General features: G+C 71.9%; 53 protein-coding genes (2 of these 53 only partly in view). 30 read left to right on the top strand and 23 right to left on the bottom strand.

The features are described 5' to 3' along the window. The 5 genes from AWQ68_RS11930 to AWQ68_RS11910 all read right to left on the bottom strand — a co-directional run. Positions 1–1,191 carry the 5' portion of an MFS transporter gene (locus AWQ68_RS11930; protein WP_084463891.1) on the bottom strand. Its footprint begins 150 nt before the window's first position, so only the first 1,191 of its 1,341 coding nucleotides appear in the window; its start codon is at positions 1,189–1,191; its stop codon lies off the left edge, out of view. A gap of 37 nt (positions 1,192–1,228) precedes the next feature. Continuing rightward, positions 1,229–3,748, bottom strand: coding sequence for a serine/threonine-protein kinase (locus AWQ68_RS42290; RefSeq protein WP_245655875.1), 2,520 nt, complete (start codon positions 3,746–3,748; stop codon positions 1,229–1,231). Between the two features lie 120 nt (positions 3,749–3,868). After that, positions 3,869–5,263, bottom strand: a complete 1,395-nt coding sequence (locus AWQ68_RS11920) for a YlbE family protein (protein WP_066939504.1) — start codon at positions 5,261–5,263, stop codon at positions 3,869–3,871. An 82-nt stretch (positions 5,264–5,345) separates the two neighbouring features. Next, positions 5,346–6,761, bottom strand: coding sequence for an AllF/FdrA family protein (locus AWQ68_RS11915; RefSeq protein ID WP_084463912.1), 1,416 nt, complete (start codon positions 6,759–6,761; stop codon positions 5,346–5,348). Between the two features lie 44 nt (positions 6,762–6,805). Further along, positions 6,806–7,663: an oxamate carbamoyltransferase subunit AllH family protein gene (locus AWQ68_RS11910; protein WP_245655874.1), complete on the bottom strand. Its 858-nt coding sequence runs from the start codon at positions 7,661–7,663 to the stop codon at positions 6,806–6,808. Between the two features lie 239 nt (positions 7,664–7,902). Here AWQ68_RS11910 and AWQ68_RS11905 point away from each other — a divergent pair, with 239 nt between their 5' ends. Further along, positions 7,903–9,552, top strand: coding sequence for a PucR family transcriptional regulator (locus AWQ68_RS11905; protein ID WP_084463890.1), 1,650 nt, complete (start codon positions 7,903–7,905; stop codon positions 9,550–9,552). Positions 9,553–9,590: 38 nt separating this feature from the next. Beyond that, positions 9,591–9,812, top strand: a complete 222-nt coding sequence (locus AWQ68_RS11900; protein WP_066939132.1) for an RNA-binding S4 domain-containing protein — start codon at positions 9,591–9,593, stop codon at positions 9,810–9,812. Positions 9,813–9,825: 13 nt separating this feature from the next. Here the strand turns inward: AWQ68_RS11900 and AWQ68_RS11895 are convergent, their stop codons facing one another. Then, positions 9,826–10,446, bottom strand: a complete 621-nt coding sequence (locus AWQ68_RS11895; RefSeq protein WP_066939129.1) for a GyrI-like domain-containing protein — start codon at positions 10,444–10,446, stop codon at positions 9,826–9,828. Positions 10,447–10,736: 290 nt separating this feature from the next. Here AWQ68_RS11895 and AWQ68_RS11890 point away from each other — a divergent pair, with 290 nt between their 5' ends. Genes AWQ68_RS11890 through cutA form a run of 4 tightly spaced genes read left to right on the top strand, consistent with a single transcriptional unit; the run spans position 10,737 to position 15,929 of the window. Further along, the gene (locus AWQ68_RS11890; RefSeq protein ID WP_066939126.1) at positions 10,737–12,101 is read left to right on the top strand and encodes a uracil-xanthine permease family protein; all 1,365 of its coding nucleotides are present in this window, start codon (positions 10,737–10,739) and stop codon (positions 12,099–12,101) included. Positions 12,102–12,146: 45 nt separating this feature from the next. Beyond that, complete coding sequence (locus AWQ68_RS11885) at positions 12,147–13,028, top strand: FAD binding domain-containing protein (protein ID WP_066939123.1); 882 nt, start codon at positions 12,147–12,149, stop codon at positions 13,026–13,028. Next, positions 13,021–13,542 (top strand): (2Fe-2S)-binding protein, encoded by a 522-nt coding sequence (locus tag AWQ68_RS11880; RefSeq protein ID WP_066939120.1) that lies wholly within the window; start codon positions 13,021–13,023, stop codon positions 13,540–13,542. Before AWQ68_RS11885 ends, AWQ68_RS11880 begins: the two co-directional genes overlap by 8 nt. Next, positions 13,539–15,929: an aerobic carbon-monoxide dehydrogenase large subunit gene (gene cutA, locus AWQ68_RS11875; protein ID WP_066939117.1), complete on the top strand. Its 2,391-nt coding sequence runs from the start codon at positions 13,539–13,541 to the stop codon at positions 15,927–15,929. Before AWQ68_RS11880 ends, cutA begins: the two co-directional genes overlap by 4 nt. Positions 15,930–15,947: 18 nt before the next feature. Here the strand turns inward: cutA and AWQ68_RS11870 are convergent, their stop codons facing one another. The 6 genes from AWQ68_RS11870 to AWQ68_RS11845 form a co-directional block, all read right to left on the bottom strand. After that, positions 15,948–16,169 (bottom strand): hypothetical protein, encoded by a 222-nt coding sequence (locus AWQ68_RS11870; protein ID WP_084463889.1) that lies wholly within the window; start codon positions 16,167–16,169, stop codon positions 15,948–15,950. A gap of 17 nt (positions 16,170–16,186) precedes the next feature. Beyond that, complete coding sequence (locus AWQ68_RS11865) at positions 16,187–16,465, bottom strand: hypothetical protein (protein WP_066939110.1); 279 nt, start codon at positions 16,463–16,465, stop codon at positions 16,187–16,189. Then, on the bottom strand, positions 16,462–16,704 hold the full coding sequence (locus tag AWQ68_RS11860; RefSeq protein ID WP_066939107.1) for a DUF6364 family protein: 243 nt from the start codon (positions 16,702–16,704) through the stop codon (positions 16,462–16,464). The genes AWQ68_RS11865 and AWQ68_RS11860 overlap by 4 nt, the downstream gene beginning before the upstream one ends. 94 nt (positions 16,705–16,798) lie before the next feature. Beyond that, positions 16,799–17,740, bottom strand: coding sequence for a cytochrome d ubiquinol oxidase subunit II (cydB, locus tag AWQ68_RS11855; protein WP_066939104.1), 942 nt, complete (start codon positions 17,738–17,740; stop codon positions 16,799–16,801). Between the two features lie 11 nt (positions 17,741–17,751). After that, a complete protein-coding gene (locus AWQ68_RS11850; RefSeq protein ID WP_066939100.1) occupies positions 17,752–19,236 on the bottom strand; it encodes a cytochrome ubiquinol oxidase subunit I in 1,485 nt (494 codons plus the stop codon). A 402-nt stretch (positions 19,237–19,638) separates the two neighbouring features. Continuing rightward, a complete protein-coding gene (locus AWQ68_RS11845; protein WP_245655873.1) occupies positions 19,639–20,502 on the bottom strand; it encodes a polysaccharide deacetylase family protein in 864 nt (287 codons plus the stop codon). 267 nt (positions 20,503–20,769) lie between these two features. Here AWQ68_RS11845 and AWQ68_RS11840 point away from each other — a divergent pair, with 267 nt between their 5' ends. Further along, a complete protein-coding gene (locus AWQ68_RS11840; protein WP_066939097.1) occupies positions 20,770–21,504 on the top strand; it encodes an SRPBCC family protein in 735 nt (244 codons plus the stop codon). 20 nt (positions 21,505–21,524) lie between these two features. Next, a complete protein-coding gene (locus tag AWQ68_RS11835; protein WP_084463888.1) occupies positions 21,525–22,214 on the top strand; it encodes a DsbA family oxidoreductase in 690 nt (229 codons plus the stop codon). A 181-nt stretch (positions 22,215–22,395) separates the two neighbouring features. Here the strand turns inward: AWQ68_RS11835 and AWQ68_RS11830 are convergent, their stop codons facing one another. After that, positions 22,396–23,100 (bottom strand): thymidine kinase, encoded by a 705-nt coding sequence (locus AWQ68_RS11830; protein WP_245655872.1) that lies wholly within the window; start codon positions 23,098–23,100, stop codon positions 22,396–22,398. A 110-nt stretch (positions 23,101–23,210) separates the two neighbouring features. Further along, on the bottom strand, positions 23,211–24,041 hold the full coding sequence (locus AWQ68_RS11825; protein WP_066939089.1) for a hypothetical protein: 831 nt from the start codon (positions 24,039–24,041) through the stop codon (positions 23,211–23,213). A 206-nt stretch (positions 24,042–24,247) separates the two neighbouring features. On the opposite strand from AWQ68_RS11825, the gene AWQ68_RS11820 reads away from it, so the two are divergent. The 3 genes from AWQ68_RS11820 to AWQ68_RS11810 all read left to right on the top strand — a co-directional run bounded on the left by AWQ68_RS11820 (position 24,248) and on the right by AWQ68_RS11810 (position 28,762). After that, entirely contained in the window at positions 24,248–24,667 is a 420-nt protein-coding gene (locus AWQ68_RS11820) for a hypothetical protein (protein WP_066939084.1), read from the top strand. A gap of 130 nt (positions 24,668–24,797) precedes the next feature. Further along, positions 24,798–26,846 carry a hydantoinase/oxoprolinase family protein gene (locus tag AWQ68_RS11815; RefSeq protein ID WP_066939082.1) on the top strand — a complete coding sequence of 683 codons (2,049 nt, stop codon included), beginning with the start codon at positions 24,798–24,800 and terminating at the stop codon, positions 26,844–26,846. Between the two features lie 20 nt (positions 26,847–26,866). Further along, positions 26,867–28,762 (top strand): hydantoinase B/oxoprolinase family protein, encoded by a 1,896-nt coding sequence (locus AWQ68_RS11810; RefSeq protein ID WP_066939079.1) that lies wholly within the window; start codon positions 26,867–26,869, stop codon positions 28,760–28,762. 52 nt (positions 28,763–28,814) lie between these two features. Here the strand turns inward: AWQ68_RS11810 and AWQ68_RS42285 are convergent, their stop codons facing one another. Further along, entirely contained in the window at positions 28,815–29,288 is a 474-nt protein-coding gene (locus AWQ68_RS42285) for a hypothetical protein (protein WP_157545171.1), read from the bottom strand. Positions 29,289–29,571: 283 nt separating this feature from the next. Here AWQ68_RS42285 and AWQ68_RS11800 point away from each other — a divergent pair, with 283 nt between their 5' ends. After that, on the top strand, positions 29,572–30,828 hold the full coding sequence (locus tag AWQ68_RS11800; RefSeq protein ID WP_066939072.1) for a CaiB/BaiF CoA transferase family protein: 1,257 nt from the start codon (positions 29,572–29,574) through the stop codon (positions 30,826–30,828). Next, the gene (locus tag AWQ68_RS11795) at positions 30,825–32,312 is read left to right on the top strand and encodes a carboxyl transferase domain-containing protein (RefSeq protein WP_066939070.1); all 1,488 of its coding nucleotides are present in this window, start codon (positions 30,825–30,827) and stop codon (positions 32,310–32,312) included. The genes AWQ68_RS11800 and AWQ68_RS11795 overlap by 4 nt, the downstream gene beginning before the upstream one ends. 10 nt (positions 32,313–32,322) lie before the next feature. Here AWQ68_RS11795 and AWQ68_RS11790 read toward each other — a convergent pair whose 3' ends face one another. From AWQ68_RS11790 to AWQ68_RS11780, 3 genes are all read right to left on the bottom strand, one after another. Continuing rightward, entirely contained in the window at positions 32,323–32,742 is a 420-nt protein-coding gene (locus AWQ68_RS11790; protein WP_066939067.1) for a hypothetical protein, read from the bottom strand. Positions 32,743–32,865: 123 nt separating this feature from the next. Beyond that, positions 32,866–33,324 (bottom strand): hypothetical protein, encoded by a 459-nt coding sequence (locus tag AWQ68_RS11785; RefSeq protein ID WP_245655871.1) that lies wholly within the window; start codon positions 33,322–33,324, stop codon positions 32,866–32,868. Between the two features lie 10 nt (positions 33,325–33,334). Continuing rightward, a complete protein-coding gene (locus AWQ68_RS11780; RefSeq protein WP_066939062.1) occupies positions 33,335–34,150 on the bottom strand; it encodes a carbon-nitrogen hydrolase family protein in 816 nt (271 codons plus the stop codon). Positions 34,151–34,249: 99 nt separating this feature from the next. On the opposite strand from AWQ68_RS11780, the gene AWQ68_RS11775 reads away from it, so the two are divergent. Then, a complete protein-coding gene (locus AWQ68_RS11775; protein ID WP_218006842.1) occupies positions 34,250–35,410 on the top strand; it encodes a pyridoxal phosphate-dependent aminotransferase in 1,161 nt (386 codons plus the stop codon). A 170-nt stretch (positions 35,411–35,580) separates the two neighbouring features. Here AWQ68_RS11775 and AWQ68_RS11770 read toward each other — a convergent pair whose 3' ends face one another. Both AWQ68_RS11770 and AWQ68_RS44855 read right to left on the bottom strand, forming a co-directional pair. Continuing rightward, positions 35,581–36,798 (bottom strand): FAD-dependent oxidoreductase, encoded by a 1,218-nt coding sequence (locus tag AWQ68_RS11770; RefSeq protein WP_169808900.1) that lies wholly within the window; start codon positions 36,796–36,798, stop codon positions 35,581–35,583. 41 nt (positions 36,799–36,839) lie between these two features. Continuing rightward, on the bottom strand, positions 36,840–37,379 hold the full coding sequence (locus AWQ68_RS44855) for an SHOCT domain-containing protein (RefSeq protein ID WP_066939053.1): 540 nt from the start codon (positions 37,377–37,379) through the stop codon (positions 36,840–36,842). 182 nt (positions 37,380–37,561) lie between these two features. Between AWQ68_RS44855 and AWQ68_RS45690 the strand changes: the two genes are divergently transcribed. Both AWQ68_RS45690 and AWQ68_RS11760 read left to right on the top strand, forming a co-directional pair. Then, positions 37,562–37,690: a hypothetical protein gene (locus AWQ68_RS45690; RefSeq protein ID WP_281217618.1), complete on the top strand. Its 129-nt coding sequence runs from the start codon at positions 37,562–37,564 to the stop codon at positions 37,688–37,690. Between the two features lie 1,026 nt (positions 37,691–38,716). Continuing rightward, entirely contained in the window at positions 38,717–39,358 is a 642-nt protein-coding gene (locus AWQ68_RS11760; RefSeq protein ID WP_245655870.1) for a hypothetical protein, read from the top strand. Positions 39,359–39,405: 47 nt separating this feature from the next. Here the strand turns inward: AWQ68_RS11760 and AWQ68_RS11755 are convergent, their stop codons facing one another. Continuing rightward, positions 39,406–40,323, bottom strand: a complete 918-nt coding sequence (locus AWQ68_RS11755; RefSeq protein ID WP_245655869.1) for a LysR substrate-binding domain-containing protein — start codon at positions 40,321–40,323, stop codon at positions 39,406–39,408. Between the two features lie 113 nt (positions 40,324–40,436). Between AWQ68_RS11755 and AWQ68_RS11750 the strand changes: the two genes are divergently transcribed. The 3 genes from AWQ68_RS11750 (at position 40,437) to AWQ68_RS11740 (ending at position 42,169) form a co-directional block, all read left to right on the top strand. Further along, complete coding sequence (locus AWQ68_RS11750; protein ID WP_066939047.1) at positions 40,437–40,988, top strand: peroxiredoxin; 552 nt, start codon at positions 40,437–40,439, stop codon at positions 40,986–40,988. Continuing rightward, a complete protein-coding gene (ahpD, locus tag AWQ68_RS11745) occupies positions 40,988–41,524 on the top strand; it encodes an alkylhydroperoxidase, AhpD family (protein WP_066939045.1) in 537 nt (178 codons plus the stop codon). Before AWQ68_RS11750 ends, ahpD begins: the two co-directional genes overlap by 1 nt. A 186-nt stretch (positions 41,525–41,710) precedes the next feature. After that, the gene (locus tag AWQ68_RS11740; protein WP_066939493.1) at positions 41,711–42,169 is read left to right on the top strand and encodes a hypothetical protein; all 459 of its coding nucleotides are present in this window, start codon (positions 41,711–41,713) and stop codon (positions 42,167–42,169) included. Positions 42,170–42,341: 172 nt separating this feature from the next. Here the strand turns inward: AWQ68_RS11740 and AWQ68_RS11735 are convergent, their stop codons facing one another. Continuing rightward, positions 42,342–43,766, bottom strand: coding sequence for a S28 family serine protease (locus tag AWQ68_RS11735; protein WP_084463884.1), 1,425 nt, complete (start codon positions 43,764–43,766; stop codon positions 42,342–42,344). 332 nt (positions 43,767–44,098) lie between these two features. On the opposite strand from AWQ68_RS11735, the gene AWQ68_RS11730 reads away from it, so the two are divergent. The 10 genes from AWQ68_RS11730 to AWQ68_RS11685 all read left to right on the top strand — a co-directional run bounded on the left by AWQ68_RS11730 (position 44,099) and on the right by AWQ68_RS11685 (position 53,170). Then, entirely contained in the window at positions 44,099–45,034 is a 936-nt protein-coding gene (locus AWQ68_RS11730; protein ID WP_245655868.1) for a carbamate kinase, read from the top strand. A 200-nt stretch (positions 45,035–45,234) separates the two neighbouring features. Next, positions 45,235–46,341 (top strand): barbiturase, encoded by a 1,107-nt coding sequence (gene bar / locus AWQ68_RS11725; protein ID WP_066939488.1) that lies wholly within the window; start codon positions 45,235–45,237, stop codon positions 46,339–46,341. 65 nt (positions 46,342–46,406) lie between these two features. Further along, on the top strand, positions 46,407–46,973 hold the full coding sequence (locus AWQ68_RS11720; protein WP_066939039.1) for an SseB family protein: 567 nt from the start codon (positions 46,407–46,409) through the stop codon (positions 46,971–46,973). A gap of 49 nt (positions 46,974–47,022) precedes the next feature. Then, positions 47,023–47,721 (top strand): prepilin peptidase, encoded by a 699-nt coding sequence (locus AWQ68_RS11715; RefSeq protein WP_066939036.1) that lies wholly within the window; start codon positions 47,023–47,025, stop codon positions 47,719–47,721. Positions 47,722–47,829: 108 nt separating this feature from the next. Further along, positions 47,830–49,008, top strand: coding sequence for a chorismate synthase (gene aroC / locus AWQ68_RS11710; RefSeq protein ID WP_066939033.1), 1,179 nt, complete (start codon positions 47,830–47,832; stop codon positions 49,006–49,008). An 89-nt stretch (positions 49,009–49,097) separates the two neighbouring features. Further along, on the top strand, positions 49,098–49,616 hold the full coding sequence (locus AWQ68_RS11705; RefSeq protein ID WP_066939030.1) for a shikimate kinase: 519 nt from the start codon (positions 49,098–49,100) through the stop codon (positions 49,614–49,616). Positions 49,617–49,662: 46 nt separating this feature from the next. Then, positions 49,663–50,739 carry a 3-dehydroquinate synthase gene (gene aroB / locus AWQ68_RS11700; protein ID WP_066939028.1) on the top strand — a complete coding sequence of 359 codons (1,077 nt, stop codon included), beginning with the start codon at positions 49,663–49,665 and terminating at the stop codon, positions 50,737–50,739. Positions 50,740–50,812: 73 nt separating this feature from the next. After that, a complete protein-coding gene (gene aroQ, locus AWQ68_RS11695; RefSeq protein WP_066939025.1) occupies positions 50,813–51,247 on the top strand; it encodes a type II 3-dehydroquinate dehydratase in 435 nt (144 codons plus the stop codon). A 129-nt stretch (positions 51,248–51,376) separates the two neighbouring features. Next, complete coding sequence (locus AWQ68_RS11690) at positions 51,377–52,174, top strand: SGNH/GDSL hydrolase family protein (RefSeq protein ID WP_066939022.1); 798 nt, start codon at positions 51,377–51,379, stop codon at positions 52,172–52,174. Between the two features lie 159 nt (positions 52,175–52,333). Next, on the top strand, positions 52,334–53,170 hold the full coding sequence (locus tag AWQ68_RS11685; RefSeq protein ID WP_066939485.1) for an MOSC domain-containing protein: 837 nt from the start codon (positions 52,334–52,336) through the stop codon (positions 53,168–53,170). A 211-nt stretch (positions 53,171–53,381) separates the two neighbouring features. Here the strand turns inward: AWQ68_RS11685 and AWQ68_RS11680 are convergent, their stop codons facing one another. Next, positions 53,382–55,355, bottom strand: coding sequence for an ATP-dependent DNA helicase (locus AWQ68_RS11680; RefSeq protein ID WP_066939019.1), 1,974 nt, complete (start codon positions 55,353–55,355; stop codon positions 53,382–53,384). Between the two features lie 367 nt (positions 55,356–55,722). On the opposite strand from AWQ68_RS11680, the gene AWQ68_RS11675 reads away from it, so the two are divergent. Then, on the top strand, positions 55,723–56,760 hold the 5' portion of the coding sequence (locus tag AWQ68_RS11675; RefSeq protein WP_157545168.1) for a chromosomal replication initiator protein DnaA. Its footprint extends 393 nt past the window's final position; only the first 1,038 of its 1,431 coding nucleotides appear in the window; it begins with the start codon at positions 55,723–55,725; its stop codon lies beyond the right edge, outside the window.

Genomic DNA, 56,760 nt, shown 5'->3' with positions numbered 1-56,760 from the left:
GGTGGCGCCGCAGACGTTCATCAGGAGGTCGGACATGCCCTGGACCGCCGGGCGGTGCTCGATCTCCACCGCGTCGGTCAGCATCGCCGAGCCGGAGACGAGCCCGCACGACCAGCCGATGCCGAGCAGGAGGAGCCCCGCGCCGACCTGCGTCACGTGATGGTGGCCCGCCGATCCGGCGAGGACCGCGGCGCAGATCAGCACGCCCATGCCGATGAGCATGACGTTCTGCCTGCCGATCCGGTCCGCGAGCCAGCCGACGAGCGGGGACAGCACGTACATGCCGGCGATGTGGACGCTGATCACGATGCCGATGACCGAGATGGAGGCGCCTTCGTGGTCGAGGTGGACCGGCGTCATGGACATGACGGACACCATGGCGGTGTGGCTGACCGCGATGCCGGCCAGCGCGCGGCGGCCCTGCGGCGACCGGCGGAGCGCCTCCCAGGCGGTGCGGAGCGTCCGACCGCCCGCGTCCCGCGCGGCGGCGGGCTTCGCCGATTCAGCGGATTCAGCGGGCTCGGCGAGGTCGGTGGGTTCGGCGGGCAGCGCGGCGATCCGCCGGGCGAGGATGAACGGGTCGGGCCGCAGCCCGATGACGACGATCAGCGCGGTCACCGCGAAGCTGAGCGCGGCGAGGGCGAACGGCCCGGCGGCCCCGGTCAGCCCTAGGGGCTCGGCCACCGCCTGCGCGGGCTTGACCAGGTTGGGTCCGGCCACGGTGCCGAGGGTGGAGGCCCAGACCACCAGGGAGAGGTGGCGGGCGGCGTGCCCGGGAGGGGCCAGGTCGGTCGCGGAGTAGCGGGCGGCCAGGTTGCCCGCGCTGCCGCCGCCGACCAGGACGAGGCCGGCGAGCAGGAGCTGCCACGACTCCAGCCCGATGGCCACGACCGCGACGATCGAGCCCAGCAGGGCGCAGACGTAGGCGAGGGTCAGCCCGGCCCGCCGTCCGCCCCGTCCGGCGGCCCGCGCCGTGGGCAGCGCGAGCAGCGCCGCGCCGAGCACGGTGGCGGTCCCGGCGAACCCCGCGATCACCGTGGAGCCGGACAGCCGGCTCACGACCAGGGAGCTGAGGGCCAGTCCGACGGCGACGCCCGCTCCGCTGACGATCTGCGCCGCGGACAGCACGCCGAGCACGCGCCGCTGCACGCGGGACACATCTATGGGGGTTTTGAGGGGGGTCGTCGTCATGCGTGAAGTTTGCCATGAGTCATGACGGGCAATCCCATCACGCTGGCGCGAAACTGCCCCAAACCGCCTTCCGTACGCTGGCGGCGGAATCGTTCCAGTCGTAGTCGGGGGACGTGACGGCGACCGAGTACGCCTGGCCTCCCGCCTCGATGTACCGGATGATCCGGTGCATCGTGACCTGGCCGGAGGCGGTGTAGGTGTACTCCCACTCGGCGGCGGGCCACCGGTAATCGGCCTCGCCCAGGCGCACCTGCGTGTAGTCGTCGTACTTCGCGCGCTGCTCGGCGGCCTTGAGCGCGCCGAGGCCGCCGTCGGCGATCTTGCGGACGACGACGCTCTGCGCGCTGTCCTTGGGACCGGCGAAGGTCGTCGCGCCGGACTCCGTCGACACCCTCCAGCCCTTGGGCACGGCGACGGACACGCCGCCGCCGGTCAGGACGGCGTAGCCCTTCGGGGTCTCGAAGCCGGCCGCCGCGCCGTTGCCGCCGCCGCTCTTCGTGTCGCCGTCCGCGCCGTCCGCGCTGTCCGCCTTCATGGGAGCGGCGCTCGGCTGCCCGGCGGAGCGGACGCCCTTGTCGGCCGACCCTCCGGGGAGGATCAGCAGGACCACCGTGACGATCACGGCGACGACCGCGAGCGCCGCCACAACGATCAGGATCGTGGACCTGCCCGTCCGTTCGCCGGCCTGCCGCCGGCTTCCGGCCCGGCGCCGTCCGCCCTGCCTGCCGCCGCTCCTGGCCGGTCCGGCGACCCCGGGGGGCGCGGCGGCCGTGTCTCCGGCGGTGAGGGCGGCGGTGGCAGCCGCCTCGGCCGCCTCCGGTCCCGCGTACGCCCCGGTTGCCGTCTTACCGGTCGTCTCCGGTCCCGCGTGCATCCCGGTTGCCGTCTTACCGGTCGTCTCCGGTCCCGCGTGCATCCCGGTTGCCGCCTTTTCGGCCGCCTCCGGGGCCGCGTGCGCCCCGGTCACCGCCTTTTCGGCCGCCGCGTTCTCGGTCGTCGCGGAACCGTCCGCGCTCCTCGACCCGCGCGACCTCCTGGCCATCCGGGACAGCCGCGAGCCCTTCGTGTCCGTGCCGGGATCCGGCTCGGGCCGGCTGTGCGCCCCCTCGGTGCGTCTCCTGACCCGTCCGGGACCGGTCGTGAACGGATCGTCCGGGTCGACGCCCAACTGCCCCGGCAGGTCGGAGGGCCCGGGCACCGGCCACGCCTCGGCCCGGCGCTCCGGCGCGTGCATCGATCCGGACGGCATGGTCAACGGGTCGAACGGCGCGGACTCCATAGGCGGCGAGGAGCCGAACGGGACGGAGGCGCCGTCCGTGCCGCGCCGTACGGGAAGGGGGGCGACGGGTGCGGCGAGGGGGTCGCGCGGCGGCGCGGTGTGGCCACCCGTGGCGTCGCCCGCCGGTCCCGCCGCTCCGCCCGGAGCGGACGCGGCGGCGTCCCACCGGTGCGCCCCGGAGGTGTGCCCGGCGGAATAGGGGCCCGACGGGCTCGCCAGCGGGTCGGCGGGCACCCGGATCGGGCCGGACGGGGTCTCGATGATGCGCGACGGCAGCGGCCCCGAGGGTACGTCGAACGGCGGCAGCAGTTGCGCCGGAGTTGAGTCCTGCGGGGTCGGCATCGCGTTCCGGTGCCCCGGCGTGGACCCGCCCGCTCCGTGGGTCCGCAGGACCCGCTCCAGCATGTCGGCGACCTGCGCGGCCCCGATGCGGTCGGCGGGGTTCTTGCGGAGCAGGCCCTGGATGACGGGCAGCAGGGCGCCGGCCCGCCGCGGCCGGGCGGGCTCCCTCGTGAGCACCGCGCCGAGCACGGCGACCGCGTCCGCCCCCTCGTACGGCGGGTGGCCCTCGACGGCGGCGTAGAGCGTCGCGCCGAACGACCACAGGTCGGCGGCGTGCGTGATCGGGCGGCCCTGGAGCCGCTCCGGCGGGATGTACGCGGGCGACCCCATCAGCAGCCCGGTCTGGGTGATCGTGACGTCGCCCTCGATGGCGGCGATGCCGAAGTCGGTCAGCACGACCCGGTCGGCGGTGAGCAGCACGTTCCCCGGCTTGACGTCGCGGTGCAGGATCCCGGCCGCGTGCGCGTGCCGCAGCGCGTCGAGCACGCGCACGCCGATCTCGGCGGCCTGCACGACGGGCAGCGGCCCGCTCTGCCGTACGGCCTGCTCCAGGGACCAGGCGCGGACCAGCTCCATGACGATCCAGGGCCGCCCGTCCTCCTCGACCACGTCGTGGACGGTGACGATGCCGGGATGGCTCAGCCTGGCCGCGGAGCGCGCCTCGCGCAGCATGCGCTGGTGGGCACCGTGCAGGCCCGCCTGGTCGAGGCCGAACGGCAGGAGGAGTTCCTTGACCGCGACGTCGCGGTCAAGCAGCACGTCATGGGCGTGCCAGACCATGCCCATGCCGCCGCGGCCGACCGGTGAGAGGAGGCGGTAGCGCCTGCCGACGAGCCGTCCCTGCCCTTCGGGCACCGGTCCGGCCGTACCTCCTCCGATGGGACCTTGACCCTCCGGCATGGAGGGGACCATACCGAGCAGATGATCGGTTGTCATGCCCTGGTCCCCAATTCTGGCTCAGTCCGCACAAATCCCCCCAAGACCCGATCCGCGCGAATTCACAAGATATGTGAGGTTGGCAACCGATATTAGGGTCAAAGTTGGGTCAAAGGGAATTCATGCGTCGGTCAGGGCCGCCAGCGCCGCCGTGAACGCCTCCATCGGAGGGCTGACCAGACCCGCTCCGACCTGGCCTGTTCCCGCCACCCGGCCCGCGATCCCCGTGTTGACGACCGGTAGCGTGCCGGTGCGGGCGACGAGGGTGACGTCGATGCCCACCGGCGTGCCGCGGAACCCGAGCCCCGGGATCTGGTACGCCGGATGCTCCGCCAACGTGATCTCGTACATCGAGGTCGTCGCCGCGACGGCGTCCGCCACGTCCCCGCCGACGAAGCGCACGATCGCCGGGGCGGCGGCCATGGCGAAGCCGCCGAGCCCCGTCGTCTCCGTGATCGTCGAGTCCCCGATGTCCGGATTGGCGTCGCCGGGGCCGTACGCGCCGAGGTAGAGGCCGTCGGGAACCTCGGCGGGACCGGTGAACCAGCGGTCCCCGAGCCCGGAAACCTGGATTCCGAAATCGGTCCCATTGCGGGCCATCGCCACCACGAGGCTGGAGCCGGGCACATCTCTGGCGGCGTCCGCGCTCACTTTCGCCGCCGCCATTCCGGCGTTCAGGAAGAAATGATCGTTCCCATTGATAAATCGCAACACCTCGGCGGCGTGCCCGGGAGCGGCCTCCACCACGGCGGGCGCGAGCTCCCGCACCATCAGCGACGTGGCCGCGCGGTTGCGGTTGTGGAGCTCGTCGCCCATCTGCAGGGCCTGCGCGATCAGGGCGCGCAGGTCGAGCGGCCCGCTCAGCGCGAGCGCCGCCTGGAGCGCCGGTCCGAGCACGTCGCCCATCCAGCGCAGCCGCTCGACGACCTCCGGTCCGTACGCGCCGTAGCGCAGGACCTTGCCCAGCCCCTCGTTGAGCGAGCAGTAGGCGGCGCCGCCGTGCTCGGCGTCGGCGACCTCCAGCATCCACATCGACGGGCTCACCACGCCGGCCATCGGGCCGACCGTCCGATGGTGGTGGCAGGAGTCCAGCGTGATGCCGGACCCGGCGGCGAGCCGCTCCTCGGCGTCCTCGGGGGAGGAGGCGAGCCCCTCGAAGAGCATCGCGCCGATCAGCGCCCCCCGCATCGGCCCCGAGGCGCGTTCCCACGAGATCGGCGGCCCCGCGTGCAGGAATGTGCCCGGCTCCAGGCCCAGCACCTCCCGGGCCGGCCGTACGCCGACGAGCCGGGGCCGGGCGGACACCATCCGGCCGACGGCGGTGGCGTTGGCCCGCTCCCTGCGCGGGTCGGCGAGCGCCGCGGCCAGCGCGGCGGCGGTGCCGGGGACGGGCGGCCGCCAGTCCACGTCGGTCCTGGCCACGGCCTGCTGGTCCAGCGCCTCGCCGAGCAGCGCGGTCCCGGCTGTGATCACATGAGGCTCGCGACTCAGCATGGACAGCGTCGTCGGGTTCATCGCTCTCCCTTCGGGGTCGGTCCGGATCGCGGACATCGGCCGTGGCCGCTCTGTCGTGGATCGTTCTGGGACGCCTGCGGCGTCAGGAGTGGACGCGCGCCGCGACCAGGTCACGGGCGTGCCGCGCCGCCGCCGCGTTGGACGTGAACACCGCGGCGCCCGCCTCGTTCAGCCGGGCCGCCTGGGCGTGCAGCCCCTGCGGGTCGCCCTCCGTGCCGACGAGTGCGACGACCACGGCGACGCCGCGCCCGCACGCCCGCGCCACCGCCGGCGCCAGCCGCGCGGACGGGTCGGGGTCGGCCCCGTGGCCCAGCACCACGTCGAGGAGGACCACGCCGGACTCGACGGCGTCCAGCGCCTCCAGGCGGAGCGCCGGGTCGATCATCGGGTGGGCCCGCCCGCGCGTGTACGCGTCGTCGCCGAAGTCGGTGAACTCGCCGCTCCTCGCGATGACGGCGGCCTCCGTGCACAGCGTGCCGCCCGAGTAGAGCCCGCGCAGCGGGCCGCGGCACTCCGATCCCGGCGTGCCCGGGGCGCCGGGCGGCGCGGGCCAGGAGGGCCAGGCCGGCACCTCGCGGCCGAGCGCGCCGAGGACCTTCTCCACGGCGGCCGTGAGGTCGTCCTGCCCCGGCCCGAGCAGCGCCGTGACCAGCTTCGTGCCGAGCCCCAGATCCCGTACGGCGTCGGCCGCCTCGGGGGCGGGCGGCTTGGAGACGAGGAGGATCAGCTCGGTCGCCGGATCGGCGTCGAGCGCCCGCAGCGCCTGGATCGCCGAGCGCCCGCCCACCTCCGCCGACAGGTCGCGCCCGCCCACGCCGAGCAGGTGGCTGACGCCCACGCCGGCCAGGTCGAGCAGGCTCGTCACCTGCTGCGCCCCCGTGCCGCTGGCGGCCACCACGCCGACCGGGCCGGGGCGGAGCACGTTGGCGAAGCCGAGCCCCGCGCCGCCGATCACAGCGGTGCCGCAGTCGGGTCCCATCACCAGCACGCCCTTCTCCCGGGCGCGGTCCTTGAGCAGGATCTCCTGCTCGACGGGCACGTTGTCGCTGAAGATCATGACGGAGAGCCCGGCCTCGACGGCGTCGGCCGCCTCCAGGAAGGCGCACTCCCCAGGGACGCTGACCAGGGCGATCGTCGCCCCGCCGGACCCCGCCGCGCCCCGGGCCGCGGCGCGCGCCGCCGACCGGGTGGTGCGCGGCGGCCGGTCCTCGCCTCGCGCCGTCCCGGCCGCCTCGCGGGCCGCGAGCCGTCGGTCCAGCTCGGCCGCGGCCTCCCGTACGGCGTCGTCCGAGGAGGCCCTGATCGCGACGAGCAGGTCGCCCGGTGTGGTCGCGGGCACGGCGAATCCGGCGTCCCGGGCCAGGCCGACGTTGAGTTCGGTGGCCATCGCGACGATCGCGACGCTCACCCCGGGCAGCGCGGCGAGCGCCTGGCTGACCCGCATCAGGCTCACGGAGTCGTGGTAGACCCCCGCGCGCACTTCAACCAGATCATTCACGGACACTTCCTCCTGCTTATTTGCGCTCGCTGCGTTCGGGGGCCTCATCGGCTTCCGTGCCATGACCGCAGCGCGAGGACGGCGGCCAGCCCGGCCCGTAGGCCCCAGGCGAGGTCGGCGCCCGAGGTGTGGCCGAGGCCCAGCAGGCGGCGCGCCGCGGGGTCGAGCGGCTGGTGCCCGGCGACCGCGCGCAGCACGCCGAGCACCTCCGACCCGGCCTGGCCGCGCGCCGCGCAGTGCAGCAGCGTGGCCGATATGGGCGTCGTCCGGGCGCGGGCGTCGTACGTCACGGCGGCGGCCAGCCAGTCGGCCAGCCAGACCGCGCGCGGCGCGCCCGCGGCGAGGCCCAGGTGGCGCAGCGCGACCAGCAGGCCGCACAGCATGTCGTCGCCGCTCGGCGTCAGTCCCGGCCCGAGACCCAGCAGCCGCTCCGCCGCGACGATGCCGTCCACCAGGGAGCCCGCCAGACAGCCGGAGGCCAGCAGGCCGGGCGCGCCGGCGATGTCCAGGCCGGGCCGGCGCTGGGAGCGGTCGCAGATGTCGTCGAGGTGCGTCAGCGCACGGGCCAGCCGGGACGGCTCCGCGCTCCCGAGTGGCGGCGCGGGGTCCCACCAGCGGCGCACCCGGATGCCGACGCGGCCCACGCCGATGGAGCCCTCGCCGACCCAGCACTCGTCCCCCAGCGGAAGCCGGTCGAGCGGCGCCGCGAGCACCACCGCGTTCGGCAGGCGCGCGGCCTCCCCGCTGACGAGGGCGATGACGTGCGGCTCGTACTCGCTCCTGACCTCCAGGTAGACGGCGAGCGGGAACGCCGCCAGCACACGGGCCGGACGGCGGGGCGATTCGAGCGCCGGGCGGAGCGCGACGCTGGCGGCTCCGCCGATCTGGGTGCGTCCTCCCACGCCTGCCGAGGGGCGGGGTAAGGAGCGCCGTGCTCTCGGACGTGTGTCGACGGTCAACGGACCTCCCCGATAGCGCGTCAGAGCCGACGCTAGAACGCCGCCCCCGGGCTCCGTACGGAGAAAGCTGCCAACAGTAGGCCAAATGCTTGGCTCTTCCTGACAGTCGGATTGTTGGGCACAATCGGCGTCAGCCGCACAGACCTCCCAATCCCCCTGGAAGCTCTACCTCGGAGCGCACGATGACGAGCGATCCCGCCGCGCCGGCGATGAGGCTGGCCAGCACAGGAACCATCCTTCACGGCGTCTCCGTCGGGGAGGTGCTCGGCGTGTCGACCCTCGCGGACGCGCGCCTCATCGCCGGGAGATCCGGCCTCGACCGCATCGTGCAGCGCCTCAACGTCATGGAGGTGCCCGACATCCTGGCCTGGGTGAAGCCGCACGAGCTGCTGCTCACCACGGGCTACCCGCTGCGCAACACCCCGCAGTCGCTGGACCGGCTGGTGGCCGATCTCGACGAACGCGGGCTCGCCGCGCTGGCGATCAAGCTGGGCCGGTACCTCGACGAGCTGCCGGGGGAGATGGTCGAGCAGGCCGACCGGCTGGGCTTCCCGCTGATCCTGCTCCCCAACGACGTGGGGTTCGACGACATCCTCAACCAGGTGCTCACCGACATCCTGAACCGCCAGGCGGGCCTGCTCGCCCGGGCCGAGGACGCGCACCGGGCGCTGGTCCAGATCGTGCTCGCCGGAGGCGGGATGCGCGAGGTCGCGGCGGAGGTTGCCGGGCTCCTCGACGTGGCCGTCGCGGCACTGGACGCCGGGGACCGCATCCTGGCCACGGCCGGCGACGCCGAGCGGGTGGCGACGCTGCGCGCGACCTGCCAGGCGGTGGAGAGCACGGCGACGGCCGCGGGGACCGTGCCCGCGGCGGTCCGGGATCGGCCGCGCGCCGCCGCCACCATGGCGCCGGACCGCCACTACGCCGTGGTGCCCGTCGTGGCGGGCGGCCACCACCACGGCAGGATCGTGGCGTTCAGCGACTCCGGCGCGCTGACCCCCAGCGACGTCGGCATCCTGGAGCGCGCCGCGACCGTGGCCGCCCTCGTCGTGACCAAGCAGGAGGCGGTGACCGCCGTCGAGAGCAAGTACCGCGCGGACTTCCTGCGGGACGTGCTCACCGGCAGGGGCGGCACCCGCGTCGCCGAGCGCGCCCGCGCGTTCGGCTGGGACCTGGAGCGCCGGGTCAGCGTGCTGGTCGCGGAGATCGACCCGGACGCGGAGGAGCGCTCCACCCAGGATCGGATGCTCGCCGCCTGGCAGTCCGCCGTGCGCAAGTTCGACCCGCGCGGCGCGGTCGCCGGGTTCTCGCACGAGGTCGTCGCCGTCGTCGGCGCGGATGTGGACACCGTCCGACTGGCCAGGGACGCGCTCGCCGCCGTCTCCGACTGCACGTTCTCCACCGGCCTGAGCCGGGTCGCCGGGGGACCGGACCTGCTCCCCGGCGCGTACGGACAGGCGCTCAAGGCCGCGCGGGTGGGCCGCCAGCTCCACGGGGCGGGCGCGGTCGCGCACTTCGACGAGCTCGGCGTGTACCGCCTGCTGTCCCTGGTGAACGACACCGAGGAGCTGCACGCCTTCGTCCGCGAGACGCTCGGGTCGCTGGCCGGGGACGGCGACGCGGAGAACGCGGACCTGCGCCGGACCCTCCAGGTGCTGCTGGAGACCAACCTCAACGTCGCGGAGACGGCCCGGCGGCTGCACTTCCACTACAACACGCTGCGCTACCGGATCGGGAAGCTGGAGCGGATGCTCGGCAACTTCACCGAGGACGCGCACCTGCGGCTCAACCTGACGCTGGCGCTGCACGTCCTGCGCATGCGCGGGATCTGAACGCGCCCCTCCCTCCCGGGGCTCCTAAGCTTGCGCCCGTGAAAGAGACATTCGAGCTGCGCGGCGAGTACATCCCACTCTGCGACCTGCTGAAGTACTGCTATGTCACGGAGACGGGCGGCGCGGCCAAGCACCTGATCGCCGAGGGGAACGTCCGGGTGGACGGCGCGGTCGAGCTGCGCAAGGCGTGCAAGATCCGGGCCGGCCAGGTCGTCACCGGGGAGGGCTTCGAGATCCGCGTCGTCGCCCCGGGCGAGTGAACCGGCGCTCCGCTCAGCCGGCCGGCGTGACGGGATAGCGGATGATCGTCTTCATCTTCTCCGGCGCGGTGCGGCCCGGCACCGACAGGTAGATCTCGTGGTGGCGGCCGCGGATCGCGTGGCCGCCCTCCTCCAGGAAGGCATGCAGCCGTTCGAGGGTGGCGTCCTCGGTGCTGTACGGGCCGACGTGCAGGATCTGGCCGCACCACCCCTCACGCAGGGGCTCCAGCCGCACCCGGTCGATCGGCGACGACGGCTTCTTCTTGCGCGCGGTCGCGACCGCCTCGTCGAACAGCGCCGCGTCGGCCTGCGGCGGCTGAAGGATCATCATCGTCCACTGCCACAGGTCCCGGTGCGCGACGAAGCCGGACGGGGGCTTCTCGTCCGCCCACCACAGGCCCTGCAACGGCATCACCGGATATTCCACGACACCGGCGCCCTTCAGGGCGAAGCGGATCGCGTACGCCACGCCGTACAGCGCCTTGACGGCGGAGGCGTAGCCGGACGAGGACGGGTCCCCGACGCCGTCGATCATGAGATAGGGCAGCTCGGGCGCCTGCACGAGCCTCGGCTCCGGCCCGGCCGTGTACAGCTCGCGATACTCCTTCTTGAAGTCGGTCTTCGGCGTGCTCATGGGATTCGTCCTCTCTTCCGGGCAGTGCGCCTCATGGACGCGGTCGTCGGCGCACATGCTGGAGTCTCCCCCGGGGGGAGGGTCCAGCGGGCGGGCGTCGGGGGGATGTGACGCTCACCGTGCCGCCCGGACCGGTGCGCAATACGATTGCTGTCAATCCACACTGGTTTGGCACAAGCTGCCCGTGTGTAATCGCAATCTCGGGCCTAATGTGCCCGCAACAGCAATGCCGCGCTGGGATGCCCGCGGGGTGGCCACCGGACGTCGGCCCAGGTAACAAAGGGGCATGCATGGCTTTCGGCTGGAAGTTGCATGGCGATGGGAAGACCCTGCCGCCGGGTGAGGTCGTAAAACCCAACGAGAGGCTGAGCTGGCCGCGCATGGTCGGCTTCGGTGCCCAGCACGTGATCGCGATGTTCGGTGCGACCTTCGTCTTCCCCACGCTCATGGGGTTGGACGCGAACCTCGCGATCATGATGTCCGGTGTCTCCACGATCCTGTTCCTGCTCATCGTGCAGGGGAAGATCCCCAGCTACCTGGGCACCAGCGCGTCCTTCGTCGGCGCCGTGGCCGCCATCCGCGCGGCGCAGGGCGACAGCGCGACCGTCACCGGCGCGATCCTGGTCGCCGGCCTGGTCCTCGCGGCGGTCGGCGTCGCGATCCACTACCTGGGCGTGCAGATCATCCACAAGATCTTCCCGCCGGTCGTGACCGGCGCGGTGGTCATGCTGATCGGCTTCGGCCTGGCCTACGTCGTCGCCGACATCTACTGGCCGAAGGACCACTGGGTCGCCCTCGTGACAATGGCCGCGACCGCGCTGTTCCTGGTGGTCTTCAAGGGGTTCCTCGGGCGCATCGCCATCCTGCTCGGGCTCGTCTTCGGATTCGTCCTCTCTTGGGTGCTCGACCAGACCGCCGGGAAGATCACCGCGCCCACGGCCACTGGCGAGATCACGTCGCACTTCCGGGTTGATTTCAGCCGGGTGGGGAAGGCCGATCTGTTCGGCTGGCCCGACTTCCACGGTCCGACATTCCAGGTGTCGGCCATCGTCCTCGTGCTGCCCGCCGTCATCGCGCTCATCGCGGAGAACGTCGGCCACGTCAAGGCCGTGGGCGAGATGACCGGTGTGGACGCCGACCCGTACATGGGCCGGGCGGTCGCGGCCGACGGTGTCGCCACGGCCGTCGCGACCTCCGTGGGCGGCTCGCCCACCACCACGTACGCGGAGAACATCGGCGTCATGGCGGCCACGAGGGTCTACTCGACCGCCGCCTACTACATCGCGGCGATCATCGCGATCCTGTTCGGCCTGATCCCGAAGTTCGGCGCGCTGGTCGCCGCCACGCCCGACGGCGTGCTCGGCGGCATCACCGTCATCCTGTACGGCATGATCGGCCTGCTGGGCGCGAAGATCTGGATCGAGAACCGGGTGGACTTCTCCGACCCGGTCAACATGGTGCCGATCGGCGCCGGGATCATCCTCGCCATCGGCCCGGTCACCCACCAGATCGTCGGCGACTTCAGCCTGATCGGCATCGCCCTGGGCACCATCGTGGTGCTCGGCGGCTACCACCTGCTCCGTGTGATCGCGCACGGCCCGAGGAAGGAGGTCTCCGGTGGGGAGATCGGATTCGAGCGGGATGCGGCGAGCTGACCGGCGGGCCGCTCAGGCCACGCCGTACGGGAGCGCGACCGCCTCGTGAAGCCGCCTCCGTTCGAGTACCACGCCCCGGTCTCGGTGGACGAGGCGCTCGCCGCCCTGGCCGAGACCGGGCCGCACGGCAAGGTGCTGGCGGGCGGCCAGAGCCTGATCCCGCTGCTCAACATGCGGCTGGCCGCGCCGTCCCACCTCGTGGACATCAACCGGGTCGGCGAGCTGAACACGATCGCCGCCCGTCCCGGCGGCGTGCGCGTGGGGGCGCTGGCCCGGCACGCGGCGGTCGAGCGCTCGGCCGAGGCGGCGGCGGTCCTGCCGCTCCTGCGCCAGGCGCTCGCCCTGGTCGCGCACCCGGTGATCAGGAACCGGGGGACCGTGGTCGGCAGCCTCGTCCACGCCGACCCGTCCGCCGAGATGCCCGCCGTCCTCGCCCTCCTCGGCGGCTCCGTACGGCTCGCGCGGCTCGGCGGCGAGCGGGAGGTCGCGGCGGCCGACTTCTTCACCGGCCCGATGGAGTCGGCGGTCGAGCCCGGGGAGCTCGCGGTGTCCGCGTTCTTCCCGGCGCCGCCGCCGCGCTCGGGCACCGCGTTCCAGGAGGTCGCACGGCGGCACGGCGACTACGCGGTGGCGGGGATGGCCGCGTTGGTCACCCTCGACGAGGACCTGCGGATCGCCGCCGCCCGGGTCGCCTGCGTGAGCGTCGGTCCGGCGCCGGTCGTGATCGACCTGTCCGACGCGTGCGACCGGCGGCCGGCCGCGTCCGTCCCCTGGGACGCCGTCGCGGCGGCCGTACGGGACCGGATCGACCCCGACGGGGACATCCACGCGACGGCCGAGTACCGGAGGCACCTGACGGGCGTGCTGGCCGTGCGCGCGCTCAAGGACGCGGCGCGGAACGCGGGAACGGAGGCCGCCGATGAGTGAGGAAACCACCCGGCATCTCGTCACCCTCGTGGTCAACGGCGTGGTCCGGGAGGCGGCGGTGCCCGCGCGGCGGCTGCTCTCCGACTTCCTCCGCCACGACCTGGGGCTGACCGGTACGCACGTGGGCTGCGAGCACGGCGTCTGCGGCGCGTGCACGGTCCTGCTCGACGGCGAGCCGGTACGGTCCTGTCTCACCTTCGCGGTGACGGTGGACGGCCACGAGATCACCACCGTGGAGGGCCTGGCGCGGGACGGCGAGCCCTCTCCCGTGCAGCGCGCGTTCACCGAGTGCCACGGCCTGCAGTGCGGCTTCTGCACCCCCGGTTTCCTCTGCACGGTGACGGCCTTCCTGCGGGACAACCCGGCGCCGACCGAGGAGGAGGCGCTGGAGGCCGTCTCCGGCAACCTGTGCCGGTGCACCGGCTACCAGAACATCATCAAGGCCGTACACCGGGCCGCGGAGATCCAGGCGGAGACCCAGGTCCGGCCGGGGGATCGAGAGGGCAGGGCGTGACGACGAAGCTCTTCGGCGAGCCGGTCCAGCGGCGCGAGGACGCCCGGCTGGTCACCGGCCAGGGCCGCTACCTGGACGACCTCGGGCCGGGCGCGCTGGCCGCCGCCTTCGTCCGGTCGCCGCACGCGCACGCGCGCATCAAGGACATCGACGTGTCGGCCGCGCTCGACGTGGAGGGCCTGGTCGCCGTCTACACCTGGGAGGACCTGCCCGGCGCGCTGGCCGAGCCGCTGCCGCTGCTGATCCCGCACCCCGCGCTCACCCACGGCCGTACGGCGTACCCGCTGGCCAAGGACATCGTGCGGCACGTCGGCGAGCCCGTGGTGATGGTGGTCGCCGCGGACCGCTACCTCGCCGAGGACGCGTGCGCGCTCATCGAGGTCGAGTACGAGTTCCTCAAGCCGGTCGTCGGCGTGGAGGAGGCGGCGCAGGGCGTCCACCTCGTCCACGAGGACGTGCCCGGCAACGTCGGCGCGCACCTGGTCCAGGAGGTGCCGTCACGGGAGGGCCGGTCGGCGGCCGAGGCGATCGACGCCGCGCCGAACCGGCTGGAGTTCCGGCTCGACATCGAGCGCAGCGCGAGCATGCCCCTCGAAGGCCGCGGCGTGTACGCACGCTGGGACGCCGACGACGGGTCGCTGCGGGTCTACTCCTCCACCCAGACGTCCACCAGCGTGCGGATGGCGGTCGCGGCCAAGCTCGGGCTGCCGCTGCCCAAGGTCGAGGTGATCGCCCCCGACGTCGGCGGCGGCTTCGGCGTGAAGATCGTGCACCCGTGGCCGGAGGAGATCCTCGTGCCCTGGGCGGCCCGGACGCTCGGCCGCGAGGTCAAGTGGACCGAGGACCGGCGCGAGCACTTCGTCTCCTCGGCCCACGAGCGGGCCCAGGTGCAGCACGTCAGGGTCGGCTTCGACGACGAGGGCCATGTCCTCGGCCTGGACGTGACCATCCTGCACGACCACGGCGCGTACACGCCGTACGGGATCATCGTGCCGATCATCACCTCCACCCAGCTGCTCGGGCCGTACAAGATCGGGGCCTACCGGGTGGAGTTCTCCTCGATCTACACCAACACCGTGCAGGTCACGCCGTACCGGGGCGCGGGCCGCCCACAGGGCGTCTTCTGCATGGAGCGGACGCTGGACCGTGTCGCCGCGTATCTCGGGAAGGACCGGACCGAGGTCCGGGCGGCCAACTTCATCGGGCCGGACGAGTTCCCCTACGACCAGGGCCTGATCTTCCAGGACGGGCGGCCGCTCGTCTACGACAGCGGGAACTACCCCGAGTCGCTGCGGATGCTCAAGGAGCTGATCGGCTGGGACTCCTTCCCCGAGATGAAGGCGCGCGCCGCGGCCGAGGGCCGCCGGATCGGCATCGGCATCGGCTGCTACGTCGAGGGCACCGGCGTCGGGCCGTACGAGGGCGGCCACGTGCAGGTCACCTCCGACGGCCGGGTCCACGTATCGACCGGCCTGACCTCGCAGGGGCAGGGCCACGAGACCGTGTTCGCGCAGATCGCGGCCACCGAGCTGGGCGTGCCGATCGAGCGGGTGTCCGTCGTCACCGGCGACACCCGCCGCTTCGGGTACGCCGTCGGGACCTTCGCCTCCCGCGCCGCGGTGATGAGCGGCAACGCGATCGCGCTCGCCTGCCGGAAGGTACGTGAGAAGGCGCTGCGCATCGCGGCGGACGCCCTGGAGGCCGACCCGCGCGACCTGGAGATCACCGACGGGATCGTCCACGTCGCCGGGACGCCGTCCGCGTCGATCCCCCTCGCCACCGTGGCCGTGCTGTCCAACCCGCTCCGGTACGCGTTCGACGAGGAGACCAAGCGCGCCACCCAGTTCTCCGGGACGTCCGCGCCGGACCGGCCGCCGGTGGACGAGGGCGAGGAGCCGGGCCTGGAGGGGCGGGACTACTACTCGCCGATCAGGTCCACGTTCGCCTCCGGGATGCACGCCGCGATCGTGGAGACGGACCCGGAGACCGCCGAGATCACGATTTTGAGGTACGCCGTCGTCCACGACTGCGGCAAGCTGATCAACCCGATGATCGTGGAGGGGCAGATCCACGGCGGCGTCGCCCAGGGAGTGGGCGGGGCGCTCTACGAGAAGATGGTCTACGACGAGCACGGCCAGTTGCTGAACGCCTCGTTCATGGACTTCCTGATGCCCTACGCGACCGAGGTGCCGCGGATCGAGACCGCCCACCTGGAGACGCCCTCGCCGCTGAACCCGCTGGGCGTCAAGGGCGCGGGCGAGGCCGGCGTGATCCCCGTGTCCGCCGTGATCGCCTCGGCGATCGAGGACGCCGAGGGCATCCCGATCGATCGGATGCCCATCTCGCCGTCCGACCTGCACACCCTGCGCCTACGGCTCGCGGGGTGAGAAGGGGACGCCTGGACATCACCACGCACGAAGCGACTCCATGTCACGCATGATCGCTCGGGCTTCCTCGCGATCGTCCGGGTCGTCGGCGACGGCGAGGGCCTCGCGACGCGCGGTCTCCGCGCGTCGCAGGCGCCAGGCCATCACGATCGCGTCGCGGATGACCTCGTCGGGAGCTTGACCGTCGGCTGTGAGTTCGGCCAGCGCGGCTTCGGCGTGCGGCTCGGCCTGGAAGGTCACCACCCTCATATCGGCCGTCAGAGGCCCAGAACGAGCCGCAGACCTGCTGTGACGTCGCGCAGCTCGGCGTCCCGTGCCTCTCCGGTCTTGCGGGTGAACTCCTTCTTGCCGACCACCGAGAGCAGCGCGCAGTGTGCCAGGCGGTCGCCCACTTTCGGCAAGGTCGCGGCGGTCAACCCGACATCGGGGACGAGGGGCACCACGGCGATGTCCTCGCGCAGGTCGTACACCTCGGGGGCGCCCACCGCCAGGACGTGGTACTCCCCGAGCGCCTGCCAGATCTCGCCACGCCTCACGTCGTGCCGTCCAACGCTCGGGACAGGGCCCGCCGATTCGCCGCACGATGCTCGTCGATGAGCTCCCGCATGCGGGGCTCGGCGGCGACCACGGCGGCGGACTCCGCGATGAGCGCCTCACGTCGCATCGTCCGGGTCACCCAAGCCGAGAGGGAGACCCCCTCCCGCTCGGCGGCGGCGCGCGCCTGCTCCACCACGGTCTCCTCGACCGACAACGTGATCTTCCTCGTCCGCTCCATATCGTCAGTATGGGTTCCGGGTATGGCGTCTCTCAATAAGGATCTCATGCGCCAGAACGTATCCAGCGTTATGGCTGCCGGTCATCCGATTGCTCTAATGAGGGGAAATGTCCACTGTGAGGCGCTTGCGGAAGACCCAGTAGGTCCAGCCCTGGTACGCGAGCACGCCGGGCAGCGCGAGCAGACCGATCCAGGTCAGCATCGTCAGCGTGTACGGCGCCGACGCCGCCTCGGCCAGCGTGAGCCCCGGCAGGGGAGCGGGCCACAGGGCGCCGAACAGCGCGGCCGCGGTCAGCACGATCGACAGCGCCGTGGCGGCGAAGGCCCAGCCCTCGCGCCGCCGCCACACCAGTGCCACGCCCGCCGACAGCGTCGCCATCGCGAGCAGGGCGCAGGCCCACAGCCAGGGTGAGGCGGACCAGCTTGGGACGTCCATGGCCGACCCGGGCACGGACGGCAGCGCGACGATGCCGGCCGGGACGGCCGCGGCCGAGGTGAACAGGGCCGCCCGGCGGGCCCGGCCGCGCACCGCCCCCGACGTCTTCAACGTCACGAACACCGCGCCGTGCAGGATCGCGACCGACAGGGACAGCACGCCGCCGAGGACGGTCGCGAACGCCGTGGCGTACAGGAGGTTGCCGAAGACGGCGCCCCACAGGAAGGCGGCGAGGACGCTGCCGGTCACGATCCCCGCGTCGCACAGCGCGCGCTCGCGTCCGGAGCGGACCTTGCCGCGCCACTCCAGGCCGACGCCGCGCACGATCAGCGCGGCCACGATGAGGACCATCGGCAGGTAGTAGGTGCTGAGCAGGCCCGAGTACCACGCGGGGAACGCGGCGAACATCGCCCCGATGGCCGTGATCAGCCAGACCTCGTTGCCGTCCCAGACGGGTCCGATCGTGCCGAGGACCTGGCGGCGCTCGGCGTCGCTCCGGGAGATCAGCGGCAGCAGCGCGCCGACACCGAAGTCGAACCCCTCCAGCACGAAGTAACCGGTCCAGAGGAACGCGATGAGAATGAACCAGAACGTCGTCATCGTGGATCTCCTCAGTACATGAGGGTCGGCGCGAGCGGCGCGGCGCCGGAGTCGGTGTCGGAGCCCTCGGCGACGGCGGGGTCGCGCGGCGCGGGCGGCGTCTCCGGCCCGGCCTTCACGTGCCGGACCAGCAGGACCGCCTCCGCGAGGGCGAGCACGCCGTACAGGACGGTGAAGAGGGTCAGCGAGATCGCGACCTCGGTGAGGCCGACCCCGGGCGAGACGCTCGCGGCGGTCAGCAGCTCGCCCTGGACGGTCCAGGGCTGGCGGCCGATCTCACTGAGCAGCCAGCCCGCGATGATCGCCGCCATGGGCAGCGGGAGCGCCAGCACGCAGGCGCGTGCGAACCAGGACGGCACGGGCACCGGCGCCGCCGTCCGCCCCCGCCTGGGGCCGCGGCGCTTCCTGGTGAGCCAGAGGCCGAGGACCGAGAGCCCGACGGTCGCCATGCCGAAGCCGATCATCACGCGGAACGACCAGAAGATCACGGGCAGGTTCGGGGTGTAGTCGGCCGGGCCGAACTGCTGCTCGTACCGTTGCTGGATGTCCTCGATGCCCTGGATGGTGGCGCCGGGGTCGTGCGCGGCGAGCAGGCTGAGCAGGCCCGGCACCTCGACGCCGGGCACGATGCTGAAGCCCGCGCCGGCGGTGTCGCGCGCCAGCCCCTCGGCCGCGGCGAGCTTCATCGGCTGCTGCTCGCGCAGGAGCTGGCCGGACAGGTCGCCGGTCCCGGCGACCACGACCCCGGCGAGCGCCGTCATGACGAGCGCGCCGCGCAGGCTGGTCCGCCACATGTCGGTACGGCGGCGCAGCGGGACCGTGGCGTCGCCCACGCCGCCGGCAGCGGTTCGCCTGCCGGTGATGGTGACGCCGCGCTCGCGCAGGATGCGGTAGCCGCTGACCGCCAGGATGAAGCCGCCCGCCACGACGAAGGCGGCGGCGGCGACGTGGGGGATCTGGGCGAGTGCGGTGGGGTTGGTGAGCACGGCCCACAGGTCGGTCATCCTGGCCCGGCCGTTCACCACCTCGTAGCCGACCGGGTGCTTCATCCAGGCGTTGGCGGCCAGGATGAAGTAGGCCGAGATGTTGGACCCGATGGCCGCGGCCCAGATGGCGGCCAGGTGCAGCCGCTTCGGGAGCCGGTCCCAGCCGAAGATCCACAGGCCGAGGAAGGTCGACTCCATGAAGAAGGCGAGCAGCGCCTCCAGCGCGAGGGGCGCTCCGAACACGTCCCCGACGAAGGTCGAGTACTCGCTCCAGTTCATGCCGAACTGGAACTCCTGCACGATGCCGGTGACCACGCCCATGGCGAAGTTGATCAGGAACAGCTTGCCGAAGAACTTTGTCAGCGTGAGGTAGTGGTCCTTGCCGGTGCGGTGCCAGGCCGTCTGCAGACCGGCGACGAAGACCCCGAGGCCGATCGTCAGGGGTACGAACAGAAAGTGGTACACGGTGGTCACCCCGAACTGCCACCGTGCCAGGTCAAGCGCGTCCATGTCCCCCTCGCGGGTGCCGAGCTCTACACGTCGTAGTTCTACTTCAAGTAGTACTACAACTTGTAGAGCAATTGGTGGGATGACTGCACCGCGAGATCTTTGTCACATTCGAGGATCGATGCCCCCATGATCCTCGTTCGCGGTACGCGTCCCGTCTCCAGGAGAATGCAGGCCGGGCGGTCCCCGGATGAAGGGACCGCCGACCTGAGTCTCCGGGAACGTCTCCTGTGACGCCCGGTTCCGATAATGGACACTTCGCCGGAAAACGGCGTCCGCCGCTGGGCTGATTACCCGGTACGCCGCGCGAGGGACATCGGCTCCCGGGAGGTCGGGACTGTCCTGGATCGTCCCGAGCGGGTAGGGAACCCGCGCGCGCCGGATCGGTTTGCGCGGCAGGGTGGGTCAGGAGACGGGCACGCCTCCGGCCTTCAGGTACGCGTGCAGATCGCCCAGCTCGAACCCGCGGCGCTTGATCTTGTTGACCAGGATCCGGAAGTCCCGGGACAGGTTCGGCCGGAAGTGCAGCAGCAGGATGTCGCCCGGCCGGAGCTGCTTGTCCGGCACCTGGTACGCGATCTTGCCCTCGGGCTGCACGGTCGCGCTCCACATCATGATCGCCTTGATGCCGCACTCCGTGGCCGCCCGGGAGGTCGCCGCGTTGTGGTTGCCGAACGGCGGCCGGAACAGGGTCGGCCGGCGGCCGGTCTCCTTGCGGATGAGGGTGGACATCCCGCAGATCTCCGCCTTCTGCCGGTCGTAGCCGAGGGTCCAGAGGTTGGGGTGGGTGAACGTGTGGTTCTCGATCGGCGCGCCGGCGTCGCGCAGGTTCCGGAAGTAGTCCCACTGGCCCGCGCCCACGTACCGGCCGCCGCCGGACGCGGCGTCCGGCGATCCCTTCGCCTCGACCGCGTCGCGCATGGCGAACACGGTGATCGGGATCCCCTCGTCGCGCACCTGCTTGAGGAAGCCGGGGTCCTGCTCCCAGCCGTCGTCGATCGTCAGGAAGACGACCTTCCGCTTGGTCGGGATCATGCTGATCACCGGCACGCCGTTCGCCGGCATGGGGATCCGCCCGACCTCGCCGGGCCGGGGCAGCGCGGCGCGAGGGGTCGGCGACGCGGCGGGCGCGGAACGCGCGCCGCCGGGGGAGGAGGAGCGCGACGTCGCCGTGGCCGCCGGCTCCGCCTGGGTGGCGCCGCCCTCCGCGCATCCCGCGGCCAGAATCAGTCCCATCAGCACGCCTGTCAGACGTCGGTTGCCCTTCATGACCAACAATCTTGGTCCAACCGGACATCCGGCGCGTCTTGTCGATACCTCCCATACAGGGGTGATCGGTGCGCCCGTCCCGCCCTGACCTGCGGGAAAGCGGCGCGACGTCCGCTGTGTGAAACGGGGCACCCTGGAGGCGCGGCGCGTGCGGCGCGGAGAGACCTGCCGAGGGCCGATCATGGGTGTGGGCAGATGTTGCCCTTATCCGCGCTGTCGGAGAGTCCCTAGTCTCCGAGCCAGAAGGGTGCCGGAAGAGGTGATGGTGTGAAGATCACGGGTAGCGCCATGCTCGGTGTGGAGCGGGGCCGCGTCTGGACCGCGCTGCGGGATCCGGGCGTCCTGGTGTGCACGATCCCCGGATGTGAGCGGCTGGAGGCCGTCGGCGACGACGTCTACAAGATGACCGTGAACGCCGGGGTGGCCTCCATCAAGGGGATCTACCAGGGCGAGGTCGCGCTCTCCGACCCGCAGGAGCCGGAGCGGTTCGTCCTGCGGGCCCGGGGGCAGGGAGCGCCCGGCACCGTCGACGCCACCGTGCGCATCAGCCTCAGCGAGGTCGAGGGAGGCACCCGGATCGACTACGACGCCGAGGCCGTCGTCGGCGGCATGATCGGCGGAGTCGGCCAGCGGATGCTCGGCTCGGTCGCGAAGAAGACCGCGGGCGAGTTCTTCACCGCCGTCGAGGAGCACCTCCTGTCCGGACGGGCCGCCGCCGCCCTCGCGGTGCCGGTGGCGCCGGTCGCGGTGGGTGCGGCGACCGGCGCGGCCGTGGCCGGAGACCGGGCAGGGACGGAGGCCGGAGCGGACGTCGGCGCCACACCGGCTGTGCCGTACCAGCCGGAGGTGGGGCGGGTGTTCACCCGGGAGGCGGCGGTCGCCGGCCGGCCGCAGCGCGCGGGCGTGCCGCCGTGGACGATGCTCGCCGCGTTCGGCATGGGCGCCGGGGTCGCGCTCGGCAGCGCGGTCATCGGGTGGGTCCTCGGACGCCAGCGGCGCTGACCTCCGGCCTGAGATGGGGAATGGTCCCGTTTCGCGGCCGGTTAGAGCAGATCGTGAAGATTGAGATTTTCTCCGACGTCGCCTGCCCGTGGTGCTACATCGGCCATGTCCGGCTCGCCAAGGCCGTGGAGCTCTTCGACGGGGACGTCGAGGTGGTCCACCGGCCGTTCCAGCTCGCCCCGGACGCGGTCTCGCGGAAGGAGCCGCTGCTGGGCGAACTGGCACGCAAGTTCGGCGGACCCGCCCAGGTCGCGCAGATCACGCAGAGGGTGGCGCAGGCGGCGGCGGAGGACGGGCTGGAGTTCGACTTCGAGCGGGCGGTCCAGGCCAACACCTTCGAGGCCCACCGGCTGATCTGGCTGGCGCGGCGCGCGGGACGCGGTGCGGAGGCGGTCGAGCGTCTCTTCCGCGCGTACTTCCAGGAGGGTCTCGACGTCGGCGATCCCGAGACGCTGGCGAAGCTCGCGGCCGAGCTCGGCGTCACCGACACCGGTGAGGGAGCCGAGGAGGTCCGCGCCGAGCTGGCCAGAGCCCGCGACCTGGGCATCAGCGGCGTTCCGCTGTTCCTGTTCGAGGGGCAGTTCGCCGTGTCGGGCGCGCAGCCGGTCGAGACGCTGGTCGCCGCCCTCCAGGAGGTCCGCGCCCGTACGGCGGTCGCCTCCGCCCAGAGCGACGGCGACGGCTGCGACGACGGCTACTGCGCGGTCTGACCTGGCTCCTGTCGTCCGGAGCGGCTCCGGTTTCCGGAGGGGCGGATCCCCTCCGGGGGCCGGCGCCATCGCCCTCGGCAGGCAGGGGCGGTTGAGCGAGCAGGCCATCACCGAGACGCGGCGCGTCTACGATCGGCCGCCGTGCGCAACGAGCGCACCTCCGAGCGGCGGCGCCGCCCGGTCAGGCGTGGGCGGGTTCCAGGGGACTGGACGACGCGGCCTCGTCGCCGAGGTCGCCGTTGCGGTGGTGACGGCGGCACAGCACCCGGTAGTGCACGCCCACCTCGCCGTCGGGCTCGGCGGAGCCCGCCGGGGCCGCCGAGCCGGTGTCGGCGATGACGACCTGCTCGCCCGTCCTGGCCATCACGCCGCCCACGATCCGGGCGTTCAACCGGCCGGGACGGCCGCACCAGCACAGGACCTCCACCTGCAGCCGGGCGACCTCGTCGGCCAGCTCGAACAGCCGCTGCGCGGCCGGGAACATCTGCGACCTGAAGTCGGACGCCAGTCCGAAGGCGTAGACGTCTATGCCGTGGTCGTCCACGAGGTCGGCGAGCTGCTCGATCTGCTCCACGTTGTAGAAGCACGCCTCGTCGCAGATCAGGTAGTCGATGCGGTCGTACGCGCAGACCAGCTCGACCAGGTTGAGGCCGTCCACGACCTCGACGGCCTCGTTGTCGATGCCGATCCGGCTGGTGATCCGGGGCCCGCCCGAGCGGTCGTGCTTGGTCAGCACGATGCCGCGCCTGCCCTGCCTGCGGTGGTTGTAGTTCATCTGCAGGGCCAGGGTGGACTTCCCGCAGTCCATGGGACCGTAGAAGAACTTGAGCACGGCGTCCCGGCCCCCCTGCGTGGGCGAAGAAGACAAGGCAGACAGATCAGTCACGGGGCGTCAGCTTACTGGTAACGCTCCCGACAGACGCCGGTCCCGCCCAGGCCACCGGCCTCGCCGTACGGGAACCGCGACCGGACGAGTGGGCAGGCCCGACGGCGCGATCAGTCGGAGAATCCGAACCGCCGGAGCCGGTCGATCATCTGGTCCATCGTCTCGGGTTCGAGCCAGGCCGCCCGGCTCCCGCCGGTGAGCGGCTCTCGCCCCCCGACGAGGGTGCGTTCGGCTCCCTGGCGCATGAGCCCCGGATCTTCCAGCACGAGGCCCTGCGGGTGGACGCCCATGACCTTGGCGCCGTCGGGCAGGGGGTGGCCGGGCGAGCGGACCCCCATCTCGTACGGCGGCCTCTCCTCGCCGAACACGAGCACCCGGACGCCCGCCGGGATCCTCTTCGCGAAGTCCGCGACCGATTCCTCGTGTGCCCGGTCGAACTCGATGAACATCATTCCGCCGCTGAGTGACGGAGTGGTCCGCACGCCTTTCAGCGGGTGCGTGATGCGCACCCTCATCAGGACGTAGGGGACGGGCGGGTCGCCCGGGAGGACGCCGAGGGTGGGTCCCCGCTGCCATCCGTCCACGACGCCTCCGGCGACGATCGCCGTCCTGCCCGCCAGGGCCTCGGGCGACGGGGCCGGGTCGTAGTCGCTGTACGTCCTGATGAGGGACGGGTCGAGCGAGCCGCCGGTCGGCTCGGTGGAGGGGACCGGCCGTCCCGGGGTGGTGGCGAGGTCCGGGATCGCCTGCCTACCTCCGGTCGACGGGCTCGTCGCGGGGGCCGCGACTCCCGGTTTCGCCGTGCCCGCCGCGCTCGTGCAGCCGGTGAGAGCGAGCGCCACCGCGAGCAGTGCCGTGACGCGCGGCCGGATTGTTCGCGGCCTCGTCCCGCACCTCGGCACCCGGGGCCGTCCGGCCGCCCCGGTCGCGTCGCCGTCCATGTCGCCCGTCCCCTCTGGCCCTCGTCCCGCCCGGCGAGTGCGGCAGGGGGAGCGGGCCTGCGTCGCCGTACAGGGCGTTCCTGCGCGGTGATCTTAGAGGGTGGGATCAACGCGGACGAGATATCCCGTGTGCGATGGGGCAGTGCGGTTGGCGTGATCGTCTACAACATGGGACATTCCTCTTCATCGGAATCATGGGAGGTGCGATGACCACGCCAGAGGAGCAGCCGGAGACGTCGACGCCGCTGGAGGCGATGATGCTCGCCGATGACACGGCCGCGGCCGAGGCGGACGCCGACCGCTGGCGGTACGGGTTCTACGTCGTCCTCACCGGTCTCGTGGTCACCCTGGTCGGCTTCAGCGTCGCCGTGGTGAGCACGGGTCAGGCCAGCACCCTCTTCGCCGGGCTCGCCGGAGTCGTGGGCACGCTCACCGGCGCGTACTTCGGCGTGCAGAGCGGCCAGTCGGGAAAGGCCAAGGTCGAGGCCGAGCTGCGCCGGGTCAACGAGCGCGCCATGCGGATGGCGTCGTACGTCGGTCCGCAGCACATCGAGGAGATCATGGGGCGCGCTCCCGGCGGCACGGCCGTGACGCGCTGGCCGCGCCCGCCCAAGGCGCGTTCCTGATCCTGTTCTGACGGCCGCCCGGTCGGCCCCGGGCGGCCGGCGGGTGACGAGGATTCGCCGATTATTCGGCGGATTATTCGGCAGAGTGCGCCGGTTCCCGCCGTCGGCGGTGGTCTGTAGACACTGGAACATGCCTAGCGTCCGCATCGGGGTCGACACCGGGGGCACGTTCACCGACGTGGTTCTGGTCGACGAGCACACCGGCACGATCGTCACGACCAAGACTCCCTCGACTCCCGCCAACCCCGCCGACGGTTTCATGGCAGGGGTTCACAAAGTGCTGGAGCTGCACGCCGATTCCCCGGAGGGTGGGCTGGACGGTGTCTCCGGCATCGTCCACGGCACCACCGTCGCGACCAACCAACTCCTCGAGGACCGCGCCGACGGCACCGCTCACCTCGGGTTCGTCACCACCGAGGGCTTCGAGTTCCTGCTGGAGATCGCGCGGCAGAGCGTGCCCGACGGGTACGGCAACTCCTACTTCTGGGTGAAACCGCCCAGGATCGTCCCGGTGCACCGGGTCAAGACGGTGGGCGGCCGGCTCGACCACCTCGGCCGGGAGGTCCGTCCGTTCGACGAGGACGAGGCGGTGGCGGCGGCGCGCTGGTTCCGCGACCACGGCGTCACCGCGATCGGCGTCTGCTTCCTCCACTCGTACGCCGACCCGGTCCACGAGCTGCGGATGAGGGACGTGCTGGCCCGCGAGCACCCCGAGGCGGTCGTGTCCCTGTCGAGCGAGGTCCTGCGCGAGTACCGGGAGTACGAGCGGTCGGTGACCACGCTGGTCGACGCCGCGGTCAAGCCGGTCATGCGCCGGTACATCCAGAACCTGTCCGACCGGCTCGGCCGGCCGTTCTCGGTCATGAAGAGCAACGGCGGCGTGCTGTCGGCCGCCGAGGTGGTCCACCAGCCCATCACCACCGTCCTATCCGGCCCCGCGGCGGGCGCGCTCGGCGCCGCACTGATCGCCGGTACGGCGAGCCGTCCCAGCGTGATCACCCTGGACGGCGGCGGCACCTCCACCGACGTCGCCGTGGTCGTCGAGGGCGAGCCGTCCCTGACCACGGAGGGGAGCATCGGCCGCTACCCCTGCAAGATCCCGATGATCGACATCGTCACCGTGGGCGCGGGCGGCGGGTCGATCGCGTGGATCTCCCCGGAGGGGACGCTGAAGGTCGGGCCGAAGTCGGCGGGGGCCGACCCGGGGCCGCTCTGCTACGGCCGGGGCGGCACCGAGGTGACCGTCACCGACGCCCATGTCTTCCTCGGCCGCGTGCCCCCGCACCTGCTCGGCGGCGAGATCCCCCTCGACGTGGCGGCGGCCAGGGCGGGCATCGAGGCCCTGGCCGGCAAGCTCGGGCTGACGCCGGAGCGCTGCGCCACCGGCATCCTGGAGATCAGCGCCTTCAACCAGTCCAACGCCATCAGGCAGATCACGGTCAAGCGCGGGCTGGACGTGCGCGACTTCCCGATGGTCGCCTTCGGCGGGTCCGGCCCGCTGCTGGCCTGCCGCCTGATCGACATCCTCGGGCTGCCCGCCGCGATCGTGCCGCCCAACCCGGGCAACGTCTCCGCGTTCGGGCTGCTCACCGTGGACGTCAAGAACGACTACGTCCGCACGCACGTCTCCCGCGCGCCCGCCCCGGAGGCGCTCGCCGGGATCTACGCCGAGCTGGAGGCCCAGGCGGCGGACGCGCTCGACCGTGAGGGGTTCGCCGAGCACGTGTACGCCCGCAGCGCCGACCTCCGCTACTACGGCCAGGCGTACGAGGTCCGGGTGCCCGCGCCCGGCGGCGCGTTCGACGACGCCTGGTGCGCGGCCGTGGTCGAGCGCTTCCACGCCGAGCACGAGAAGCTCTACGGGTACGGCTACCGCGACGATCCGCGGCACGCCGTCGAATGGGTCAACCTGCGCGTCTCCGGCATCGGCCCGATCACGCGGCCCGCGCTCGCCCGCGTGCCGGCCCAGGTGGGCGAGGCGAGCCCGGTGGGGACCCGCGAGGTGTTCTACGAGACGTGGGGGCGCACCGTGATCTACCGCCGCGCCGACCTCGGCGCGGGGGCCGTCGTCAGGGGCCCGGCCGTCGTCGAGGAGTACGGCTCGACCCTGCCCGTCCACCCCGGCTTCACCGCCACCGTGGACGACCACGGAAACCTGATCGTGGTGAGCGACCGATGAGCGAGCGGAGGAACGAGCCGATGACTTCCCCGAAGGCGCCCCTGAGGACGGCCCCGGCGGACCCGGTGCTCGTGGAGATCGTGGAGGGGACGCTCGCCTCGGTCGAGAAGGAGGTCGAGACCGCCATCGCGCGGACCGCCCGCTCGCCGATGATCCGCGACGCGCACGACTTCCGCGCCGGCATCCACGACGTACGGCTGCGCAAGCTGACCGGCCGGTCGTACTCGGCGCTGGTCCAGCCAGTCGTGCGGGACTTCCCGCTGGAGACGATGAAGCCCGGCGACGTCTTCTTCCACAACGACGTCTACCTGTCCGAGGGCGGGATCGGGCACCTCCCCGACCTGTGCGTGACCGTCCCGGTGTTCCACGAGGGCGAGGTGGTGGCCTTCGTGCAGGCGTTCGGCCACCACGACGACATCGGCGGGGCCGTCCCCGGCTCGATGCCGTCGCACGCGCGCAGCGCCTTCGAGGAGGGCCTGATGGTCCCGCCGATCAAGCTCTGGGACCAGGGCGTGCCCAACCGCGCCGCGCTGACGATCATGACGCGCAACTCGCGGATGCCGGACTCGCTCGCGGGCGACCTCGACGCCGAGTGCTCCGCCTGCCTCATGGGCGCCCGCAGACTCGGCGAGCTGTTCGACCGGTACGGCCGGGCCGCCGTCGAGGCGTGCTTCGACGCGATCATCACGAAGACGACCGAGACGTTCCGCCGCGAGCTGCTGACGAAGATCCCGGAGGGCGTCCACGTCTGGGAGGACTACGCCGAGCACGACGGCGTGGACGAGCCCCGGCTGCACACCCAGCGCATCACGCTCACCGTCGACCACTCCGCCGAGGTCCCGCTGACGATCGACTTCACCGGGACGTCGCCCCAGGCCAAGGGGCCGATCAACCATGCGGGCGACTACGCGGACGGCGTCTTCCTCAAGAAGTGGCTCGCGCCGATCCTGCGCAACCTCGCCGACACCCCGGAGCGGATGGCGGAGCTCGACGTGAACGAGGGCGTCGTCCCGCTGATCAGGATGGTGTTCCCGGAGAAGGGCACCCTGCTCACCCCGATCTTCCCCGCGCCCACCAACGCGCGGACGTTCGTGATCCTGCGCCTGCTCGGCGTGCTCGCGGGGGTGCTGGCCAAGGCGACCGGCGGCCGGATGCCCGCCGACCAGGAGACGATCAGGTACACCGGCGTCTACGGCGACTCCGACGACGGGCCGTACCTGATGCGGGAGGTCCTCGGCGGCGGCTCCGGCGGCCGCTGGTACGCCGACGGGGAGGACACGATCCACGTCGTGCCCGACTCGCGCAACATCCCCGTGGAGTTCGCCGAGGCGCGCTGGCCGTTCCGCGTGGAGCGGCTCGGGCTGGCCGTCGACAGCGGCGGGCCGGGGGAGTACCGGGGCGGCCTGGGCTACGACAAGCACATCCGGATGCTGCGCGACGCGTCCTTCATGTCGATCGCCGACCGGTCCATCCTGTCCTGCTGGGGCGTCAACGGAGGCCGCGCCGGCCGGCCGTTCGTCGTCACCGTGAACGGCGTGCCGATGGAGGGCCTGGTCGACGACTTCCCGGTGCGCGCGGGTGAGATCGTCCGGGTGCGCACCACGGGCGGCGGCGGGTGGGGCTCGCCGTACAACCGCGCCCCGGAGGCGGTCGCCGCCGACGTGCGCGACGGCAAGGTCTCCCCTGAGGCGGCGCGGGAGGACTATGGCGTCGTCCTGCACGGCCTCCGCGACGGCCTCCGCGACGACCTCCGCGACGACCTCCGCGACGACCTCCGCGTCGACTACGAGGAGACGGCCGAGCTGCGCGCGACCCTCCGGGCCGCGGCGCCGGAGGGGTCGCCCTTCTTCGACCGCGGCCCCGGGTACCCCACCCTGTCCGGTGGTCTCCCGTACGCCGAGGTCGACACCGTCTGATCCGGCGCCGAGGGGTGCCGGGCCCGTGGGAGGGACCGGCACCCTCGGTGGTCTACCGCCCCCGCCAGGGGTTCGTCAGTCCCCTGTAGGTCCTGCTGTTCACGTTGGGAGCCGTGTAGAGGGTGAGCATGACCACCCCATCGAAGCCGGGTGCCATGGCGAGCGTCTTCGTCCGCCAGACTCCGTTGCATTCCTTGGTCTCCGTGCTTTTGATGGGCTCGAACATGCTGGCTTCCGTCGCCAGCATCATCCGGGCGCAGTGTCCGTCGCCGGGTCCGGAGTCGCGGAGCTGCGCGGACACGGTGACCCATGTCCGCTTCTCGGTGCGGTCCCTGCGCCAGGTCACCGTGATGTTCCGTAGCTGTGCCCTGGCCTTCCCGGTCTCGGGAAACTGCAGGGAGGAGATTCTGGACGTCTTGACATCGATTCCCTGCTGAGCCGATGTCGTCGCCGACGCGGCCGACGGGGTGGCGAGCGCCGCGAGGGTCAGGCCGGTGGCGAGTACGGCGCGGAGGGGTCGAATCACTGTGCCCCCAATGGTGGTGAATGTGTTGGGGTGAAGATCCGATATATCCGTATACGGACGGTATATCGGCGGGTCAGGGGGAACAAGGTCATGGCGACGCCACGCGGCGATCTTGAGACCCTTCGGCCGGGTTTCCGCTCGGACTCGTCGAATTCGTTCGGCGCAGCAGTGTCGTACGGAAGTGGTGGGCATTCCGAAGGTGGTCGGCAAGACCTGACAGTTCACCCTGGGAGATGACCTGGCAGGCTTGCCGTGAGGAACCGTTCGCGACGCGGAGGACGATTTGCGGGGACCACTTGACGGCATCGTCGTTCTGGACCTGTCCCGGGCGCTGGCCGGGCCGCACGCCGGTCAGATGCTCGGCGACCTGGGCGCTCATGTGATCAAGGTGGAGCATCCCTCCTCCGGGGATGAGTCGCGCGGCTGGGGCCCGCCCTTCGTCGGCCCAGATCACGACATATCCACATACTTCCTGTCGGCCAACCGCAACAAGCAGTCCATCACCGTGGACATGAAAGCTTCCGACGGCAAGGAGCTCATCGAGCGGCTCGTCCGGCAGAGCGACGTGCTGATCGAGAACTTCCGCACCGGCGTCCTCGACCGGCTCGGCTTCTCCGTCGAACGGCTGCACGAGCTCAACCCCCGCCTGGTCGTCCTGTCCATCACCGGGTTCGGCCACGACGGCCCCGAGGGCGGCCGTCCCGGATACGACCAGATCGCCCAGGGGGAGGCCGGCCTGATGTCCCTCACCGGACCGTCCCCGGACGAGCCGTACCGCGTCGGAGCCTCGATCGCCGACCTGCTCGGCGGCATCCACGGCGCGTACGGCGTCGTCGCGGCGCTCTACGAACGCGAGCGGACGGGCCGCGGCAAGGTGGTGCGCACGTCGCTGCTCGCCTCGGTCGTCGGCGTCCACGCCTACCATGGCACCGCCTGGACGGTCGGCGGCCAGGTCCCGAAGGCCGCCGGGAACCACCACGCCTCCATCGCGCCCTACGGCGCCTTCCGCTGCGCCGACGGCATGATCCAGGTCGCCGTCGCGAACGACGGGCAGTGGCGCAAGTTCGCCGTGCTGCTCGACATCGACCCCGACACGCCGAAGTACGCCACCAACGCCCAGCGGTTCGCCCACCGCGACGAGCTGATCGCCGACCTCGAGAAGGCCCTCGCCGCGCACGACCGGGCGTACTGGCTCGCCTCCCTGGGAGAGCTCGGTGTCCCGGCCGGCGCGATCCGCACGATCGACGAGGTGTACGCCTGGGACCAGGTCAGGTCGCAGGGACTCCTCGTCGAGGTGGACCACCCCGTGCTCGGCCCGATCGAGCTGCCCGGGCCGCCGCTGCGCTTCGAGGACCCCGAGTCCGGCCGGGAACACGCCCGCCGTCACGTCGCGCCGCCCATGCTCGGCCAGGACAACGACGCGGTGCTCGGCTGGCTGCGCGCGCGGGAGAGCGAGCACGGCCCCTCCGGCGCGTCGTCGCCCGAAAGCACGCCCGCGACCTCGTCCGGCACGGAACCCGCGACCGAGAGCGAGCGATGACGAGGCCCGACGCCCGGACGCTGATCCGCCGGGTGCTCGATCCCGGCTCGTGGAAGTCCTGGGACCAGCCACCCGCCGACCCGGTCGAGCCCGGCTCCCCGTACGCCGAGGAACTCCGGGCGGCGCGCGAGCGGACCGGCTACGACGAGTCCGTGATCACGGGGGAGGGCGCCCTCGACGGCCGTCGTGTCGCCGTCGCGGTCTGCGAGTTCTCGTTCCTGGCCGGGTCGATCGGGGTGGCCGCGGCCGAGCGGCTGACCCGGGCGGTCGAGCGCGCCACCGCTGAGCGGCTGCCCCTCCTCGCCGCGCCCGCCAGCGGCGGCACCCGGATGCAGGAGGGCGCCCTCGCCTTCGCCCAGATGGCCAAGATCACCGCGGCCGTCGCCGCCCATCGCGCCGCCGGCCTGCCGTACGTCGTCTACCTGCGCCATCCGACCACCGGCGGCGTCCTCGCGTCGTGGGGGTCGCTCGGCCACGTGACGGCGGCCGAGCCGGGGGCGCTGATCGGGTTCCTCGGCCCGCGCGTCTTCGAGTCCCTGCACGGCTACCCGTTCCCGTCGGGGGTGCAGGTGTCGGAGAACCTGTACGCCCACGGGCTGGTGGACGCGGTCGTCTCCGCGGAGGACGCGAGGGAGATCGCCATCCGGGCGCTGTCCGTCCTCTGCGCGCCCAGGACGGGCCTGGCCCTCCCGCCCGAGCCGGAGGAGGGGGCCGAGGCGGCCGAGGCGTGGGAGGCGATCACGCGCTCCCGCCGCGACGACCGCCCCGGCGTGCGCAGCCTGCTCAAACTGGCAGCCTCCGACGTCACGCCGCTGAACGGCACCGGCGTCGGCGAGAACGACCCCGGCATGCTGCTGGCGCTCGCCCGGTTCGGCACGGTCCCCGCCGTCGTGCTCGGGCAGGACCGGCGGCGTCTGCGGGCCGGAGGACCACTCGGGCCCGCCGGCCTGCGGGTCGCCCGCCGCGGCATGCGCCTCGCGTCCGAGCTGGGCCTTCCGCTGGTCACGGTGATCGACACGGCGGGCGCGGCGCTGTCCAAGGCGGCCGAGGAAGGCGGCCTCGCCGCCGAGATCGCCCGCTGCCTGGCCGACCTCGTCATGCTGGACGCGCCGACGGTCTGCCTGCTGCTCGGCGAGGGCGCGGGCGGCGCGGCGCTGGCGCTCCTGCCCGCCGACCGGGTGATCTGCGCCCAGCACGGCTGGCTGTCGCCGCTGCCGCCAGAGGGCGCCTCGGCGATCCTCTACCGGACGGTGGACTTCGCCCCCGAGATCGCCGCCTCCCAGGGCGTACGCGCGGCCGACCTGAAGCGGGACGGCGTCGTCGACCGGATCGTGGCCGAACGGCCGGACGCGGCCTACGAGCCCGAGGCGTTCTGCCGCCGGGTGGCCGCGGCCCTCGAATACGAGATCGCGGGCCTGCTCGCCCGGCCCGCCGAGGACCGGTTGACCGCGCGGCTGGCCCGCTACCGGGCGCTGGGCACCTGACCGGGCCCGGCTATCGGTCGCCGGTCGTGGGGAGGGGGATCCGCTCCACCCGGACGGACTGGACCTCGTCGCGCGACACGACGACCTCGTAGGCGCCGTGGTCCACCAGCCAGTAGCCCAGCGCCTCGGCGCGCACGCCGCTGTGTCCCGCGTAGGCGATGTGCAGCCCGGGCACGTCCTCCGTGTCGTCCTCGTCCAGGACCACGCAGGGCTCGCCCCCGTACGCGCCGACCGTGCGGAGCAGGGTGAGCCACTCCAGCTCGGCGCGGGTGACCTGGCGCCGCCAGTACCCCGCGGCCTGCGTGAAGCCCTCCTCCGGCGACTCGCTGAACAGGACCACGTCGTCGCTGTCCGGTCCGATGGCGGCGGCGTACGCCTGGCCGCGGTGGCCGGCGACGAAGCCCAGCCCGACCGGCTCGATGTCACTCATGACCCGTCCCGCTCCATACTCGTGATTTGGAGGTCGCTCTCGTGCGTCGTCTCCGGCGTGGCCGTACGCGCGTGGGCGCAGTGCCCGCCACAGTGCCCGTCATAGGGCCCGTCATGGGGCCGGTCACGCGGCGGGTCGCCAGGACAGGCCGTCATACCGGGCGAAGAGCCGCTCCCCGCTCCTGGTCAGGTGGATGATCTCGGCCCCGGCGGGGATCGGCATCGGCATCGTGTGGAACTGGGGCACCGCGCTGTCCTGTGACGTGGTGTATCCGTTGCCGGCGAACGGCGGTGCATCGTTCCAGTCCCCGCCGGTGTGCGGGCCGTACGGGACGACGTAGCTGTCGGTGTCGCGCGCCGGCCAGCGCATGATGTACAGCTCGGGCACCCCCGGCACCAGGTCGGACCCCTCGAACTGCAGGTCCAGGGCGCCGACGAGAGCCGCCGGCGTGGTGAACCGGTCGCAGTCCCGCACGCGGTACACGTATCCCGAGATGATCGTCCGCTTTCCCGACAGATACGGCACGAGCAGCCGCGGCGGGATCACCTTCTGCATCGGCGTCCTGGGTCCCGGCTCGGTCATGACCGACAGTTTACGATCCGGGCGCCGCCTCGCCCGATGGGCGGGAGAAAATGTCCGGCCGCCGGTGCAGGAGCGAGGGGACCGTGGCCCGCACCTCGGCGCCGAAGGCCAGATCGATCTCCCCCGTCCGCACGGCGCGCCCGGGGCCGAGGTCGTGCCGTACGACGCCGAGGGGGTCGACCAGCATGCTGCGGCCCACCCCGAAGCCGTCCGAGGCGGAGGGGTTGGGGGCCTGGCCGACCGCGACCGTCCACGTGGTGTTCTCGATGGCGCGGGCCCGGACGAGAGTCGCCCAGTGCTCCTCCTTCATCGGGCCCGATCCCCACGCGGCGATGACCGCGAACGTGTCCGCGCCCGCGTCGACCAGCGCCCTGGCCAGCTCGGGGAACCGGACGTCGTAGCAGGTGATCAGCCCGACGCGGAGCCCGGCCAGCTCGACCACCGCGGGCGCGTCACCGGCGACGACCAGGTCGGACTCGCGGGCGCCGAACGAGTCGAAGAGGTGGATCTTCCGGTAGGCGGCCTTCAGCTCACCCTCCTCGGAGATCGCCACGGCCGTGTTGCGCACGCGGCCGTCTCCCGGCTCGAACGTCCCGGCGATGACGGCGGTGTGGAACTCGCGCGCCGCGTCGGCCAGCCCCGTCACGAAGGGACCGTCCAGCGGCTCCGCCGTCTCGGTCACCCCCCGGCCGAAACGGGCCAGCGTGGCCTCGGGGAACACCGCCAGGTCGGCGTCCCCGGCCTCCGCGAGCGCCTGACGCGCGGCTTCGAGGTTCGTCTTCGGGTCATGGGAGATCGGGATCTGGCACAGGGCTACGCGTGTCACGGCTCCCAGTCTGCCCGTGCGGATGGGGTTCCGACCATGCCGGGGGCGGTTGTCCACAGGCTGATCCGGAGGAGGTGGGGCACCCGGTACATTGCGAGCGTGAGAGAACCTCTGGTGGCACGGATGCGCGAGTTCGGCACGACCGTCTTCGCGACCATGACGAGACTGGCCGTCGAGACCGGTTCGATCAATCTGGGACAGGGCTTCCCGGACACCGACGGTCCCGAGGCGATGCTGGAGCGCGCCGTCGAGGCGATCCGCGGCGGCCTCAACCAGTACCCGCCGGGCCCGGGCGTCCCCGAGCTCAGGCGCGCGGTGTCCGATCACCAGAAGGAGTGCTACGGCCTCGGCTACGACCCGGACGGCGAGGTGCTGGTCACGGTGGGCGCCACCGAGGCCATCGCGGCGGCCGTCCTCGCGCTGTGCGAGGCGGGCGACGAGGTGATCGTCTTCGAGCCCTACTACGACTCCTACGCCGCCGCGATCGCGCTGGCGGGAGCCGCGCGCGTCCCCGTGCCGCTGCGCGTGGAGGGCGGGCGGTTCACGTTCGACCCCGACGAACTGGCCGCCGCAGTCGGGCCCCGCACCCGCGCGATCCTCGTCAACTCGCCGCACAACCCCACCGGCACCGTGTTCACCCGCGAGGAACTCGCCTCCATCGCGGCCCTGTGTGAGGCGCACGACCTGATCGCCATCACCGACGAGGTGTACGAGCACCTCACCTTCGACGAGGTCGAGCACATCCCGCTCGCGACCTTCCCCGGCATGCGCGACCGCACCGTGACCATCTCGTCCGCGGGCAAGTCCTTCTCGGTGACCGGGTGGAAGGTCGGCTGGGTCTGCGCGCCGTACGCGTTGGTCTCCGCGGTCCAGGCGGTCAAGCAGTTCACGACCTTCACCTCCAGCGCGCCCTGGCAGCTCGCCGTCGCGTACGGCCTGCGGCACGAGATGGAATGGGTGGCCGCCCAGCGGGCGTCCCTCTCGGCCAAGCGCGACCGGCTGGCGGATGGACTGGCCGCGGCCGGCTTCGACGTGCTCCGCCCCGCCGGGACGTACTTCATCCAGGCCGACATCCGGCCGCTCGGGTTCGACGACGGCCTCGCCTTCGCGCGGCAGCTCCCGGAGCGCGCCGGCGTGGTCGCCATTCCCACGCAGGTCTTCTACGACCACTCCGAGTACGGCGCACGGTACGTGCGGTTCGCCTTCTGCAAGCGTGACGAGGTCATCGACGAGGCCGTGGACCGTCTCAAGCGCCTCTAACCGTCGACAGCCTCCACCGCTCTACCGGTCTGCCTTCGTCTGCTCTACCCGTGGACGTTCATCCGCCGGGAGGGTTCGCCGTCTCAGGATTCGGGAGATTCGGAATTCCGGTGGCATCGGCCGTGACCGGCGTGTCAAACATCACCCCATGGAGTTCCACTTGAGTACGGCTAGGGTGACCGCCGACCGATCCATTGGAGAATGCGGCCGAGCGGACCTCCGCCGAAGGACGACGCCGCCTGCTCGGAAGCGCGCACCGCGGCGAAGCCGTACTCGGTCATCCGCCGCTCGTACTCGCCGACCGCGGCCGTCAGGGACCCGCCCGAGGCCACGGCCGCGGAGAGCGTCCGGCAGAGCAGAGCCGCGTCCAGCAGCGCGCAGTTCGCCCCGGAGCCCTGGGCGGGGCTCATCGCATGGATGGCGTCGCCGAGCACCGTGACGGCGGACGGCTCCCACGACGCGACGGGCACCGAGCTCCTGATCGGGACGTAGGAGGTCTGGTCCACGTCGGCGGCCTCGATCAGCCGCACCAGAGCCGGGTGCCAGCCCGCGACGCGCTCGGCCACGAACCCGTGCAGGTGTTCGGCGCCGCGGGACGACAGCTCGGCGTCGGAGCCGGGCAGCAGGGCGGCGGGCACGGCCAGGGACCACATCACGTAGTCGCCCCGCCAGCGTGGGTCCAGACCCGGCCACAGCCGGGCCGCCGCCCGCGCCGGGTCCTCTCGCGGGCGCATGAGCCCGAGCGCCAGGCCCAACCGGCCCGCCCGCACGGACATGAACCCCTCGGCGAGCCGGGGCGGCAGCAGCTCGGAGACGGCGTCGGTCAGCGGTGTCTTCCCGTAGACGCACCGGGTGCCGAGGTCCTTGATCCGCGCGTGCGGGAGCAGCTCGCGGCGCACCCGCGAGCCGACGCCGTCGGCGCCCACGAGCAGGTCGCACCCGGCACTCGTGCCGTCGGCGAACCAGGCGCGCACCCGCTCGCCCTCGGGCTCGTAGCGGGTGAACTCCGCGCCGAAGCGCACCACGTCCTCCAGGCCGGCCAGCAGGATCCGGCGCAGCGTCATGCGGTCGACCGAGGCGCTGAACGACGCCGGGTCCCCGTCCGCCGACACGCCGTCGAACTCGACGGCGTGCAGTTCCCTGAGCCGCTCGTCCACGATGGTGACCCGCCTGCTCCGCTGCCCGGAGGTGGCGGTGAACAGCTCGTACAGCCGGACGGACAGGCACTCGCGCAGCGCGCCCGCCCCCCGGGAGTCGAGGTGGATCCGGTACCCCTGCGGCCGGTGGTCCAGCGAGGGATCACGCTCGTAGACGGTGACGCCGATGCCGGCGGCACGCAGGCCGTGGGCCGCGCACAGGCCTCCGAGCCCTCCACCGACGATGATCACCTGTAACGGCGTACCGCCGCGCGCCGAGACCGGGTAGATCATCAGATGCGGGCGAGCAGTTCGGCTTTCTTCGCCTCGAACTCGGCGTCGGTGATCACACCCTTGTCGCGGAGCTCCCCCAGCTTCCGCAAAGCCTCGAACACATCGTCCTCTCCGGCGACGGGAGCCTCGGCCGGAGCCGGAGAGGCGGCGGATCGCGCGGACAGGCGGTGCCGAATCGCGTCGGCGATGCGGGCTCCGTCGTCGTTGTGGATGTTCTCGATCTCGGCCTTGTCACCGGAGGAGGTCACGGTCAGCGTGCCGTGCGACGAGCCCGGCTTCCATTGCACCGTTGAGATCTTCCCCACCATGAAGTCCTCGGCGACCTTCGCCACCAAACCGTCCTTGACGAACAGCAGTCGCCGGCCGGTGAGAACGACAAGCCCGGTGCCGGGGCCGAAGGTACCGGCCGCCATGTGCTCGACGGCCTCACCCTCAACGAGGTAGTCGACCAGATGGCGGATCTCGCGCCTGGACCCGAACTTGCTGGCCATGCGGTCGGCCGCGGCCTGGATGTCAGGCCTGTGTGCGCCCTCGGCCATGCTCTCCTCCGTCTCGTACTGCTCAAGGCTCCGGTTTCGACGCCAGTTCTCCGCCGGGGACCGGCTTCGAGGAGTCTGATGACCATCTTCGGCTGAGAACGGGCCTACGCCAAGGTCCCTGGACGGTGGGGAAAGCCCGAGCGTGCGCGAAGTTCTCGGCGGATGGGCGACGACGCGGCGAGGTGCCACCCATCTACGAGGGCGCCGACCGGATCCAGCGCATGATCATGACCGCGGGCCTGTTCGTGGGACGGGCCGCGGCGAGCCTCGAGCGGCCCGTGGCCCGGGCGCGGACCGGCGGGTGGCGATGACCTCCTGCTCGCTGTCCGCCGCACTGGAGTCCCAGTAATCGGCGATCGCGGAGGTGATGTCGGTCATGGCGCCGATCCTCCCGCCTGGCACCGACATTCCGATCCCGCCGCTGACACGACTCCGCCGTCACGGCGATGGATAACGTTCGCGGAAATTTGGCTTGCGTCCCTCGGTGCCCCATGTGAATCTTGACCGCATATCAAGACGGGGTTGACTGTTCAGCCATAATCGCGAGCGCGGATCACTGAGAGGTAATAAGTCGTACACGGACAGTACGCACTGGTGCTGAATCTGCCGCAACTGTCCGGGGCGTGCTGGGCGAGCAACCTGAGCGGTCAGATGCTGCGAAGGAGGCCGTTGCTCAAGCAGGAATCGACCTGCGCATAGCAAGACCGAGAGTGCAGAATCGCGGTCGTTCTGCACTTCGTTGGGGGAGGGGCATGGAGCCGTTTGAGCGAATCGATCCCCCAATTCTGGGGTGGATCATGACTATTCTGTATATAGTCGCCAGGGTCGGGCTTGTCCTGACTGTCGCCTGTCTCATCCTTCGCTGGACGGCGAGTAAAGTCGCTGGTAGGCCGATCATTCCGAGACGAATGCTCAACGTCGCCGTAGGTGGTTTCGTTGTGAGCATCGCACTAATTATCGGGATTCAATCCGTGCGAGCACTAATGGCACTCTAGTGCTAAAAGGGTGATTCTCGCCGCTGGGTCGCCTCCAGTGAAGCGATCACCTGAATAATCGGGAAGCGCGTCGGCATCGTCCGCCCCCGCCGACCGGTCGCGCCGATCCCCATGCCGAAGATCGGTCCGGACGACGAGCTCGGCGAGCGTATGACCCCGCACGTCCTGTCCGGCGGCCAGTGCGCCGCCATCCGCTCCCGGACCATCGTCGAAGACGATCAAGCCCGGCGGGCCTCCCTGGATCGCATGGAATATCCGCCGTACAAATCGTGATCTTTGCGGTAGGAAGGCACAGTGACTGATGATCAGCGGCATGGCGGTCGACGGCAGGACCGCTCGCGTGTGACCCGGCCTGCGGAGATCCTGACCGCTCTGGCGGTCGGAGCGGGATTCGGCGCGGCGACGTCCCTCGTGAACGCCCTATCCGACAGCTACGCCGACTTTGAAAGCCGTGCCTACACCACCAGCGGGTGGTCGATCGCGGAAATCGTGAGCGTGCTGCTCGACTCCGGCTGGGCTTGGGCGGGCTTGGCGGTCGCGGTGGGGTGGCTGATCACACGCGCCAGGGAGGGCCGTCCCTCAGCACCGGCGTGGGGTGGCGCCCTCGCCGGCGCACTGGCCTTGCTTGCGGCCACCGCCGCCTACAGCATCGTGGACACCATCCGTAGCGGCGGGCAGCTCCCCTGGTACACGTCCGAACCGCCCCTGTGGTGGGTCGCCAGTGTCGTCTTAGGAGCGCCTCTGGGCGCCGTCGGCGCGTGCGTCAAGCGACCGGGAGCGATCGGATTGCTCGCGAGATTGACCGTGCCGGTCGGCGCCGCCGTACAGATGGTCGTGCTCCCGCCCGGCAGGAACGAGGTGGTCCAGGCCATAGGGCGGACGGTCGTGTGGACGGCGGCTGCCGTGAGTGTCGGCTTCATCGTCGTCCGCTTCCTCCTCGTGGAGCGACGTCGGCACCCTCAGGCGGCTGCGGAGTCGCCGTAGGAGGAGAGGATCGGAGAGCCGGCCGCTCGATCCCCGGTGCCAGGACGTCAGACGAGCCGGACGGGGAGCCGCCTGGCGCGGATCGCGGACCGTACGGCGTCGGCCAGCCGGGCGTACTCACCGGCGCGCGGGGACGTGGCGCGATAGGCGAGGCCGATGCGGCGGCCCGGGGGACGCGCGAACCGGCGCAGCGCGATGCGGACCCGCTTGCCGGTCTCGACCGGCACCGCGAGCTCGGGGAGGAGGGTCACGCCGAGGCCGCCCGCCACGAGCTGGACCAGCGTGGGGAGGCCCGCCGCGTAGGTGGTCATCGTCGCCTTCGTGCCGACCTCGCGGCAGACGTCGATGGCCTGCTCCCGGAGGCAGTGGCCCTGGTTGAGAAGCACGATGTCGAGCCCCTTGAGCACGTCGCGGCCGAGCGGCTCGGTGCCCGCGGCGAGCGGGTGGTCGTACGGCAGGGCGAGCAGGAAGTCCTCGTCGTACAGCGGCTCCTCGACCAGGCCGTTGGTGTCGGTGGGCAGGGCGAGCAGCACCATGTCGAGGCGGCCCTCCCGCACCTCTTCGAGGATCGTGTCCGTCTTGGCCTCGTGCACGGTCAGCTTCAGGCGGGGGAAGTCCTTGGCGAACATGGGCAGCAGCAGCGGCAGCAGGTAGGGGGCGACAGTGGGAATCACCCCCAGATGGGCGGGGCCGCTGTACGGCTCCCGCGTCTCCGCGACGTCGCTGACCAGCTCGTCGAGACCGGCGAGGATCCGGGCGGCGTGCGCGCTCACCCGCTCACCCGCGGGCGTGAGCAGGACCTTCCGGGTCGTACGCTCCAGCAGGCGGGTCTCGAGGATCTCCTCCAGGGCGGAAACCGCGCTCGACAGCGCGGGCTGGCTCATGCGCAGGGTCGCGGCCGCCTCCCGGAAGTGGAGATGGTTGGCCACCGCGAGGAAGGCCCGCAGCTGGGCAATGGTGGGCACCGCCTCACTGATAAGGATCACCTCTCAGATTAGTCCGACTGCTCGATTTCTCATATCAATGGTAGGTGGGGCACTCTGAGCAGGACAACGTCGTCCTCAGGAAGGTGCCTGACATGCTCACCGTTGGTGACCAGTTCCCCGAATACGAGCTCACCGCCTGCGTCTCGCTGGACGCCGACAGCGCGTTCGAGACCATCCACCACAAGACCTACGAAGGCAAGTGGCGGGTCGTCTTCTTCTGGCCCAAGGACTTCACCTTCGTCTGTCCCACCGAGATCGCCGAGTTCGGCCGCCTGAACGACGAGTTCGCCGACCGCGACGCGCAGGTCCTCGGCGCGTCCGTCGACTCCGAGTTCGTGCACCACGCGTGGCGCAAGAACCACCCCGACCTGCGCGACCTCCCCTTCCCGATGCTGTCCGACATCAAGCGCGAGCTGTCCTCCGCGCTCGGCGTCCTCGGCGACGACGGCGTGGCCATGCGCGCGACGTTCATCGTCGACCCGAACAACGAGATCCAGTTCTCGATGGTCACCGCCGGCTCCGTGGGCCGGAACGTGAAGGAGGTCCTGCGGGTCCTCGACGCGCTCCAGTCCGACGAGCTCTGCCCCTGCAACTGGAACAAGGGCGAGGCGACGCTCGACGCCCAGAAGCTGCTGGCCGGCTGATGGGGATCGGCAACCTGAAGGATGCCCTGCCGGCGTACGCCAAGGACATCAAGCTCAACCTCGGTTCCCTCGTCACCACGTCGTCGCTGACCGAGCAGCAGCTCTGGGGGACGCTGCTCGCCACCGCCGTGGCCACGCGGTCGCCGAAGGTCATCACCGAGGTGTCCGCCGAGGCCGCCGACTACCTGTCGGCCGAGGCGTTCACCGCGGCGAAGGCCGCCGCGAGCATCATGGCGATGAACAACGTCTACTACCGGACGACGCACCTCATCGGTGACGAGACGTACGCCACGATGCCCGCGAAGCTGAGGATGACGATCATCGGCAACCCGGGTGTCGAGAAGCTCGACTTCGAGCTGTGGAGCCTCGCCGTCAGCGCCATCGGCGGATGTGGCACCTGCCTGGAGTCGCACGAGAAGGTCGTCCGCAACGGCGGCCTGTCGCGTGAGCAGGTCCAGGAGGCCGTCAAGGTCGCGGCGGTGGTCAACGCGGTCGCGACGACGCTCGAGGCCGAGGCCGTCTCCGTCGGGGGATGAGGCGGTCAGGCCGCTGAGCGCGGCAGAGGACGGAGCGGCCGGGAGCTCGGAAGAGCGCCCGGCCGCTTCTTCTTTTCCGCGTCGGCCCGCCGACGGGTCCGGACATCAGGCCTGACGGCCGACCCTGTCGGGGGCGGGGCGCCCGGACAGATCACGAGAAATCGGGGCGCGAGTAGCATGAGCGCCATGTATCCGCCGGCGCCACCCACCCCATGGAGCCAGCCGCCCCCACCCGCTCACCCCGGGCCGCAGGCGTATCTCGTTCTCGATGTGAAGCGGCACTGGCTCAGCTTCACACTGGCCCTGATCACACCGAAGATCGTCCTCAACGGCCACCAGATGCCGGGCCGCTGGGGTCGCAACGTCATCCCGCTTCCTCCCGGTCAGTATCACCTTCACCTCCACCTGCCTTATCTCCTCCCTCCACAGATAGGACCGGCGGACCTGGCGATCTGGCTCCAGCCCGGGACGACGCTCGAACTCGAATACCGTGCCCCCGTGTGGGCCTTCTCCCGAGGCGCCCTCGGCCCCGCCCCGCAGCCATGGAACGGAATGGGCTTGGCGATCGCTCTGTCGGCGATCGGGGTGGGCATGTTGGCGCTCCTGCTGGCGCTGTTCGTATTCGTGACAGTCTCACTGGGCTGAGGCCTGAGAGAACCTCCTCGCGGAGAACCGAAACACATCCGGGCGGAGATCCCCGAGAAGACGGACCAGGCGGCCGACCGCACGTGCGGTCGGCCGCCTGATCAGCCACGATCCGGTTCTTCAAAGGCCTCCGGCCGCTCCTAAGATCCGGACTCCGTACGGTCCCCGGTCCCTAGCGCTCTCCACGGGTGGGGAGCATGTCGTCGTCGGGGAGGGACGCCAGGGCGCGGGATTGGGCGGAGGCCGTCTCGGGCACCCCTGCCCAGCGCCTGAGCGTGGCCGTCGCGGCATCGCGTTCGGTGGGGCTCAGCTGGGAGATGCTCGCGCCGTGGTTGGCACCGGGCGCGACGTACAGGTAGGAGTCGTTCCCGCTGGGCGTGAACTTCTCCGCGCTCCACGGGTCGTTCTCGCCGTAAATGAACATCATCTGGCTCGACTCCTTGCGCACCCAGTGGTCCACGTCGAGCATCCACTTCGGGTCGTGCGCGGCGGGCAGCTCAGGAGGCAGCACCGACGACGCCCGGTACAGGTCGGGGTAGCGGGCCACGCCCTTCAGGTGCTTGAACTTGAGCGAGGGCCAGCCGAGCTGGTTCGCCGCCTGGTAGTAGTACGGCACGTAGTACTCGATGCCCTGGTCCGTGTAGAACGAGAAGCCGGCGATGTCGTCGATCCACTTGTAGATCGCGTCATCGGAGGCAGTGGCCGCCGGAACCCTGGCGCAGTCGGACACCCTGGAGTACTGCCAGAACGCCCACACCGTGTCGAGCACCGTCATCTCGAACGACCGGTCGGCGGTGCCCAGCGACCGGGCGAAGGTGAGCCCGTTCCGCGCGGCGAACTCCTCCAGTTTCGGCACCAGCCGATCACGCCGCTTGAGGGCCTCCTTCTGCACGTCGTCCAACGCGGTACGGCAGGTCGCGTCGGCCACGTTGGCGAAGAAGTCGTCGTAGGCCTTGTCGGAGGGGTTGACCCTGTCGTTGGGCGCGACATAGGCCACCACGCCGGCGAGATCGTCCGGGTAGAAGCGCCGGTGGTAGACCGAGGTCATGCCGCCCTTGCTCGCGCCGGTCTGGATCCACTTCCCGGAGTAGATCGTCTTCAGCGCCTCGACGATCCGGTGCTCGTCGCTGGCCTCCTGCCAGATGTCGAGCTTGCTCCAGTCCGCCGGGGCCGGCCGGGAGGTGCGGAAGAACCGGTGCTCCACGGAGACCTGGTTGCCGCTCAGCAGCCGGGTCGGCTCGGTCAGCGAGGCGCCGGGGTTGACCGGCAGGCCGTACCCGCCCGTGGCGAGCACGACCGGCGCGTCGGCCGACCGGTGCAGCAGGGTGAACCGCTGCTGGAAGGTTCCCTTGCTCGGGTCACGGTGGTCGACCGGCTGGGCGAAGCTCAGGACGAAGAAGCGATAGCCGCTCGGCCGGGTCTCCGAGACCACGGTCAGGCCGGGGATGGCCTTGAGCTTGACGAGGAGCTCGTCCTCGACCGCCGCGGCGGAGGCAGTGTGGTCAGGCTCCGCCGCGGCGGGGGTGACGCCGCCGACGGCGATCGATCCGGCCGCGAGCACCGACAACATGAGGGCGGGGAGTACTCGGGTTCGCACTATGTGTCTCCTAGGGGGCACGATGTGTCGAAGGAGACTAACCAGCACGTTTTGGTAATCGGTACTCCCGGCTTTCCTAACGCTGGAGTTATGGCCAATGCCTCGATTGAGGCATTTAGTCTGATATGTCGGGAATTGGCGCGGTGAGATCGGCAGAGTGACGCGCGCTGCGGCTTTCCGGAGAGGGCCGTCCCGGGCATGGCGGCCCGGGGTCGTCCTTCTGGCATCGCGCATGACGGCGAGGTCGTGTGCGCAAGGCTTGCCGAAGGATGGGGCGGCGGTGGGCGAAACTCGCCAATGAAGCGCGGTCGCCGGCTGGATAGTTTCCCCATGTGGGCGAACGCGTACTGATCGCACTGGGCGGAAACGCCATGACGTCTCCCGAGGGGAGCGCGTCGCCGGAGGACCAGCGCCAGGCGGTCGAGCAGGCCATGACGCACGTCGCCGCGCTCATCCGGGCCGGGCACGAGGTGACGCTGACGCACGGGAACGGCCCGCAGGTCGGCAACATCCTGCTCAAGAACCAACTCGCCGCGCACGTCGTGCCGCCGGTGCCGCTCGACTGGTGCGTGGCCCAGACGCAGGGCACGATCGGCGTCCTCATCATGAACGCGCTGGAGCGCGCGCTCGCGCCGCGGCCCGCCAGGGTGGCCACCGTGGTGACCCGCACCCTGGTCCACCGGGACGACCGGGCGTTCGCCGACCCGGTGAAACCGATCGGGCAGTACTTCCCCCAAGACGACGCCCACCGCTTCGAGAAGCTGGGGCAGAGCTGGAGGCGGTTCGAGCGCGGCTGGCGCAGGGTCGTCGCCTCGCCCGAGCCGATCGAGATCCTCGACGCCGCGCCGGCGATCGCCCTGATGGAGGCGGGCTACATCGTGGTCGCGGCCGGAGGGGGCGGCGTGCCGGTCGTCCGCGCCCCGGACGGGACCCTGGAGGGCATCGAGGCCGTCATCGACAAGGACCTCGCCGCCGCCGCGCTGGCGAGAGCCGTACGCGCGACGACGCTGGTCATCGCGACGGACGTCCCGGGCGCGGTCGCCGGCTACGGCACGCCCGCCGCCCGGCCGATCGGGAGGGTCGGCCTCGGCGAGTTGCGGCTGCTCCAGGCCGCCGGGCACTTCGCGAGCGGCAGCATGGGGCCCAAGGCGGAGGCCGCGCTGCGCTTCGTCACGGACGGCGGGCGGCGAGCCGTGATCACCTCACTGCAGCACATCGGCACGGCCCTCGAGGAGGCCGCCGCGATCGGGACGATCCTCGAGAAGTGAGCCACACCCCGCGCGGCCTCGACCCGACCACGACAACGACCGTGACAGTGGGTACGACGCCGGACGCGGCCCCCGTTCCAGACCCGGAACCGCCGACGACAGAGCCGACGACAGAGCCGACGACAGGGCCGACGACAGGGCCAGGGCCAGGGCCGACAACAGGGCGAGACATCCGAGCCAGACAACGAAAGGTGCAGGAGATGCCGGATCCGATCGAGGTACGCAAGGTCGTCATCGAGAGCGTCACCGACGCCTCCGGGCTCGCGAAGCTGATCGACGACGGAGTGATCGAGGCCGACCGCGTGCTCGCGGTGATCGGCAAGACCGAGGGCAACGGCGGCGTGAACGACTACACCCGCATCCTCGCCGACCGCGCCTTCCGCGAGGTCCTGGTCAGTAAGGGGACGCGGACCGAGGAGGAGGTCAGGCAGGTGCCGCTCGTCTGGTCCGGCGGCACCGACGGCGTGCTCAGCCCCCACGCCACGGTCTTCGCGACGATCGACCCGGCGACCGCCATACAGACGGACGAGCCGCGGCTGAGCGTCGGCGTGGCGATGAGCGAGGTGATCCTTCCCGAGGACATCGGCCGTCCGGCCATGGTGGAGAAGGTGGCCAGGGGAGTCCGGGAAGCGATGAAGATCGCGGGCATCGACGACCCGGCCGACGTCCACTACGTGCAGACCAAGACGCCGCTGCTGACGCTCGCGACCATCACCGACGCCAAGGAACGCGGCCACACGGTCGTCACCGAGGACACCCTCAAGTCGATGGACATCTCCAACTCCACGACGGCGCTCGGCATCGCGGTCGCGCTCGGCGAGATCGAGATGCCGACGGCCGAGCAGATCCACAAGGACCTGTCGCTGTATTCGTCGGTGGCCTCCTGCTCGTCCGGCGTGGAACTCGACCAGGCCCAGATCGTCGTCGTGGGCAACGTGCGCGGCATCGGCGGCCGTTACCGCGCCGGCCACTCCGTGATGAAGGACGCGCTGGACGCCGACGGCATCTGGGAGGCGATCCGCGACTCGGGCATCGACCTGCCCGAGCGGCCGCACCCGAGCGACCTCGGCGGACGGCTGGTCAACGTCTTCATGAAGTGCGAGGCCGACCCCTCCGGGCGCGTACGCGGCCGCCGCAACATCATGCTGGACGACTCCGACGTGCACTGGCACCGCCAGATCAAGGCCACGGTCGGCGGTGTCGCGGCGGCCGTGACCGGCGACCCGGCGATCTTCGTGTCGGTCGCGGCGGTTCACCAGGGGCCCTCCGGCGGCGGCCCCGTCATCGCCATCGCCGACCATTCCTGATCGAAGCCCCTGCCCCCTCCGACCGGTGTGAGGAGGGGGCACATGGGCAGGTAGGCTCGCCAATCGTGCTGACCATTCCGCAGCCGCTCGTGCCCGACGACGACGGCGGCGCCGACGCCGCCGTCGCCTCCGCGCTCTCCGCCTTCCAGGCCGGTACGGCGTCCGCCGCCGACGTGCTCCCGGCGATCAGCCAGGCCCGGCTGCTCGTGCCCGTGGTGGCGCTGCTCACCGAGTCCGAGATCGGCGGTCACGGGCTGAAGCAGGAGAAGGAAAGCGAGATGGCGCTGCCGAAGCTCGTCGGCAAGGACGGGCGGGAGGCGGTCCTCGCCTTCACCGGCACCGAGGCGCTGAAGACGTGGCGTCCGGACGCGCGGCCGATCCAGGCCAGCGGCCCGCAGGTGTGCCACGCCGCCCGGCAGGAGGGCGCGGCGGCCGTGGTGATCGACGTCGCCGGGCCGATCCCGTTCGTGATCGAAGGCGGCATGCTGCAGGCCCTGGCCGCGATCGAGGACGTCAAGCGCGACCCGTCGGCCCTGGACGGCCTCGCCGGCGCGGTGCCCGGCATCACCGTCACCAAGATCGGCGAAGCCGCGCCGCGCCGCCGCTGGTTCCGGCGCAGGCGCGCCTCGTAATCCTTCCTCGACCCGGCGCGGAGACCGCCGCGCGGGTTAGGGTCGCGGCGTGCCCCTCGCCGTCCTCGCCGCCTGCCTGCTCGGGCTGGTCGCCGGAGCGTTCGCCCGGGCCCTCGCCGACGGCTTCGGCGAGCATTCCGAGGCTCCCCGTCGCGAGGCGCGCGACGCCGTCGTCCGTGCGGCGCGCATCCCTCCCCTTCCGCGCCGGCCGTACGTCGTCGAGGGGGTGACGGCGGCCGTCTTCGGGCTGCTGGCCTGGCGGGCCACGAGCCTGGCCGGCCCGCCGGACGCGGAGACGATCGTCCCGGCCGCTCTCACGGCGGCCCTGCTGTACGCGGCGGTCGCCGGCGTGACGCTCAGCCTGATCGACTGGCGGACCCGGCGGCTCCCTGACGCGATCACCCTGCCGTCGGTTCCCGTCCTGGCCGTCCTGCTCGCGCCCACCGGCCGCCTCGGCCCGGCGCTGCTGTCGGGGCTCGCCCTCGTGGCCGCGTACGCCGTGCTGTGGTTCGTCCGGCCGGCGGCGCTGGGGCTGGGCGACGTGAAGCTCGCCGCACTGGTCGGCATGGTGACCGGCGTGTTCGGGACGGAGGCGGTGATCCTCGCCGCGGTCGGCGCGCACGTCCTGGGCGCCCTGTACGCGGCCGGGCTGCTGATCGCACGGAGGGCGACCCGGGCGACCGAGTTCCCGTTCGGCCCCTTCATGCTCGGCGCCGCGCTGCTCGCGGTCGTGCTTCCGATCGGGTAGACGCGCGCCCAGGTCACGGCCCCCGCGCGGGGCGCGGAACGGCATCGCCGTCTCGCCTGGTGAGCGGGAGGGACGTCGCACTCCGAGACACATGGAAGACTTGTCATCATGCTGCGCTGGTTGACCGCCGGGGAATCCCACGGCCCCGAACTCGTCGCGATCCTTGAAGGCCTGCCCGCAGGGGTGGGGGTGACCACGGCCGACCTGGACGAGGCGCTTCGCCGTCGCCGCCTCGGTTACGGCCGCGGGGCGCGGATGAAGTTCGAGCAGGACGTGGTGAGCGTGGTCGGCGGCGTCCGGCACGGCCGCACGCTCGGCTCACCGGTCGCGGTGCGGATCGGCAACACGGAGTGGCCCAAGTGGGAGACCGTGATGGCCGCCGATCCGGTGGACCCCGCGCTGCTCGAGGGCCAGGCGCGCAACGCGCCGAGGTCGCGCCCCCGGCCGGGCCACGCCGACCTCGCCGGGATGCAGAAGTACGGCTTCGACGACGCCCGTCCGGTGCTCGACCGGGCCAGCGCGCGGGAGACCGCCGCCCGCGTCGTGCTCGGCCAGGTCGCCCGCAACTTCCTCAAGCAGGCGCTCGGCGTCGAGATCGTCAGCCACGTCGTCTCCATCGGCGGCGCGGCCGCGCCCGAGGGCGTGATCCCCGAGCCGAAGGACCTCGCCGCCATCGACGAGGATCCGGTGCGCTGCTTCGACCCGGCCGCGAGCGCGGCCATGGTCGCCGAGATCGACAAGGCGCACAAGGACGGCGACACGCTGGGCGGCGTCGTCGAGGTCGTCGCGTACGGCCTGCCGCCGGGCATCGGCGGCTACGGCCAGTGGGACCGGCGCCTGGACGCCCGGCTCGCCGGCGCGCTCATGGGCATCCAGGCGATCAAGGGCGTCGCCGTCGGCGACGGGTTCGAGACGGCCCGCCGTCCCGGTTCCCGCGCCCACGACGAGATCGTCAACACGCCGGACGGCGTGCGCCGGATCACCAACCGGGCCGGCGGCATCGAGGGCGGCATGACCAACGGCGAGCCGCTGCGGGTCAGCGCCGCGATGAAGCCGATCTCCACGGTGCCGCGCGCGCTCGCCACGGTCGACGTGCGCAGCGGCGAGGCCGCCAAGGCGCACCACGAGCGGTCGGACGTGTGCGCGGTGCCCGCCGCGGCCATCGTCGCCGAGGCGATGGTCGCCCTGGTACTCGCCGACACGGCCCTCGAGAAGTTCGGCGGCGACTCGGTGGAGGAGGTCGCCCGGAACCTCTCCGGCTACCTCTCCTCTCTGATCATCAAGTAGCCGCTCCCGACGACGGCGGGACGGCTCCCCGACATCCGCGTACGCCCGGCCCGAACGGGGCCGGGAAAGGCTCGATAAGGTTCGTGACCATGGAATCGGCAGAAGAGCGGCGGCCCGCCGCGGTCCTCATCGGGCCGCCGGGATCAGGCAAGACCACGGTCGGCACCCTGCTGGCCGAGCACCTCGGGGTCGGCTTCCGCGACACGGACGCCGACGTCGAGGCGGTCGCGGGCAAGTCGGTGAGCGACGTGTTCGTCGAGGACGGCGAGGAGCGGTTCCGCGAGCTGGAGGCGGCGGCCGTACGGGCCGCGCTGGAGGAGCACGACGGGGTCCTCTCGCTGGGCGGCGGCGCGATCCTCGACCCGGCCACCCAGGAGGCGCTGGCCGGGCACCGGGTCGTCTACCTGCAGGTGAAGCTCGACCAGGCGGTCAAGCGGGTGGGCCTCGGCTCGGCCCGCCCGCTGCTCGTGCTGAACCCGCGCAGCCAGCTCAGGAGGCTGATGGAGGAGCGCCGGCCGATCTACGAGCGGCTGGCCCGGGTGACCGTGACCACGGACGAGCGCGAGCCCGCCGACATCGTCGCGGAGATCGAGAAGGGGCTCGGATGAGCGCCGTCCGCACCCCGTCCGAGTCGCGCCCGGGTGAGGTGGTCTCATGACTCCCAGCCGCATCACCGTCCGGGGCGACAGCCCGTACGACGTCGTCGTGGGCACCGGCGTCCTGGGCGAGCTGTCCGGGCTGCTCGGCGCCGCGGTGCGCACGGTCGCGGTGATCCACCCGGCGAGTCTGCCCGAGATCTCCCGCCCGGTCTGCGGCGCGCTCGAGGCGGCCGGGTTCGACGTCGTCTCGCTGCCCGTGCCCGACGGCGAGCAGGCCAAGTCGGTCCAGGTCGCCGCCGAGCTGTGGTCGGCGCTCGGCCGGTACGGCGTGACCAGGTCCGACGCGGTCGTAGGCGTGGGCGGGGGAGCGACCACCGACCTGGCCGGCTTCGTCGCCGCCACCTGGCTGCGCGGCGTCCAGGTCGTGCAGGTCCCCACCACGCTCCTGGCCATGGTCGACGCGGCCGTCGGCGGCAAGACCGGCATCAACACGCCCGAGGGCAAGAACCTGGTCGGCTCGTTCCACCCGCCGAGGGGCGTCCTGTGCGACCTCGCCACGCTGGTCACCGTGCCGCGCGCGGATTACGTCGCGGGGCTCGCCGAGATCATCAAGGGCGGTTTCATCGCCGACCCGGTGATCCTTGAGCTCATCGAGGACGACCCCGCCGGGGCGTGCACGCCCGAGGGCCGGCACACCCGCGAGCTGATCGAGCGCAAGGTCCAGGTCAAGGCCGACGTGGTCGGGGCCGACCTGCGCGAGAGCGGCCTCAGAGAGATCCTCAACTACGGTCACACGCTGGCCCACGCCATCGAACGGGTCGAGGACTACCGCATCCGGCACGGCGAGGCCGTCGCCATCGGCCTGGTGTACGCGGCGGAGCTGTCCCGGCTCGACGGCCGGATCGGCGACGACATCGTCGAGCGGACCCGGTCCATCCTCACCTCGGTCGGCCTTCCCACCGCGTATCGGAGGGAGGCGTGGTCCGCGCTGCGCGACCACATGCGGGTGGACAAGAAGAGCCGGGGCGCCCGGCTGCGCTTCGTGGTGCTGGACGGGCTCGCCCAGCCGTCCCGGCTGGAGGATCCGGCCGAGGAGCTGCTGGAGGCCGCCTACCACGAGGTCGCGCGGTGAGTCCCGCCCGTCTTTCCGGGGCCGGCCGCCCCGGCTTTCCTGACTCCGGATCGCATGTGAAGGCGGTGCGCCGATGAGGCCCGTGCTGGTTCTGAACGGTCCCAACCTGGGACGCCTGGGAATCCGCGAGCCGGACGTGTACGGCGCGCAGACCCTGGAGGACCTGGCCGCGCTCTGCCGGGAGACCGGACGTGAGCTGGGGTTGTCCGTCGAGGTCCGGCAGACCGACGACGAGGCGGAGCTCATCGGGTGGATCCACGAGGCGGCGGACGGCAAGATCCCGGTCGTGCTGAACCCCGCCGCGTTCACGCACTACTCGTACGCGCTGCGCGACGCCATCGCGCAGCGGACCGCGCCGCTGGTGGAGGTGCACATCTCCAACCCGAACGCGCGGGAGGAGTTCCGCCACACCTCGGTCGTCGCGGCCGTCGCCACCGGCACGATCGCCGGTTTCGGCATGCGCTCGTACGTGCTCGCCCTGCACGCGATCGCCGAACTGCCGTCCTGAGCCGCCCCCGCGTTGCGCCCGCGCGACCGGCATGGGGAAAACTAGACGAAAGCTCGGTTGATCCGCGGCGTTTTCGCGGCGCGGACGGCAGGGGCCGGTCGAGGAAGGGCAGACAAAGAGGGGGTTGACGTGGCCTACACGTCGTTCGTGGCCGTCGGGGACAGCTTCACCGAGGGGCTCAACGACCCCCCGATCGACGTGACGGGCGCGGCCCCCGGGCAGGCCGACCGGTTCCGCGGCTGGGCCGACCGCGCGGCCGAGCACCTCGGGCGGCTGCAGCCGGGGTTCCGCTACGCCAACCTGGCGATCCGCGGGAAGCTCCTGGACCAGATCGTCGCGGAGCAGGTGCCCCTGGCGGTGGAGATGAAGCCCGACCTCATCAGCTTCTGCGCCGGAGGCAACGACCTGCTCCGCCCGGGCAGCGACCCCGACCTGATGGCCAAGAAGCTCGCCGCGGCCGTACGCGACCTGCGGAGCACCGGAGCGGACGTGCTGCTGTTCACCGGGGTGGACCCGCGCGACACGCCCATCATGCGGCGGGCTCGGGGCAAGTTCGCCACGTTCTATCTGCACATCCGCTCCATCGCCGACCTGTACGGCTGCCGCCTGGTGGACCAGTGGTCGATGCAGGGGCTACGCGACTGGCGGGCGTGGAGCGACGACCGGCTGCACATGAACGAGCACGGCCATCGGATGGTCGCGGCGAAGGTCCTCGACGTGCTCGGCGTCCCGTCCGAGGACACGTGGCGTACGGCGTGGCCGCCGCGCGAGGACGTCGATCCGCGGGCGAAGCGCCGTGAGGACGCCCTGTGGGTGCGGGAGCACCTCGTCCCGTGGATCGGCCGACGGCTCACCGGGCGGTCGTCCGGTGACGGCCTCGCCGCCAAGCGCCCCGATCTGGCGCCGCTGGACTCCGCCGGTTCGTGACGCCGTGAGTCCGCCCGCTCGAAGCGGGCGGACTACGTGATCGGCCACCACGAGGAGCGACTCGCCGAGGTCGAGGCCGTGCTCACGACGCCGGGCGGTTGATCCGTACCGGGGAGATTTGTGCTGGATGTCGCCGGGGGCGCGCTTTATCGTGTGATCATGCGCCTCCGTGATATCCACATTTATCCCCTTAAGTCGGCTTCTGGTGTGCCGGTGGACGCGGCGACCATCGAGCCGTGGGGCCTCGACGGAGATCGCCGGTGGGCCGTCATCGGTGACGACGGTGACAACCTCTGGCTGGGCGAGTTCCCGCGCATGCTCTCCGTCACGGCGCGCAACCTCCAGGACGGCGGTCTCCACATGGCCGCGCCCGGCCTGCCCGAGCTGGTGGTGCCGCCCGCGAGCGGCCCCCGCGTCCCCGTGGGCTTCACGGGGCTGGACCACGCTGTGGCCGCCGACGCGGCGGCGCACGCCTGGTTCTCCACGCTGCTCGGCCTGCCGGCCCGGCTCGTGTGGCTCGACGACCCCCGGCGCCGCTCCATCGATCCCGCGCACGGCGGGCAGCCGGGCGAGGTGGTCAGCTTCGCGTGGGACGCGCCCCTGCTGCTGACGTCGGCGTCGTCCCTCCGGCGGCTCGACGAGTGGATCGCCGCCGGGGCGGCGGAAGGCGGCGAGGAGCTCCCCGGCCCGCTGTCCATGGCCCGCTTCCGGCCCAACGCGGTCGTCGAGGGCGCCGAGCCGTACGAGGAGGACGGCTGGGCCGAGGTCCGCATCGGCGAGGTCGACTTCCGGGTGTCGGAGATCTGCGACCGCTGCGCCGTCACCACGATCGACCCGGACACCTGCGTGAAGGGGAAGGAGCCCATCCGCACCCTGGCCCGGCACCGCAGATGGGACGGCAAGACCTGGTTCGGCATCCGCCTGGTCCCGCGCGGTCCGGGGAAGATCGCCGTCGGCGACCCGGTCACCGTCCTGTCGCGCGCCTCGTCCGCCTGAGCAGGGCGGCCTCATGGGCACCGGCCCGGCTGAGGGGGCGGCCAAGCCGGTGGGCATGGGCGCGCACAGCGCGAGGTCGGCGGACGCGGCAGGGCCGGGGCTCAGGGGGCGCCGACGGTCTCCTCCCGGAGCTGCTGCAGCTTGAGCACGGCGGGTGTCGGCGAAGCCGGTCGGCGCGGGCGAGCCGCCCGGCGCGGGCGGCGCACAGCGCTCAGGAGGCGGCGAGGCGGCGCAGCGCGTCGCGCACCTTCGCCGGGTCGCCGGTGCGCCAGAACGGCGGCAGCGAGCCCAGCAGGAAACCGGCGTAGCGGGCGGTGGCCAGCCGCGGATCGAGGACCGCGACCACGCCCCGGTCGGTCATCGAGCGCAGCAGCCGCCCCGCGCCCTGGGCGAGGAGCAGCGCGGCATGCGTGGCGGCGACGCTCATGAAGCCGTTTCCGCCCTTGGCGGCGACGTGGCGTTGCCGGGCCGAGGCGAGCGGATCGTCGGGACGCGGGAACGGGATCCGGTCGATGATCACGAGGGTGAGCGAGGGGCCGGGGACGTCCACGCCCTGCCACAGCGACAGCGTGCCGAAAAGGCAGGTGGCCGGATCGGCCGCGAACTGCTTCACCAGCAGCGACGTGGAGTCGTCACCCTGGCAGAGCAGCGGCACGTCCAGCCGCTCGCGCAGCGCCTCGGTGGCGGCCTTGGCGGCCCGCATCGAGGAGAACAACCCCAGGGTGCGCCCGCCCGCCGCCTCGATCAGTTCGGTGATCTCGTCGAGGTACGCCTCGGGCAGGCCGTCGCGGCCCGGCTGCGGCAGATGCTTGGCGACGTACAGGATGCCGCTGCGCGGGTGGTCGAACGGCGAGCCGACGTCGAGTCCGGTCCAGTCGTCGGTGAGGCCCCACTGCCGGGCCATGCCGTCGAACGAGCCGCCGAGGGCCAGCGTGGCGCTGGTGAGGATCACCGTCCGGTCACCGAACAGCTTGTCGCGGAGCATCCCGCCGACCGACAGCGGGGCCACCCGGAGCGTCGGCGGCACCCGGCCGTGCCCGGCATCCAGCCAGACCACCTCGGAGCGGTCGGCCTCGGACTCGGCGCCGAACGCGTCGAGCATGCGTTGCGCGGTGTCGTGGACCTCGTCCAGCGCGGTGAACGCCGCCTTGCGCACACCCGCGTTCTCCGGGTCGTCCTTGTCCTTGTTGCGCGGGCCGAGGGCGGTGATGCAGGCGAACGCGGCGTCCCTGACGAGCGCGAGGGTGAGCCCGAGGGACTGGGGGAGGTCGTCGACCCGCCCGGCCGGCGCCGCCGCGAGCAGCGCGCCGAGATCCTCGCCGGCCTCCTTGAGCCGGTCGGCCACGCCCTGCTCGAGCAGCCTGCCGGCCCGGCGGACCGCGAGCCCGACGCTGCTCTCGGAGAGCTCGTCGGTGACCACGGAGGTCACCCGGTCGACCAGCTCGTGCGCCTCGTCCACCACCACCACGTCGTGCTCGGGCAGGACGGCGAAGTCCTCCATCGCGTCGATCGCCAGCAGCGCGTGGTTGGTGACCACGACGTCCGCCTCGCCCGCCCGCTGCCGGGCCAGCTCGGCGAAGCACTCGGCGCCGCTCGGGCACCGCTGCGCCCCCAGGCACTCCTTGGCGTGGACGGAGAACTGCCGCCAGGCGAGGTCGCTGACGCCGGGGACCAGCTCGTCCCGGTCGCCGGTCTCGGTCTCGTTCGCCCACTCCTGGATCCGCTGGACCATCCGCCCGGTGGCGCTCACCTCGCGCGGGTCGAAGAGCTGGTCCTCCTCGTCGTCCGGCATGCCGGCGGACGCCTTGTACTGGCAGAGGTAGTTGCGCCGCCCCTTGAGGATCGCGAACTCGGGCTTGTGCGGCAGGTGCGGCTCCAGCGCGTCCGCCAGCCGCGGAAGGTCGCGATCGACGAGCTGGCGTTGCAGCGCGATCGTGGCGGTCGAGACCACGATCGCGTCGCCGGTCTCCATGGCGTGCCTGATCGCGGGGACGAGATAGGCGAGCGACTTGCCGGTGCCCGTGCCCGCCTGGACGGCCAGATGCCGCTCGCTCTCGACGGCCTCCTGCACGGCGCGTGCCATCGTCACCTGACCGGGCCGCTCGGCGCCTCCGAGGCCGGTCACCGCCACGGTGAGCAGCTCGTCGACAGGGGGCAGCGCGATCTTGGAGTCACTGGATGGCACGGGAGAACGCTACCCGCTGCCGCCGACATTCGTCGCTTCGCGTCCTGCCCGGCGGTCCGATTCCGGGGGCTCCACGTCCTCGTCCCGGAAGGCCGTTTCGCCGGATCACGGCGGGTCCCCGCGTCTCTTCCGGCGGCTTCCGTAATCGCTCCTGAGACGGCTTCTGTGACGGGCCCGCCACATCCCGTCGTTCCCGGTTCGGCGGAGCGGGGCGCGTGGCACACTTGCGGGCGAGCCCCACTCGGTCAAGTAACGATCTACCCGGTACGGGGCCGGGGGCTCCGAAACGGTGCCGGAACAGGCGTTACTGTAGGGATTCGCCTGGTCGAGTGGACGGATAAGGGCAGGTAAAGGCACTATGTCCTCCATGTCGGAAGTTGTCCCACTGCCATCGTTCGGTGAGGTGTTCTTCGACGCCCGTGGTCAGGACCGCGTGCTCCGGGTCACCTGGCATGAGGGAACGCTGGTTCTCAGCCTCTGGCGGGGCGAGATGTGCACCGCCAGTTTCCGCATGCCCATGGCCGATGTCGGGCGTCTCATCGACACCCTGGACGACGGCTTCACCGAGGCGGGCGGCCAGTACAGCGACGAGGACCCCGGAACCGGTCCGCTGCACCCGGTCAACACGGGCGAGTACCCCGGCACCGGCCAGTACACGCGGCCGCAGCTCCCCGCCCAGGGATACCCGCAGCAGCAGGGGCAGGACGGGTACGGCGCGGCCGACCAGGACGTGGTGCCGTTCCAGCAGGAGCCTCAGGCCCCCGCGTACGCGCAGGCCGGGCCGGACGGCGGCTACCGTCAGCCGGACGACGGTTACGCCCAGCAGGACGGCGGCTACGGATACTCCGACGGGGGCTACGGGCACCCCGACGGCGGGTACGGGCGCGCGGACGCGGGCTACGACCAGCCCGAGGGCGGCTACCCCGAGAGCGGCTACCCCGACAGCGGGTACGGCCAGCAGGACGGCGGATACCCGCAGGCCGGGCCCGATTACGGGCGTCCCGGTCCCGAATACGGCCAGCCGGAGCCGGACTACGGCCGCCAGGGCGGCGAGTACGGCCAGCCCGACCCCGGCTACGGCCGTCAGGGCGGCGAGTACGGCCAGCCCGACCCCGACTACGGCCGCCCCGACTACGGGCAGCCGGAACCGGACTACGGCAAGCAGCCGCCGTACCAGCAGGAGCCCGCTCCGGCCGCGGTCGGTCCGAACGACGTGCTCGTGGCGAGGGGCAATCCCGGCCGGGACCGGCGCGCGGCCTCACCGGCCGACAGCGTCCCGAGGGAGAACATGATCGTGGGCGACTCCCTGCCCTACGACCCCACCCCTCCGGGATACGGCCAGTACGACACCGGCCAGTACGACACGGCCCACTACGAGACCGGCAGGTACGAACCGCCGGGCCAG

It is taken from the genome of Microtetraspora fusca (assembly GCF_001570365.1).
GTDB lineage: Bacteria > Actinomycetota > Actinomycetes > Streptosporangiales > Streptosporangiaceae > Microtetraspora > Microtetraspora fusca.
Note: the sequence above shows the minus strand (reverse complement) of the source record. Positions and strands in the feature narration are given on the sequence as shown.

Bases quoted from the DNA above. Each gene is read 5' to 3' on its own strand.
- AWQ68_RS11785 (WP_245655871.1), bottom strand. From the start codon at position 33,324: ATGACCGAGCCGGGACCCAGGACGCCGATGCAGAAGGTGATCCCGCCG.
- AWQ68_RS11860 (WP_066939107.1), bottom strand. From the start codon at position 16,704: ATGGAGCGGACGAGGAAGATCACGTTGTCGGTCGAGGAGACCGTGGTG.
- AWQ68_RS11890 (WP_066939126.1), top strand. From the start codon at position 10,737: ATGGCTTTCGGCTGGAAGTTGCATGGCGATGGGAAGACCCTGCCGCCG.
- AWQ68_RS11815 (WP_066939082.1), top strand. From the start codon at position 24,798: ATGCCTAGCGTCCGCATCGGGGTCGACACCGGGGGCACGTTCACCGAC.
- aroC (WP_066939033.1), top strand. From the start codon at position 47,830: ATGCTGCGCTGGTTGACCGCCGGGGAATCCCACGGCCCCGAACTCGTC.
- AWQ68_RS11880 (WP_066939120.1), top strand. From the start codon at position 13,021: ATGAGTGAGGAAACCACCCGGCATCTCGTCACCCTCGTGGTCAACGGC.
- AWQ68_RS11810 (WP_066939079.1), top strand. From the start codon at position 26,867: ATGACTTCCCCGAAGGCGCCCCTGAGGACGGCCCCGGCGGACCCGGTG.
- AWQ68_RS11835 (WP_084463888.1), top strand. From the start codon at position 21,525: ATGGTCCCGTTTCGCGGCCGGTTAGAGCAGATCGTGAAGATTGAGATT.
- AWQ68_RS11920 (WP_066939504.1), bottom strand. From the start codon at position 5,263: ATGAACCCGACGACGCTGTCCATGCTGAGTCGCGAGCCTCATGTGATC.
- AWQ68_RS11705 (WP_066939030.1), top strand. From the start codon at position 49,098: ATGGAATCGGCAGAAGAGCGGCGGCCCGCCGCGGTCCTCATCGGGCCG.
- AWQ68_RS11790 (WP_066939067.1), bottom strand. From the start codon at position 32,742: ATGAGTGACATCGAGCCGGTCGGGCTGGGCTTCGTCGCCGGCCACCGC.
- aroB (WP_066939028.1), top strand. From the start codon at position 49,663: ATGACTCCCAGCCGCATCACCGTCCGGGGCGACAGCCCGTACGACGTC.
- bar (WP_066939488.1), top strand. From the start codon at position 45,235: ATGCCGGATCCGATCGAGGTACGCAAGGTCGTCATCGAGAGCGTCACC.
- cydB (WP_066939104.1), bottom strand. From the start codon at position 17,740: ATGACGACGTTCTGGTTCATTCTCATCGCGTTCCTCTGGACCGGTTAC.
- AWQ68_RS11740 (WP_066939493.1), top strand. From the start codon at position 41,711: ATGTATCCGCCGGCGCCACCCACCCCATGGAGCCAGCCGCCCCCACCC.
- AWQ68_RS11685 (WP_066939485.1), top strand. From the start codon at position 52,334: ATGCGCCTCCGTGATATCCACATTTATCCCCTTAAGTCGGCTTCTGGT.
- AWQ68_RS42290 (WP_245655875.1), bottom strand. From the start codon at position 3,748: ATGACAACCGATCATCTGCTCGGTATGGTCCCCTCCATGCCGGAGGGT.
- AWQ68_RS44855 (WP_066939053.1), bottom strand. From the start codon at position 37,379: ATGGCCGAGGGCGCACACAGGCCTGACATCCAGGCCGCGGCCGACCGC.
- ahpD (WP_066939045.1), top strand. From the start codon at position 40,988: ATGGGGATCGGCAACCTGAAGGATGCCCTGCCGGCGTACGCCAAGGAC.
- AWQ68_RS11795 (WP_066939070.1), top strand. From the start codon at position 30,825: ATGACGAGGCCCGACGCCCGGACGCTGATCCGCCGGGTGCTCGATCCC.
- AWQ68_RS11895 (WP_066939129.1), bottom strand. From the start codon at position 10,446: ATGAGCACGCCGAAGACCGACTTCAAGAAGGAGTATCGCGAGCTGTAC.
- aroQ (WP_066939025.1), top strand. From the start codon at position 50,813: ATGAGGCCCGTGCTGGTTCTGAACGGTCCCAACCTGGGACGCCTGGGA.
- AWQ68_RS11820 (WP_066939084.1), top strand. From the start codon at position 24,248: ATGACCACGCCAGAGGAGCAGCCGGAGACGTCGACGCCGCTGGAGGCG.
- AWQ68_RS11845 (WP_245655873.1), bottom strand. From the start codon at position 20,502: ATGAAGGGCAACCGACGTCTGACAGGCGTGCTGATGGGACTGATTCTG.
- AWQ68_RS11905 (WP_084463890.1), top strand. From the start codon at position 7,903: ATGACGAGCGATCCCGCCGCGCCGGCGATGAGGCTGGCCAGCACAGGA.
- AWQ68_RS11850 (WP_066939100.1), bottom strand. From the start codon at position 19,236: ATGGACGCGCTTGACCTGGCACGGTGGCAGTTCGGGGTGACCACCGTG.
- AWQ68_RS11750 (WP_066939047.1), top strand. From the start codon at position 40,437: ATGCTCACCGTTGGTGACCAGTTCCCCGAATACGAGCTCACCGCCTGC.
- AWQ68_RS11825 (WP_066939089.1), bottom strand. From the start codon at position 24,041: ATGGACGGCGACGCGACCGGGGCGGCCGGACGGCCCCGGGTGCCGAGG.